The sequence below is a fragment of the uncultured Flavobacterium sp. genome (genome assembly GCF_963975515.1).
Taxonomy (GTDB): domain Bacteria; phylum Bacteroidota; class Bacteroidia; order Flavobacteriales; family Flavobacteriaceae; genus Flavobacterium.
This window is the reverse complement of record NZ_CAXBGY010000002.1, coordinates 1-57,671: the sequence shown is the minus strand read 5'-3', so window position 1 is coordinate 57,671 and position 57,671 is coordinate 1. Positions and strand designations below refer to the sequence as shown.

Below are 57,671 nucleotides of genomic sequence, written 5' to 3'. Positions count from 1 at the left end.
AATTTTATTTTTTAAGTCGTAAAAAACTACAGCTGACCAATAATCAGCTGATCCTGTTGTAACAAAATTGGTTGAAGTCAACTTTACTTCTACACTATCTAAAAATTCATTCATTCGGTTTTGATCAACGATACAAAACTCTTTACTTAATCTTATGTTGAAAACTCTTATGTTCATGGTTTAAAATTTTAAGGTTATAAAAAAGAATTGCACGAACTTCATAATTTGAAATCCGTGCAATCTTTAAAAAAATTACTTTCCTAGTAAAAGCAACTCACTAATTACAACTTCTGTGATGTAGCGTTTTACACCGTCTTTGTCATCATAACTTCTGTGTGAAAGTTTTCCTTCAATAGCAATTTCTTTTCCTTTGATAACGTAGTTTTCTATTAAATCAGCCGTTTTTCCCCAAGCTGTTAAACGATGCCATTCCGTTTGTTCTACTTTTTCACCTTTTGCGTTGGTGTAGCTTTCGTTTGTTGCTAGCGTAATGTTCGCTAATTTTTTTCCTCCTTCAAAAGTTTTGATTTCTGGTTCTTGTCCTACGTGACCGATTAATTGTACTTTGTTTCTTAATGCATTCATGGCGTGTAAAAATTTAAATTGTTTATATAAAATTATTTTCGTGTCTAATAAAACTTAACTATTAAAATTATCATTTCTATTGAACTTGATTTTTGTAATTGCAATTGTCAGTGTTTCATTTCGACAGTGCAAAGATTAGACAGCTTTCAAAACTTATTCGGTAGTTATCTGTTTACTTTCGGTTGTAAATATTTGTAAACGTTTGTAAACGGATAATAATTTTATTATCTTTGCAAGAAAAATAGTTAAATATGCCTAAAACAATACAGTCTGTTGAATTAAGAAATCTACAAATAGAAGATTACAAAGAATTAAAAAAATCAATGATTGAGTCTTATCCAGAAATGGAAGATTCGTTTTGGAAAGAAGCACAATTAGAAGTATTATTAAAAAAATTCCCAGAAGGTCAATTAGTAATTGTAGTTGATGGCATTGTTGTAGGTTCTGCTTTATCTATTTTAGTTACTGAAGAATTTGCTTTTAAAACAAGAACTTATAAAGGAATTACAGGTAATTATACATTTTCTACACATAATGAAGACGGAGAAGTTATTTATGGAATAGATGTTTTTATTAATCCTAAATATCGCGGACTTAGATTAGGTAGACGTTTATATGATGCAAGAAAAGAATTATGTGATCAATTAAATTTAAAATCTATAATTTTTGCAGGTAGAATTCCAACATATGGAAAATATAAAGACGAGATAACTCCAAAAGTTTATATCGATAAAGTAAAGAAAAAGGAAATTTATGATCCTGTTCTTTCTTTTCAATTAAGTAATGATTTTCACGAAGTTCGTGTCCTTAAAAATTACTTAGAAGGTGATAAAGAATCTTTAGAATATGCTGTTTTATTAGAATGGAACAACGTTTATTATGAAGACAATCCAAAATTAATTAACACAGAAAAAAGTATTGTACGTTTAGGATTAATTCAATGGCAAATGCGTTCATTGAGCAATTTAGATGCATTATTTGAACAAGCCGAATTCTTCATTGATGCTGTTTCTGGTTATGGAAGTGATTTTGCATTATTTCCAGAATTATTCACTGCACCTTTAATGGCAGATTACAATCACTTATCTGAAGCTGAAGCCATAAAAGAATTAGCACGTCATACTGAAGCGGTAAAATTAAAATTCCAAGAATTTGCCATTTCATACAACATAAATATCATCACCGGAAGCATGCCTTACTTAGAAGATGGTCATGTTTATAATGTTGGTTTCTTATGTAAAAGAGATGGAACAAACGAAATGTATCGCAAAATTCACATTACACCAAACGAAGTTTTCCATTGGGGAATTACAGGTGGTGATGCCATTCAAACTTTTGACACGGATTGTGGAAAAGTAGGAATCGTAATTTGTTATGATGTTGAATTTCCAGAGTTATCTAGACTTATGGCTGATGAAGGTATGAATATCTTATTTGTTCCTTTCTTAACCGATACTCAAAATGGTTATACTCGTGTAAAACATTGTGCACAAGCAAGAGCTATTGAAAACGAATGTTATGTAGCAATTGCTGGTTGTGTTGGAAACTTACCAAAAGTAAACAACATGGATATTCAATATGCACAAGCTGCTGTATTTACACCTTCTGATTTTGCTTTTCCTAGTAATGGAATTAAAGCAGAAGCAACTCCAAATACTGAAATGACTCTAATCGTCGATGTCGATATAAATTTATTAAAAGAATTACACCAACATGGAAGTGTTAGAACTATGAAAGACAGAAGACATGATTTATACCAACTTAAAAAACTTAAATAATCCAATTTTTGTCATTCTGAACTTGATTCAGAATCTGATTTTATAACTACTAATCATGAAAAAATTAATTCTATTTTTATTATTTACATCATTTTGTTTCGCTCAAAATACCTTGCATTACAATGATGAAAAAGGTTCTGAAAAGGCAACTTTACAAGACATAAAATGGTTAGCTGGAAATTGGAAAGGCGAAGCTTTTGGCGGAACTTATGAAGAAAATTGGAGCAATCCTTTTGGTGGATCTATGATGTTTAACTTTAAGCTAGTGGTTAAAGAAAAAATTGTCTTTTATGAACTAGGGCACATTGTTGAAAAAGACGGAACCTTAGAATATCAAATCAAACATTTTGATGCCAATTTAAAAGGTTGGGAAGAAAAAGACCAATCAGAAGATTTTAAATTCATTAAAAAAGAAGGCAACAGAATGTATTTCGACAATTTTACTTTTGAATATATATCAGCAAATGAAGTAAAGATTTATGCCTATTTTGAAGATTCAAATGAGGAAATGGTTTTTAATTTTAAGAAGTAAATTATGAGTAAAAATTGTTTAGAATGTGGTGATAAAATTATAGGTAGAGAAGACAAAAAGTTTTGTTCTGACGGTTGTCGTAATGCTTATAACAACAAAATGAACAAAGATCAAAATAATTTGATGCGAAACGTAAACAACAAGTTGCGTAAAAACTACAGAATTCTTTGCGACTTAAATCCTGAAGGAAAAGGAAAAACTACAAAAACTAAGTTGTTAAGCAAAGGTTTTGACATGGAGTTTTTTACTAGTATCTTAAATACAAAAACTGGAAATACGTATTACTTTTTATATGATCAAGGATATAGATTGTTAGAAGATGAGTTTATTATGTTGGTTAGAAAAGAAATTTAGATTTTAAAAGCTGGATGAAAGAAGAAAGAAGAAAGATTTCAATATTAGGAATCGGTTGGTTAGGATTTCCATTAGCGAAAAAGTTAATAGAAACTGGTTATGATGTAAAAGGCTCAACAACTTCTGAAAGTAAATTAGAACTTTTGGAAAGTAATAACATTCAACCTTTTCAAATTGAGCTTTCTGAAAATGAAATTAAAGGAAATATTGTTGGTTTTTTAGAAAATTCGGAAGTTTTAATTATTGACATTCCTCCAAAATTACGAAGTAATCCAACTGAAAATTTTGTTGAAAAAATAAAACTGTTGATTGCTGAAGTTGAAAAATCAACTGTAAAAAAAGTTCTTTTTATAAGTTCAACAAGTGTTTATGCAGATGCATTTCCTATAGTCGAAATTGACGAAAATACCATTCCAAATTCAGATTCTGAAAGCGGCAAACAGTTAGTTCAAACTGAAGATTTGTTGCTTTCAAATAATAATTTTCAAATTACAATTCTTCGTTTTGGAGGTTTAATCGGTGAAGACAGACATCCTATAAAGTTTTTAGCAGGAAAAAAAGATATAGAAAACCCAGATGCTCCTATAAACTTAATTCATCAAGAAGATTGTATTGGAATAATTTGTGAAATTCTGAATCAAGTTCAGTATGACAGCTTAGTTTTGAATGCTGTTTCTCCTCATCACCCAACTAGAAAAGAATATTACACTCAAAAAGCAATTGAAAATAATTTGACTTTGCCTGAATTTGATGAATCAAAAAAATCTCTTGGAAAACTAATCAATAGTAAAAAAGTGTTAGAATTTTTGAATTACAAATTCAAAAGAGAAGACCTTTTCTAAATAATCATTACATTTATTTTATGGAAACTGCAATTATAAAAACTATTTTAGGATTCACAGAAATAATAGGTGATGAAAACGGAATTTCAAAAATTCATGTTTTTGATGAGGAACAAAAAGTCTCCAAAAAAATTCCTCTTGAACTACAAGAAGCAGTAAACCAAATTCAAGATTATTTTGAAGGAAATAGAAATGATTTCAATTTTAAATTAAATCCAAAAGGAACCGATTTTCAACAAAAGGTTTGGCAAGAATTACTTAACATTCCTTACGGAAAGACAATTTCTTATCAAGAACTTTCTATAAAACTAGGTGATGTAAAAGCAATTAGAGCAGTTGCAAACGCTAACGGAAAAAATCCACTTTGGATTGTGGTTCCTTGTCATAGAGTAATAGGTTCTGATGGTTCATTAACAGGTTACGCTGGTGGTTTATGGCGAAAAAAATGGTTGTTAGATCATGAAAATCCAGTAAAGCAACAATCTTTGTTTTAAAATCTAAATCGATTTCTCTTTTTTATATAGAAATTTCATTAAATTCGTGCTAAACAATTTACAAATGAGATTTCTCAAAAAATTCTTCAAGTGGTTTGCTATTGTCTTAGTAAGTATCATTATATTAATGTACATTTTTGATGTAGATTATTTACTTAGAGCAGTTAGAACCATTTATTTCAGAGGTTATACAACAGCTTTTTTAGAAGACTATACACATTTTCCAAATAGGGAAATCAAAAAAGGAACAGTTCAACCATGGAATATTGCTAAGGACTATAATTCTGTTGAAGCTACTCCAACTCTTGCAAAAACTCATAAAGAACTTCAAACAGTTGCATTTTTAATTATTAAGAATGATAGTATTTGGCATGAAAGTTATTTTAATGGATTTGATAAAAACTCAAAAACCAATTCGTTTTCTATGGCAAAAAGTGTAATTACTGCTGCTTTAGGAAAAGCTATAATGCAAGGAAAAATTAAAAATTTAGACCAAAAAGTATCTGATTTTTTTCCTGAACTAAAAGGCAAATTTGCAAAAGATGTTACAGTTGGTGATTTATCATCAATGGCTTCTGGATTAAGTTGGGATGAAAAATATTATAGTCCGCTTTCTATTGTAACTCGTGCTTATTTTGATAATGATTTAAAGGATGTAATTTTAGGATTAGAAATCAATGAAAAACCTGGTCAATCTTTTAAATATTTGAGTGGTGCAACACAATTGTTAGCCATGTGTATTGAAAAAGCAACTGGTGAATATGTTTCTGATTATGTATCTAAAAACTTTTGGCAACCAATGGGTGCAGAAAATGACGCTCTTTGGCAATTAGACCATGAACCAGACGGAATTGAAAAAGCATATTGTTGCATTGCAAGTAATGCTAGAGATTTTGCGCGTTTTGGAAAACTATACAAGCAAAACGGAAAATGGAATGGAGAACAAATTCTTGATTCAACTTTTGTGAAAAAGTGCATTACACCACGATTTAAAGACAGTCCACAATATGGTTATGGTTGGTGGATGCACACAATTAATGGAAAAGAGTTATTTTACATGAGAGGTCATTTAGGGCAATTTGTAATTGTAATTCCTGAAGATGATTTAATTATTGTTCGTTTAGGACATTTAAAAGGACTTCAAACGGCAACTGATCCTCATAGTAATGATTTATATACTTATGTGGAAGAAGCTTACGAAATGTTGGAAAAGAGAAAATAGAAGAAAGAGAAAAGAAAAAAGATACTCACTTATTAATAATACACCATGATTGAAAAAATAAACCTCAACAATATTCTATTTTTAGATATAGAAACTGTTCCTCAAGAAACGAGTTATTTAGGAATGGATGAAGAAACTAAAAAACTTTGGGAACAAAAAACACAGTACCAAAGAAGAGACGAAGTTAGTGCAGAAGATTTTTACGAACGAGCTGGAATTTGGGCAGAATTCGGAAAAATAATTTGTATTTCTGTTGGGTATTTTAACAACAAAAGTGATGTTAGAAATTTTAGAGTGACATCTTTTTTTGGAGAAGAAAAGAAAATATTACAAGATTTTTCTAATTTATTGAATGAAAATTTTCATTTAACAGCTCATCTTTTATGTGGTCATAACATCAAGGAATTTGATATTCCGTTTATTGCACGTAGAATGATCATTAATGACTTGGTTTTACCACAAAAAATAAACTTATTTGGTAAAAAACCTTGGGAAGTTCCTCATTTAGACACTTTAGAATTATGGAAATTTGGTGATTATAAACATTTTACTTCTTTAAAATTATTGACTAAAATTTTCGGAATTAAATCTCCAAAAGATGATATTGATGGAAGCGAAGTTGCTAGAGTTTATTATATTGAAAATGATATTGACAGAATTGTAACGTATTGTGAAAAAGACGTAATTGCCGTTGCTCAAGTTTTCTTAAAAATGAGAAGAGAAGATTTGTTAGTTGATGATGAAATTTTACATGTATAATATAAAATTCTAAAAGTAAAATTCTAAATTCCAAAATTGTCATTGATTTTTGACATTGTTATTGAAATTGACATTGATTTACTACTTTTACAAAAATTCAAATTATGGTATTGAGCAGGTTTTGGTTGGCAATTTTTGTTTCGTCAATTCTTTTTGTTGTGGTTAGTTTGTTTTCTGGAAACACTTATACTATTGATTTTCTATTGAATGGTCAAAAAGATGATCCGGTTTTAGTTTCAGAAAAATTTTTGAATGAAATTCCGGTTTTTATTAAAGATAGTATTGAAAAATCTAAAGAAAAAACATATATTCTTAACAACGTAACAACAAATCCTGATACAACTTACGTTTATAAAAATCAAACGGTAAAAATATACAGTGGTGTTCAAAAATCGGATGGTTTATTAGCTACTGCAAAAAGTAGTTTAGTCGATTTAATCATTCCGTTAATTGCTTATTTAGCCTTCTTTTGTGGTCTAATGCAATTGCTTATTGATTCTGGTGCTTCTGATAAATTAGCTAAAAAATTGAGTCCAGTTTTTACAAAAATATTTCCATCTGTTCCTAAAAATCATGAGTCTATATCGTACATGACTTTAAATTTTGCAGCTAACTTTCTTGGATTAGATTCAGCGGCAACACCTTTTGGGCTAAAAGCCATGCAAAGTTTACAAGAAATAAATCCGGATAAAGACAAAGCTAGTGATGCTCAAATCATGTTTATGTGCTTACATGCTGCAGGTTTAACTCTAATTCCAACTTCAATAATTGGATATCGTGCTGCAGAAAATGCTGCCAATCCTGCTGATGTAATGTTGCCTTGTATCATTACTTCATTTATTGGAACAATTGCTGCATTTATTATTGTTGGTATTCGTCAAAAAATAAACTTTAAAAGTGCTTCATTAGTCATTGCGTTATTCACCTTAATTGGTGCAATTGTAGGATTATTGTTTTACATAAATGCTTTAAATTTAGTTGAAAAAAACTTCTTTACTGCTAATCTTTCAGGTTTGATGTTAGTTTTGATAATTGCTTTTACACTGATATTTTCTTGGATAAATGAAAAGAAATTTACTGCTCTAAAAACTACTATTTTTGATTCATTTGTAGTTGGTGCGAATAATGGTTTAAAAACCGGAGTTACAATTTTTCCTTATGTTTTGGCTATGCTTGTTGCTATTTCAATGTTTAGAAATAGTGGTTTGTTTGATTTAATTTCAAACGGAATTTCGTTTATTGCTAGTCATGCTGGAATGAGTAAAGAAATTACGGATTCATTACCGGTAGCAATGTTGCGACCATTTAGTTCTGGTGGTTCTCGTGGATTTATGATTGATGCTATGAAAACGTATGGTCCAGATTCATTAACAGGACGATTAAGTAGTATTTTTCAATGTAGTGCAGAAACAACGTTTTACGTAATTGCAGTTTATTTTGGTAGTATTAACATGAAAAACACAAGATACACTTTAGGAACAATGCTTTTAGTTGATTTAATCTGTGTAATAACTGCTATCTTTGTCGCAAGTTGGTTTTTTTAATATAAAATAAGAAATATGCCTTTTACTGATTCTTTTAAAGATTTTTATACGAGATTTAAAACTAGTTTAACTGATGGAACTTTTGCAAAATTGACTTTTGCAAAAACTATTGGAAATACTGAACTAAAAAACATTTACATTCGTCCAGTTATTGATGGCGACGAATTGAAAATGGAATTAAAGTTTCGTTTTCAACAAGAAGAATTGTTTGAAATTCACACTGTCGATACAGCTTTTGATAGATTACTCCCTTTTTTAAACAATCCTTTTTTGTCTGTGATTTTATTTACGACTGAATTTGATTTAATGTATAAATTAAATAAGAAAAGGGTTGTAAACGTATCGGATCAACATCCAACGTTTGGAAATGCCAATGACGTTTTGTTGGAATATTTGAATAGTGGAAAAACTATTAAATTATAAGATACTTTTCTATAAATTTTACAACATCAAAGAATAAAAAAAATCCCGATTACAAATTAATGTAATCGGGATTTTTATTTAGTTAAGATTTATTATTTCTTGATGAATTTTAGATTGTTAACTTCTTCACCATCATTTATTTCAATTATATAAACTCCAGCATTTAAAGACGAAACGTTTATCGCTTCTTGCGAAACATCTCCTTTTAAAACTGTTTGTCCTAATAAGTTGATAATGCTATATGAAGCTTTTTCAGAAGGCACTCTTACATTCAACATTCCATCAGTTACTGGATTTGGATAAATCATAAAGTCACCGTCAATCTCATCAACATTATTTATTGATAATGAATTTGGTGTTGATAATTGGTTAATGCTATTTGGTGCAAAACCAGTTCCAATAATTCCTTTTACAGTTACTTGGTCAATATATACTAAATCATCATTTGCAGAAGCATCACATTGAATTCTAAATTGTGAATTTGATGCAAAATTGTATTGTGCTTTAGTTAAATTAAGTGTTCCAGAATAAAAAGTGTTGTTGTTAAAACTAGATCCACTTACATATGTTGCAACAGTTGTCCAAGAAGAACCATTATAGAATTGTACAAAGAAATCTTCTCCTGATTCCATAGAATTTGTATAGAAATAGAATTTGAATTCAACTGCGTCATATGAGCCTAAATTAAATGTAGGTGATGTCATTGTTGAAGCTGAACCTGAATTATCTCTTACATAAATTGAATAACTTCCTTCAAAAGATCTTGAACCTGAATAACGAGCACAATCACTTCCACCATCTTGCCATCCATCCCATCCAGATTCAAAGAATCCTTCATGTAATGTAGTAGTAGAATTTCCTGTAGCACCACCTAAAGTTGTAAATGTAACTGCATTACTTGAAGATGAGACATTTCCAGCTGCATCTAAAGCTCTTACACTATAAGTATAAGAAGTATTTGCTGTTAATCCTGTAATATTAGCTGAAGTTCCAGCTACATTTCCTAATAAAGTTGAACCACTATAAACATCATAACCTGTAACTCCAACATTATCTGTTGATGCATTCCATGAAAGTGATGCAGTAGTTTCAGTTACATTTGAAGCAGCTAAACTTGTTGGTGCAGTTGGTGCTTGTGTATCAGCAGTTGTTCCTGTAATGTTTACAGTATAATCTTCTACTTGTCCATAAGAAAATGCTTCACATGATGTTGGTACACCATTATATTTCATAGAAACTCTCATTCTTGTAACTCCTGTAGAAGCAGTTGCTGGAATTGTAAATGAACCACTTGCTGGAGTTGAAGTTGAAGTTGCTTTTGTCCAAACAGTTTCACCTGCGTCATCAAAATCTCCATCTTTATTATAATCTACAAATACAGCATAACCTTCACTATAAACAGTTCCTGTCCAAAGAGGTGTAATCGTTATTGTGTTTGATGAACCTTGAGCTACAGTTGTTGAAATTGAAGTAAAATCTTCATAACCTGCAGTTCCTGTTGATGAATTGTTAATTGTAGCAAATACAACTTTTGAAATTCTTTCATCATTTGTATTGTTTCCTTGAGAAGCACAATAAGTAGTTGAACCTGCTAAAGTTGTTACTGAAGCTGTATTACTTGTTGTTGATAAATTTCCTGCTGCATCTTTTGCTTTTACTGTAAATGCATAAGTAGTTGAACCTGCTAAACCTGAAGCAACATAAGTAGTTCCTGTTGCAGTTGTTACTAAAGTTCCATTTCTATAAACTTCATATCCTGTAACACCAATATTATCTGTAGATGCATTCCAACTTAAATTTGTTGAAGAAGCAGTTGTTCCAGAAGCTACTAAGTTTGTAGGTGTAGAAGGTGCTTGTGAATCTGCAATAACATAAGCTGCTCCAACTCCAACAGCATAAAATGCATTTGTAGTAGCAATAACTTCAGGTGAACCTGCTCCATATAAATCTACAGCAGATTGAATTCCGTAAGTTCTAGCATTAGCGTAAGTAGAATTAGCTGATAAATATTGACTCTCTAAACGATAAGCAATGTTTGATGCTTTATCCATTCCAATTCCTGATACATTGTAAGTACTTCCTATATCATTTGTTCCTGATTTTCCTTGAACTAAAATATAAAACCAGTGATTTAAAACACCACTATTTGTATGTACTCCACAATAATCATTTGCTTGAGTTGGAGTTCCACAGTTAGGATTTTGCCAATAAGTTCCGCCATAAGTGTCTGGTTGCCCTTCACTTTTTGGATTACTCATTGAACGTAAAGCTAAATGTCCAGAACGTCTTTCAATATCTTCACCAATTAACCAAGTACTTTTTGTAGGTGCTGCATAAAACTCAACAGCTGCTCCCCAAATATCTGAAAAAGCTTCGTTTAATGCTCCAGATTCTCTTTGATATGCTAAATTAGCTGTATACGTACAAACTGCATGACCAATTTCATGTGCTGCAACGTCTAATGAAGTTAAGATATCGAAATATGTTCCACTACCATCACCATAAGTCATTCTAGAACCATCCCAGAAAGCATTGTCATAATTAGCACTATAATGAACGTAACTATTAATTGCTGCACCAGAATTATTGAAACTATTTCTATTGTGTTTTACACCCCAATAATCAAATGTTTTTTCTGCTCCCCAATGTGCATCTAATGCTCCATTATCTTTGTTACCAGAATGTTCTGCTGTTGTCCAGTTATTATCATTATCTGTAAAATTTACAGCTGAGCTATAATTTGTACTTGTGTTTAAATCATAAGTATTTACTCCGCTTCCACGAGTTGCATCTTTTAAAATATAACTTCCTCCGCTTAAAGTAGTTTCAATAGATTGAGAACCACTATATCTTGTTGAAGCTGTTCCTGCAACTAATGTTTCTAAAGTATTTGTAAGTTGTTTTGTTTTTTCAGTTGAAACTTCTGGAATATATTTGGCCTTTTTTGTTAAAGGGTTAAAAGATGAATGACCAAAATTATTAGCATGCTTAATTGTAGCATTATAGAAAATTACTTCTCCTGAATGTGCATCTACATAAACATCTCCTCTACTTAAGGGTTGAGAAGCATAAATATCAAATTTATAAACTAATTTAAGTTTTACTTTTTCTTTACTATTAATGGTAATGTCATTAAAAAAAGGCATAATCATTAATTCGCCTTGTGGTTTTTGATAATTACCTGCTAAAACAGCTTCTTCTGGATTATCCCATAAATATGAAGTTGCTCCAATATGTCTAGTTGCATTATTAAAAGCAGTTTGTGCATTTAAAGATGGAATTATTTTGAAATCATTAATTGGATACATTTCTCCACTAATTGAAACAACTTTTCCGTTTTTTGAATGTAATGTGTACGTTACAAATTCAACTTTAATTCCTTTGTGAAACAATTGAAATTTTTCATGGAAGAAACCTTTACTATCTTGTTCTGAATAAATTGAAACAAACTCAGAATCATCTGACAAATTAAACTGATCTTTAAAAATGGTCCTCGAATCTTTTGTTGAATAAGAAGACGTTTCATTAAAAACGACTAAACTTATTTGTCCATTTTCATCAGTAATTTTTTGTTTCACATTTCTATCTCCCTCTTGAGCGGAAACGGTTAGTGAGATTAAACTGAGGGCAGCTATTGCCATCCAACTTTTAGGTAATTTTTTTTTCATAATAAATCTGTTGTTAAATTAGTTAATAGGCATTTAATTTTGAGATTTTAAATATATTAACAATATTTTAATATTTATTACGGTAAAACCACATATTATTATTTATTACATATTTTTTTAACTTTTAATTTATGGATTAAGCAAAAAAAATCCAGCTATTGCTGGATTTTTAAACATTTTTTGTTTTTTTAATTTAATATCATTTCAGGAATGTCTCCTTCTATAATTAATGTGCCTTCTGTGGCATTTTTTATATCTTCAATTGAAACTCCGGGAGCTCTTTCTAATAATTTAAATCCTTTTGGTGTAATTTCAATTACTGCTAATTCGGTTACGATTTTCTTTACACAACCAACACCTGTTAATGGAAGCGAACATTGTTTTAATAATTTAGATTCTCCTGCTCTGTTAACATGCATCATAGCTACAATAATGTTTTCAGCAGAAGCTACTAAATCCATTGCTCCACCCATTCCTTTTACCATTTTTCCTGGAATTTTCCAATTGGCAATGTCTCCATTTTCAGAAACTTCCATAGCTCCTAAAATAGTTAAATCAACTTTTTGACTGCGAATCATTCCAAAACTAAAAGCAGAATCAAAGAAACTTGCTCCAGGTAAAGTTGTGATTGTTTGTTTTCCTGCATTGATAATATCTGCATCTTCTTCACCTTCAAATGGAAAAGGTCCCATTCCTAGAACTCCATTTTCAGATTGAAATTCAACTGCAATATCATTTCTTACAAAATTAGCTACTAAAGTTGGAATACCAATTCCAAGGTTTACGTAGTAACCATCTTTTACTTCTTTTGCAATTCGCATTGCAATTTGATTTTTATCTAATGCCATAATTAATCTCTTTGTCTTACAGTACGTTGTTCAATTCTTTTTTCAAATGTTGTTCCTTGGAAAATACGATTTACCATAATTCCTGGAATATGAATTTGATTTGGATCTAAAGTTCCTGCAGGAACTAATTCTTCCACCTCAGCAATTGTGATTTTTGCAGCTCCAGCCATAACAGCATTGAAATTTCTAGCAGTTCCTTTAAAAATTAAATTCCCTGCTTCGTCACCTTTCCAAGCTTTTACAATGGCAAAGTCAGCTTTATAAGCTAATTCCATCACATGCATTTTTCCGTTGAATTCTCTAGTTTCTTTACCTTCGGCCACTTCTGTTCCGTAACCTGCAGGTGTAAAAAAAGCGGGAATTCCTGCTTGTGCAGCTCTGCATTTTTCTGCTAAAGTTCCTTGAGGTGTTAATTCAACATCTAATTCTCCTGAAAGCATTTGACGTTCAAATTCGGCATTTTCTCCAACATAAGAAGATATCATTTTTTTGATTTGTCTCTTTTGTAAAAGTAGTCCTAATCCAAAATCATCAACTCCTGCATTATTTGAAATACAAGTTAATCCTGAAGTATTCATTTTCACAAGTTCTGCAATGCTATTTTCTGGAATTCCACAAAGTCCAAAACCACCTAACATAATAGTCATGTTGTCTTTAATACCTTGCAAGGCTTCTTGTACATTATTTACTTTTCTATTAATCATAGTTGTTCTTAATTTTGTTTAAAAGTATAAAAAAAACACCTTTTTTCAAAGGTGTTTCAATATTTTTAAAATTGTAATTCTTCGATATCTGGCACAACTGTTTCTGTTGTATCAATTACTTTTCTTGCAGTCCAACAATCTACTTTTATGGACATGTCTGCAGGTTTTGGAAATCTTTCTTGAGAGACATTTAACGATTTATCTTTATAACATTTATCCATAAAGATACCCCAAATAGGTAAGGCCATCGTTGCTCCTTGTCCATAATATGTTCTTCTAAAGTGAGCTGATCTGTCTTCATTTCCAACCCAAACTCCTGCTGCTAAATTTGGAACCATTCCCATAAACCAACCATCAGAATTATTTTGAGACGTTCCTGTTTTACCAGAAATTTCGTTTTGAAGATTATAATCATAACTCATAAACCCTGCACTTCCTCTTCTTAATCTTGCTCCTGTTCCTCCTCCTTCTGTAACACCAGCCATTAATTTTATAACTGCATAAGCTACATCTTTATTAACCACATCTTTAGTTTCTGGCATACTTTCAAATATAACAACTCCATTTTTATCTTCTATTCGGGTAATTATTTGAGGTTTTACATATTGTCCTTCATTGGCAAATGTGCTTAATGCTGCAACCATTTCTTCCACAGTAATTTCAACAGCTCCTAATGCAATTGCTGGTCTTGCTGGAATTTCTGATGTAACTCCTAGTCTATGTACCATATTTACAACAGCTTCTGGCCCAACTCTATCCATTAATTTTGCAGAAATTGTATTTACTGATTTTTCTAAAGCTGTTTTCAAATTGATTAATCCTCTATATTTTCCATCTGAATTTCTTGGGGACCAAGATTGCGAAATTCCCCATTTTCCTTTTGGCATTGTAAAAGGTGAATCTATAATTGAATCACAAGGTGACATTCCTAATTGATCTATAGCTGTTGCATAAACAAAAGGCTTGAATGTAGAACCTACTTGCCTAGCTCCTTGACCTACGTGATCGTATTGAAAATATTTTTGGTCAATTCCTCCAACCCAAGCTTTAACGTAGCCTGTTTGTGGTTCCATTGCCATAAATCCGGTTTGAAGAAAATGTTTGTAATAAATTATTGAGTCTTTTGGAGTCATTATCGTGTCTCTTTCTCCATTCCAAGTAAAAATTTTCATTTTTGTTTTGACGTCAAACGATTTTAAGATTTCATCATCTGTTTTATCATCACCTTTCATGATTCTCCAACGTTCAGAGTTTTTCATGGCTCTTTTGATGATGCTATTCGTTTCGTCATCTGTCAAATTAACAAAAGGAGCATTTTTCTTTCCTTTTGCTTCTTCAAAGAATTTTGCTTGAAGATTTTTTAAATGTTGCGCAACTGCTTCTTCTGCATATTTTTGCATTTTCGAATCAATCGTAGTAAATATTTTCAAACCATCTTTATGAATATCATATGTGGTTCCATCAGATTTTGGGTTTTCTTTGGTCCATTTTTTTAGATAATCACGTAAGTATTCTCTAAAATAAGTTGCAATTCCGTCATTATGATTTTCTAATTTAAAATCTAATTTTAATGGTATTGCTTTTAGTTCTGCGAATTTAGCTTCTGAAAGATGTTTATTTCTAACCATTTGCCCTAAAACAATGTTTCTTCTTTCTGTTGATCTTTCTTTAAATCTATTTGGATTAAAACGAGAAGGATTTGTAAGCATTCCGACTAAAACTGCGCTTTCATTAATTGTTAATTCTTTTGGTTTTTTATTGAAGTAAATCTTTGAAGCTGATGAAATTCCGATTGCGTTATTCACAAAATCAACTTGATTAAGATACATTGCAATAATTTCTTGTTTTGTATATTGTCTTTCTAAACGAATAGCAATAATCCATTCTTTAACTTTTTGAACAATACGAACTACAATATTTTTAGACCCATCGGCACCATGAAATAGGTTTTTTGCTAATTGTTGCGTTATTGTACTTGCTCCACCATCTTTACCAAATCTTGAAACCGCACGTAAAAAACCTTTAGCATCAATACCCGAATGTTCATAAAAACGTTCATCTTCAGAAGAAACTAAAGCGTTAACTAAATCTGTAGGAAGGTCTTTAAATTTAACAGGAATTCTATTTTGTATAGCAAATTTACCAATGGTTTTTCCATCTGAAGAAATGATTTCAGAAGCAATATTTGAATTTGGATTTTCTAATTCATCAAAGGATGGCATTTCGCCAAAAAAACCCCATGAAGCTAGAAAGAAAAAAGCCACTACGGCAATTATACCATAAGTAAAAAGAATCCAAAACTTTTTTATATAATCAGAAAAATTCTCTTTATTGTTCTTTTTTGCAGTTGCCATATTCTATATTATTTTTTTTCAATTCTAAAACCAACTTCTGTAATACCTTCTAATTCTTCAACTCCTTTAACCTTACCTGTTTCTCGATTGGCTTGTGTTATTGAAACTGAATATTTACCTGATTTTGGGAATTTAAAATTCTCTTTAAACCAAAGTTTATTGTGTTTTGTGTCTGTGATTCCTTCGCCAAGCAAAGTTCCGTCTGGGTTTGCCATCAAATATTCTAAAGTATCCACCTTAACTATATTATTTGGTTGATTCATTTTAACAATTAAAAACAAATTATTAAAGGCATAATCATTGTTGTTTCTAACAGTAACAAACATATTATACAGATTGATAGTGTCTTTTTGTTCAAACGAAAATTCTATTTCTTTCTTATTGGTCCATTTGCCATCAAGATTTACATATTCGTCATAAAACCTTTTATCGTCACAAGAACTAAAAAGCACGACAAATAATAAAAGTAAAACGCTATTTCCCTTTAGGTTCATTTGGTTTCTTTTTAAAATTTTTCTTTCTTTTATTGTTGCTTTTGTTCTTATTTACTGGTTGATCAAATCGTGTTAAACTATCTTGACCTACAACATTTTGATATGTTTTTTCAACTTGAGGTGCTGCTTCTACAACAAAATCTTCAAGTGAAGATACACGCTCTTTCTTTTTGTTTACTTCTAAAATTTCTTTTACTTGAGCAACAGGTAAAACATGCCAATGTGCTGGATTATTTGCGTAAGAAAACCACATTAACTCTTTGAAAATATCAATTTTTTGACAAAAAGCATCTCCTTTTTCGGTATATAATTTAGTTTCCATGTCTGGAATATGCTTCAATGCATCTAAATAAGTATCTAGCTCATAATTTAAACAACATTTTAATTTTCCACATTGTCCAGCTAATTTTTGTGGATTTAATGAAAGTTGTTGATAACGCGCTGCAGATGTATTTACACTTCTAAAGTCGGTTAACCAAGTTGAACAACATAACTCTCTTCCACATGAGCCAATTCCCCCAAGTCTTGAAGCTTCTTGACGAAAACCAACTTGTTTCATTTCGATTCTGATGCTAAATTCGCGAGCAAATTCTTTAATTAATTGCCTGAAATCTACTCTGTCATTTGCTGTGTAATAAAACGTTGCTTTTGATCCATCACCTTGAAATTCAATATCAGAAATTTTCATTTCTAATTTTAAACTAATGGCTAATTCTCTAGCTTTAACTTTTATCTTTTCTTCTTTTTCACGACAAACACTCCAAATATCAATGTCTTTTTGAGTAGCTTTTCTATAGACTTTAGCTAATTCACCATCAGGGTTTTCGCTTTTCTTCTTCATTTGAATTTTTACTAATTCTCCTGTAAGTGAAATTATTCCTATATCGTGTCCTGGTGAAGCTTCCGTTGCCACAACATCTCCAATAGAAAGCGTTAGTTTTTCAGTATTTCTAAAAAACTCTTTTCTACCGTTTTTAAATCGTACCTCAACAGCATTAAAAGGTTCTTGTCCACCAGGCAAAGCCATGTTAGACAACCAATCAAAAACCGTTAATTTGTTGCAGCTATCGGTACCGCAAGTCCCATTATTTTTACATCCTTTTGGTGTGCCATCTTTTGCACCCGTAGAACAGTTTGTACATGCCATAATTTTGAATATATATTGATTGTTCCGATTAAAGAACTACTTGTCAAAAGTGTATTTTGAATGTAAAGATACTATAATTTTACTTAAATAATAAAGTCAAATATTTATACAAAAACAAAACCTACTTACATTTAAACGTAAATAGGTTTTATAAAGTATACTATTCTGTAATCTTCTTAACTTAAATCTCGCTTTTTTAGTTTTGAATTTTAAATAATTTATCTGAAAGTCGAACTCTAAAAGGAACTTCAAAAGTAATTTTGTCCCCTTTTTTAGCCTCTGAAATCTCTTGTCCGTTTACTAGCATTTTTTCTAAAACTAATTCTTGATTTCCTGTTGTTGGTCCAGAAATTATTATTTTATCTCCAAGTTTAACATCTTTGTTTTCGATAATAAAAAGTCCAACTTGTGCTTTTACATAATAGTGTTCAACTTTACCAACTAAAACTTTTTTTACCTTTATTTTTTCTTGAATATCTTTCGTTTTACTAACAACTGCTAATGAAACATCACCTAATTCACCTGAATGCTTGAATTTAAGATTTTCCGATTTTCCTTTTCTAAAGACCTTATTTCCTACTTGTTTTCCTTGTCTTATTTTAACTTGTTCTGCTAAAGGCAAGTGTGTTGTTTCTAAACATTCTGATGAACAACAGTTTTCCATTGCAGCTTTGCATTCATCACATTGAATGAATAATAAGTGACAACCATCATTATAACAATTGGTATGATTATCACAAGGTTTTCCACATTGATGACATTGCGAAACTATATCTTCTGTGATTCTTTCTCCTAAACGATTATCAAAAACGAAATTTTTTCCAATGAATTTGCTTTCCAAATTTTCTTCTTTAATTTGCTTGGCATATTGGATAATTCCACCTTCTAATTGAAATACATTTTTGAACCCTTGATGTTTGTAGTAAGCACTTGCTTTTTCGCATCGAATTCCACCTGTGCAATACATTACAAGGTTCTTTGTTTCTTTAAAATCTTTTAATTGTTCATTTATGATTGGCAAACTTTCTCTAAAAGTTTCAACATCTGGAGTAATTGCTCCTTTAAAATGTCCAACTTCACTTTCATAGTGATTTCTAAAATCTACTACAATAGTGTTTGGATCTTCTAAAATTTTATTGAATTCTTTTGCTCTTAAATGAACTCCTTTATTGGTTACATCAAAAGTTGCATCATTTAAGCCATCAGCTACAATTTTGTGACGAACTTTTATGGTTAATTTTAAAAATGAATGATCATCTTGATCAACGGCAACATTCAAACGAATGCCTTTCATAAAATCATAAACTTCTAGCGTATCGCGAAAAGCTTCAAGATTATCAGCAGGAATACTCATTTGAGCATTTATTCCTTCGTTGGCAACGTAAATTCGGCCAAGTGCATTAAGTGCATTCCAAGCTACGAATAAATCATCTCTAAATTTTTTGGGGTCATCAATTTTGGCGTAAGCATAAAAAGAAAGTGTAAGTCTTTGCTCACCGGCTTCATCAATAAGTTGAGCTCTTTCTTCTGCGCTTAAGGTGTTATACAGTTGCATGCTATAAACTAATTTGCGTCGCACTTTAGTGCGATGTTACAGAAATATTTTTTTAAAATTCTAAATGGAAGAATTTATGCAAAGGTAAAAAAATTGATAAAAAATCAAATTTTAAATTCTAAAATAAAACATATTAACAATTTTTGGCACAACAAAAAAAAGCAGTATTTTTACGAAAAATATATGCAATTATGAGTTCAGATAAAGAAGCCAAATTAAAAGCGTTACAGCTAACATTAGATAAATTAGACAAAACTTACGGAAAAGGAACCGTAATGAAATTGGGAGATTCTGCTGTTGAAGAAATAGAAACGATTTCTTCTGGCTCGCTTGGAATTGACATTGCTTTAGGAGTAAATGGATATCCAAGAGGTAGAGTTATTGAGGTATATGGCCCAGAATCTTCTGGTAAAACGACTTTAACGCTACATGCTATTGCTGAAGCTCAAAAAGCTGGTGGAATTGCTGCTTTTATTGATGCCGAACATGCTTTTGATCGTTTTTACGCTCAAAAATTAGGTGTTGATATTGATAATTTAATAATGTCTCAACCAGATAATGGTGAGCAAGCCTTAGAAATTGCAGAAAACTTAATTCGTTCAGGAGCAATTGATATTGTTGTAATTGACTCTGTTGCTGCCTTAACGCCAAAAAGTGAGATTGAAGGCGACATGGGTGATTCAAAAATGGGATTACATGCTCGTTTAATGTCACAAGCCTTAAGAAAATTAACAGGAACGATTCATAAAACAAATTGTACTGTTTTCTTCATTAACCAATTAAGAGATAAAATTGGAGTAATGTTTGGAAGTCCAGAAACTACAACAGGAGGAAATGCCTTGAAATTCTATGCATCTGTGAGAATTGACATTAGACGTTCTACTCAAATTAAAGATGGTGATAATGTTATAGGAAATAGAACAAAAGTAAAAATCGTTAAAAATAAAGTTGCACCCCCTTTTAGAACTGCCGAATTTGACATTATGTATGGTGAAGGAATTTCTAAAGTAGGAGAAATTTTAGATTTAGCTGTAGAATATGAAATCGTAAAGAAAAGCGGTTCTTGGTTTAGTTATGGGGAAACAAAACTTGGTCAAGGAAGAGATGCTGTTAAAGGATTGATAAAAGATAATCCAGAATTAATGGATGAATTGGAAGTTAAAATTAAAGAATATTTAGCAGAAAATAAATCATAATAAAGAAGCCCGAAATTTTTTCGGGTTTTTTTATATATTTAACGCAACCTTTTTCAATAAATTGAATCTATAAATTATAACATAATAACAAAATGAAGAGATTTGTTTTTTTTCTGATAATGATTTCCATGGTGCTTTCGTGTAGCTTGGATGATGAACCAAAATCTGAATCTGTTGCTTTGCCGATTGAATCTGTAATAATTCCTTCAGATTGGCCTTTAAATCAATTGGGTGCTATTAAGGTTACATATAGAAGACCGACTACTTGTCATTTGTTTAATGGTTTTAATTACCAATATACAGATGAGTTTACAAGAACAGTTAATATTGAAGCTATAAAACTCAATGATGATAATTGTATTGATGCGAGTGCTGAATCCTATGAAGTAGATTTACAATTTAAACCTACTGAATTTGGTATTTATCATTTCAAATTTTGGTCTGGAGTAGATGAAAACGGAAGTAATACTTTTTTAGAATATGATATAGACGTACAATAATTTAAATATAATTTGTCAATAGAGCAACTCATACATGAATGTACTAAGAACAATACTAAAGCAAAAGAGCAACTATATAGACTATTGTCTTCTAAAATATTTGCTGTTTGTTTAAAGTATTCGAGAAATTATGAAGAGGCTCAAGATAATTTACAAGAAGGGTTTTTATTGCTTTTTGACAAAATTCATCAGTTTAAACACAAGGGTTCTTTTGAAGGATGGGCAAAGAGAGTTGTAATAAATTATATTTTACAACAATACAGAACGCAAAGTATTTTTGAAATTGTTTCTGAAAATTATCCAGATGAAGTAGAAGTAGAATCTGAAGAAGAAAATATTACATTAGATTTTTTAACTCGTATTATTCAAGAGTTACCTGATCGTTACAGACTTGTTTTTAATCTCTATGTTATGGATGATTATTCACACAAAGAAATTGCTGAAATGCTAAATATAAATATAGGAACATCTAAATCTAATTTAGCAAGAGCAAAAGCCATATTGAAAGAAAAAATAGAATTGAACAATCAAATGTCAATTCCAAAAATTAAATGAAAGAACAAAAAAACATAGAACGTTTATTTCAAGAAAAGTTTAAAGACTTTGAAGTTGCTCCACCAGAAATGGCTTGGAATAACATTGAAGCAAGGTTAAATGAAAAGAAAAAGAAAAGAAGAATTATTCCGTTTTGGTTTAAAACTTCAGGCATTGCAGCATCTTTATTATTAGGTTTCTACATGTATACTTATTTTAATACTGATTCTATTTCTATTAATACTAAAAACTCAACAGTAGAAAAAAACAGTAATTCTATTGATAAAAATAATCAGGAAAATAATAGTAAATCAATTATTAAGACTGATGACTTATCAAATAAAGGTGAAAACGTAATGTTATCTGGAAATGAAAACAGTACGAATCCAAATAATTCAATTAATAAAGAAGAAACTCGAAGTAAAAATACATTCAATAAAAAACAGAAAAATATATTAGTAGAAACATCTAATAATTTAGTTTCTGTTTCAAAAAATAACATTAAAAATAAAGAAAACTCTAATCAAATAACCAAAGGCAATGGTGTTGACTTAGAAGATAAAAAACCTAATGTTGTAGTATTTGATAACAATAATACTCAAAATAAAGATTCAAATTTATCTGAAAACAAAATTGATTTTGATAAAATAAATGGTGTTTTAAAAGATAAAAAAAGTTCTGCTATTACTGAAGAGTCAGTTAATAACATAACTCAAGATAGTTCTCTAGTTGCAAAAATTTCTGCAGAGGTTAATGCATTAGAGCAATTGCTTAAAGAAAAAGAGGTGGGAAAAAATGTTGAGGAAAAAGAAAAAGAGATGCGAAATAGATGGGCAGTGAGCAGCAATGCTTCGCCCGTTTATTTTAATTCGTCGTCTAACGGTTCACCATTAGATACTAAGTTTGAATCAAATGAAAAAAGTTACAACAATAAATTAAGCGTCGGTGTAGGTATTAGTTATGCTATTAACAATAAAATAAGCCTTAGAACTGGCCTTAACACTGTAAATCTAAATTACGATACCAAAGGTGTTGTTTTTTACCAAGATGCTAATGCAAGAGAAATTCAAAACGTAAGTAAAAACCAAAGAGGTTCTTTGATAAATATCGAAAACAAAAACACAGAAACTAATTCTTCATTAGAAATAAATCAATTTGGAAATGATGTTAAAAAATATGATGGCGAATTAAATCAACAAATGGGATATATTGAATTACCAGTTGAATTAAGCTATAAAATTTTAGATAAAAAATTTGGCGTTGATTTTGTTGGAGGTATGAGTACATTATTCCTAAATAAAAATAATGTTTCGCTTATCTCAAATGGAATGGATATTGAAATTGGAGAAGCTAATAATTTAAATAAAGTACATTTTAGTAGCAATGTTGGTTTTAGCTTTAAGTATTCGTTTTTTAATTCTTTTGATATCAATTTCAATCCAATGTTTAAATACCAACACAATACATATACTGATAATTCTGGAAACTTTAAACCCTATTTCATAGGTCTATATTCTGGATTATCATATAAATTTTAATTTTTGGTTAAAAATTTAGTTAAGTTGTTTCATGCTTTCTATAAAGGTGAAACTGAAAAAGCACTCTAGCCACGAGTGCTTTTTTTATTTTTTTAAATCTAAAGATCTTTTAAAATAGCTTCTCTAACTTGTTTTTTAACAACTGCTTTGTCTGTTAATTTTAATCCTTTGGTCTCCACAAAAGAATGAATTTTTACTCGCATTTTTCCAGTACTTCCGCTTAGAAAAGTAAATGAAAAGCGTTTTTTATTATCTAAAAATGTCATCGGTACAATCGGAATTTGATGTTCTATAGCCAATCTAAAAGCACCATCTTTAAATTCATCTAACACTATAGATTCATCATCAGGCACACCTCCTTCAGGAAAAATACAAACACTAAGTCCTTGATTAATTTTATGCTGAGCCATTTCAAAAACCTTAAAACGACTTTTACTATTACTTCTATCTACTAAAATGCATGTTCGTTTATAGAAAAAACCAAATAACGGAATTTTTGCTAATTCTGCTTTACCAACAAAAACAAAAGGATTGTTTTTTACAACTACTAACATCAACATAATATCTGTCATAGAAGTATGATTGGAAACCAACATATAACTTTTTCCTTTTTCAAATTCCTCATCAAACTCTATTTTGTAATAGAAACCCATTCCAAACAAAATAAATTTTGCCCAAATTCGAGCCATCTTAAAAAAATATGGATACGTTTTCTCACTAATGATTGATAATACCAAAAAAGGTAGCATCACCAAAATTGGAATAAACATTAAAACATAAAACCAAATACGCCAAAGTACCCAAAATAGTATTTTAAAAATTTTCATTCCGAAATTTCTCTTTTTCAAATTAAATATTTTCAAATGTACTGAAAATAAAAAATCTTAAACCAACATTTATAATCTTAATACAAAACATTACTTTTGTGCAAAAGAACAATGAAATGGCAAAAATATTAACAGGTGTACAAAGCACTGGAACACCTCATCTAGGAAATTTACTAGGCGCAATTATTCCTGCAATCGAAATGACTGAAAAAAGTGATGATCAATCCTTTTTATTTATTGCAGATTTACATTCCATTACGCAAATTAAAGATGGAAAAACACTTCGTCAAAATACATATAGCACTGCTGCAGCTTGGTTAGCTTGTGGATTAGATGTGAATAAAGTTACGTTTTACCGTCAATCTGATGTGCCACAAACAACCGAATTGTCTTGGTATTTAAGTTGTTTCTTTCCTTTTCAACGTTTGACATTAGCACATTCGTTTAAAGATAAATCAGATAGATTAGAAGATGTAAACGCTGGATTATTTTCTTATCCAATGCTTATGGCTGCTGACATTCTTTTGTACGATGCCAATATTGTTCCTGTTGGAAAAGACCAATTGCAACATTTAGAAATTACTCGTGATGTAGCTTCTCGTTTTAACCATCAAATGGGAGAAACTTTTGTGTTGCCTGAAGCTAAAATCGATGAAAACACAATGATTGTTCCTGGAACAAATGGTGGAAAAATGAGTAAATCGGCTAACAATTACATCAATATCTTTTTAGATGATAAAGCTTTACGCAAACAAATCATGGGAATTGAAACGGATAGCACACCACTTGAAGAACCAAAAAACCCTGATACATGTAACTGTTTTACATTATATAAATTATTAGCTTCACCAGAACAAACTGAAGCCATGAGAGCCAATTATTTAGGTGGAAATTATGGTTACGGACACGCAAAACAAGCTCTTTTTGAATTAATTGTAGAGAAATTTGCATCCGTAAGAGAAAAATACAATTACTACATCAACAACACTGAAGAAGTTGATAAGTTATTATTGGATGGTGCTGCAAAAGCAAGTGTTGTTGCTAATGGAGTTATTCAAAGAGTAAGAGAAAAATTGGGATATTAGTTAGAAGCTGAATCAAGTTGAGCATGACAAAGGTTTATGTTAATGATAATTATTAACTTATTCTTTTGTTATTCTGAACTTGAAACAAAATCTCAATAATAATCATCTTGATTAATTATTTCTTTTACAATCCATTTTTGCTTTTCTTTGGAATATTCACAAAAAACATAATATGTCCCATATATTTTTAAAACAGAAAAATAGGCGTTTTGTTTTTTCTCATCAATTAACACTCTAGTAAGAAATAATAATGGATTATCTGAATTTTTATCTTCACCTTCAAAAGTATCTTTATAGTTTATTAAATTAACTTTAAGGTTACATTTTGTAAATTCTTTTACATTCAATTTTCTAATATCTAGTGAATCAAACTTATAAAGTTTACTGTCTATACCCAACTTTTGAATATATCTAAGTGTATCAATTATTCCTATTTCAACTTTTTTATAATCTTTCATTAAATTGACTAAACTATCCGACTTTTTCTTTCTTAAAATTTCAAACTTTTTCCAATTATTAAGGTCAATACTAATTAAACTATCAATTTGATTACGATTATATTTCAAGGAATCAAGTTCATGTGGTGGTGGAATATTTATAAGATGTGAAAAATGAATAAATTCATATTTAGCAACTTCAGGCAAAACATCACACAAAACTTCTGCTTCTAATTCTTCATAGGTTTTTTCTTTGCAACTAAACAAAGTGAAAAACAGAAGTAATAAGAAAACTTTTTTCATAAAATGTTTAGAATTATTAGAAGCTGAATCAAGTTCAGCTTGACAGAGGTTGATGTTTTTAGTAATTATTGATATTGTACTTTTTTATAGACGTTGTAATTTATTATTTACGTAGTCTTTTGTCATTCTGAACTTGATGCAGAATCTCTTTTATATTTGTAATTATAAATTTAGGCCGAATTCCTACTAGCATTAATATTTCCAAATAACGAACGCGTTACTATTTTCTCATAAATAGCAATTTGTTTTTCATCTGGATTTGGGCTTTCTTTTAACTCTTTTATTTTCAATAAAGCATATTGCTGAATCGTTAAAAGAGGTAAAACAATTTTCTCACGAAGTTCTACAGATGCTTTTCCGTCAGGATAATTTTCCATTAGTTCTTTGTAGCCAGAAAGTTTTAATAACAAGCGTTTTGTTTCTAAAAATTCGGTGTAAATCAGCTGCCAAAAATCCCCAAACTCTTTGTCATTTTTCATGTAAGCTGTTAATGGGAAGAACGATTTGCTTAAAGCCATCATACTATTTTCAATCAACGTTTTAAAGAATAATGAATTGTTGTATAAATCGGAAACTTTTTGCCATTCGTTATTGTCTTCGTAAGTTTTTAAAGCTCTTCCAACACCATAAAAACCAGGAACATTTTGTTTCAATTGACTCCAAGAACCAACAAAAGGAATCGCTCTCAAATCAGCAAAATCTAATTTATCCGATTGATTTCTTTTTGATGGACGGCTTCCAATATTTGTTTTGGCATAGTAATTTAGCGTACTCATTCTTTCTAAATAAGGCACAAACATATCGTGATTTTTAAAATCAACATATTTTTGATAACTAATTGCTGAAAGGTTTTGTAGTATTACTTTTTCGTCAGCAGATAATTCATTTTCATTTTCAGTAAAAACCTTATTACTAGCTCCAGCACTCAATAAATTTTCTAAATTATAACGACAAGAATCAACCGTTCCAAAATTAGAACTTATGGTTTGTCCTTGAACGGTTAATTGAATTTGTTGATTTTCGATGGTAGGTCCAAGTGAAGCATAAAACTTATTTGTTTTTCCACCACCACGAGCAGGTGGTCCACCACGACCGTCAAAAAACATGACTTTTACATCATATTTTCTTGAAATTGCTGTCAGTGCTTCTTTGGCTTTATAAATTCCCCAATTGGCCATCAAATAACCACCATCTTTTGTTCCGTCAGAAAATCCTAGCATTATGGTTTGTTCGTTTCCTCTTTGTTTCAAATGATTGGCATAAGTTGGATTAGAATATAATTGTTCCATGACTTTATCTGCTTTTTCTAAATCTTCAACAGATTCGAAAAGCGGCACAATATCAACCGTAGGATTTTGCCAACCACATAAATAAAACATACTTAAGGTTTCAAAAACATGTAAAGCACTTTCATTATTACTAATTATATAACGATTACATGCTTTTTCACCATTATTTTCTTGAATGGTTTTCATGGCTAGAATAGAACCAATTGTTGATTTTGTAATTTCATCTTCAAAGTCATTTTCTTCTAAATCTGAAGTTACGTTTGATAAAAATTGTAGCTTTTGGTCTTCCGAAAGGCTTTGATAATTTTCTGGAAAAATAGTTTTCTTGTTTGAAACAATCGCTTCAAAAACTAGTGCATGAATTCTACTATTCTGACGAATATCTAAAGTCGCAAAATGAAATCCAAATAAGTTTACTTTATTCAATAATAAGTCAATTTCGTCAATATAAAGCGATTGATGTTTGGTTGAAACCAACATTTTAACTTGCAATAATTTATCTTTCAACTCTTCTAAAGTGATGAAAATTTCACCTTGAGAATAAAAAACAGATCGGTATAATTTATTTTCTATATCCGCAATTATAGTATCAACACCTATGAAAGTTAATTTTCTTTTTAATTTTCTGATATCAGTATAATAATTTTTTAAAATAGAAGATCTTAATCTATCTGCAACTTTTAAAGTGATTTCTGTAGTAACAAATGGGTTTCCGTCTCTATCACCTCCTGGCCAAAATCCTAAATTTAAAATGTCGTTTTTGGGTAATTCACCATCTAAAATATTTTTCTGAATATATTGCATCATCGCACCAGCTGTTTCATAAAAAACGTTCTCCAAATACCAAATTAAACTAACTGCCTCATCATAAGGGGTTGGTTTTTCTTGTTTTATAAATGGTGTTTTTCCTAATTGAGCTAATAATTCTTTTATAGAATGTAAGTCGTTTTGCCTTATTGCATTTGTTAAGTCTGTAATAATTCCAAGTACAGAACCTGGATAAAATTGAGTTGGATGAGCCGTTAAAACTGTTCTGATTTTAAAATTTTCTAAAAAAGTTTTTAGTTCTTCTTGCTTATTTTTTTGTTCTGCATTTTCTTTCATATCTCGCAATGAACCTTTTCCTTCCAAATTGTTGACCATAGCAAAACCTGCATCTTCAATAGCATCAAAAAGCACTACTTGACGTTCAATATACTGAATGAAACGAAACATTAAAGCTTCTTTTTCTTGTTGTGTGGGATTGTCTAAATATTTAGCAACAAAAGCGTCAAAAATCTCTTCTGGGCTTTGATTGTTTTTAAACCCTTTTTCGCATACTTCTGCAAATAAAGGCAATAAAACACCTGTATTGTTTATTTCATCAAAAGGTAAAGTGATGAAAACACTGTTGTAAATATTATATTTTGAAGCTACATTTTGGTTAAAACGTTCAATTTTTGGTAAGGTGTACATAGTAATAGAATCTTTTGCTCTAAGGTACTATATTATTCACAAATTTTAATTAAATCGCTTCAAACAATTTTCCTGGCAAAGGTCTTACGACTCCTTTTAGTTCCATGTTTAATAAAATGGATGAAATTCTAAAAATTGGAAAATCACATTCTAAGGCAATTATATCCATTTCTTGTTTTCCTTTATTTAATAAGAAATCGTAGACTTTTTGTTCTTCAGGCTCAAAAGTAACGAAGAGTTGTTTTTGTACCGATTTAGTTTTTTTATCATTTTCCAATTCCCAATTTAGAATATAAACTATATCAGCTGCACTTGTTAATAAATTAGCCCTTTGAGTTTTAATTAAATTATTACATCCTTGACTCAATTTATCTGAAGCTCTTCCTGGAACAGCAAAGACATCTCTATTATAATCATTGGCTAGCATAGCTGTAATTAATGATCCACCTCTTTCTGCGCTTTCAATTACAATAGTTGCTTCCGACATTCCGGCTACAATTCTATTTCTTTTTACAAAATTTTCCTTTTCAGGATTTGATGTGCTCCAAAATTCAGTAATAAAACCACCGTTTTGTTCCATTTTTGTCACATACTTTTTATGAACTTTTGGATAAATCTGGTTTAAACCATGTGCTAAAACACCAACGGTTTGCAGTCCTAAATCCATAGCTGTTTGATGAGCAACAATATCAACACCGTAAGCAAAACCACTAACAATTATTGGATTTAAAGGTGCTAAATCTTCGAGTAGTTTTCTACAAAATTCTGTTCCGTAACTTGTAATTTGTCTTGTTCCAACAATACTGATAATTTTTCGATTTTGTAAATCAATGTTTCCGGATTGAAATAAAACTAAAGGACTATCAATACAATGTTTCAAGCGTTCAGGATATAATTTATCTTGAAAATATAATGTTTGGATATTTTCATCTTCGATAAATTTTAATTCAGCTGAAGCTTTATCAAAGATAGACTTGTCTTTGAGTTTTTTAGTTAAAATAGTTCCAACACCATCTATTTTTTGAAGTGTTGTTGTTTTCTCTTTGAAAATCTTTTCGGCAGAACCACATTGATTAATGAGTTTCTTTGCAATAACATCTCCAACTCCTTCTACTTGAAGTAAGGATAAGGCGTAAAATAATTCTGTTTGGCTCATATAAATAAATTGGCTTCAAAAATAAATATTTTTTTGAAGTTATAAAACATTGTTAATAAACATTTTGTAAAAAACTTTAGCAAATGTTAATAAATATAGTCTGATAAGTTTTGCTTTAATGACTTAAAATTTTTTCTTTGCTACTATGAATATTAACAGTCACATATCTTCTTTGTTGTATCGTTACCAATGCGTTACAGTTCCTGGTTTTGGTGCTTTTTTAACCGAAATTCAGTCTGCTCAGCTTAATGGTAGTGCTGTTACCTTCAATCCACCCGCAAAAGTTGTTTCTTTTAATGCTAATATTAAAAACAATGATGGGTTATTGGCTAGTCATATTTCATTAACAGAAAAAATTAGTTACGAAGAAGCTGTTACTTCTATTTCAGCTGTTGTTAATTCTTGGATGGAAAAATTACAATCAAGAGAAACACTTTCTATTGAAAACATTGGAAACATTAAACTTTATAGTGAAATGACTTGGTTTTTTGAGCCAATCAATAACACTAATTATCTAACAAGTTCTTTTGGTTTATCTAACTTTATTTCTCCTTCTATTAAAAGAGAGGAATTGAAAAAAATTGTGGAAGAATTAGAAGAAGTTGCACCAATAATTTTTACTCCAGAAAAGAAGAAAAATTATTCTTATCTAAAATATGCTGCTGCAGCTGTTTTGTTTTTTGGTTTAGCTGGAACTTTTGGTTACAAACAATATTATGATACTAAAATTGAACAAGATATTTTATTAGTTGAAAAATCTGTTCAAAATAAAGTACAAGATAAAATTCAAGAAGCTACTTTTTTTATTAGCGCACCATTACCTGAAGTAAATATTGCCATTGAAGAAGACACTAAAAATTATCCATATCACATAGTGGCTGGAGTTTTTAGTAGCGAACAAAACGCTAAAAATGCTTACGCTGATTTAATTCAAAAAGGTTTTAAAGCTGAATTAGGTCCAAAAAGCAATAACGGAATGAATCCTGTTTATTTTCAAAGTTTTGTTGAATATGGTGAAGCAAAATCCTTTTTAGATAGTGTTAGAAACTCATCTAATAATCAAGCATGGTTATTAATTGATTAATTTTTTCTTAACAACATTTTAAGCTCAAAATATCTTATTTCCTTTATCTTTGCCAAAAAAAAGAATGGAACCAAGAAAAGCGGCACAATCCTTAACTATTTTAACTGATTTAGTATTACCAAGCGAAACAAATCCTTTAAACAACTTATTTGGTGGTGAATTGTTAGCTCGAATGGACAGAGCGGCTAGTATTGCTGCTAGACGTCATTGCAGACGAATTACGGTTACTGCAAGTGTCAATCACGTAGCTTTTAATAAATCTATTCCTTTAGGAAGTGTTGTAACTGTTGAAGCAAAAATTTCAAGAGCTTTTAATTCTTCTATGGAAATTTATTTAGATGTTTGGGTTGAAGATAGAGAAAGTGGAAATCGTTCAAAAGCCAATGAAGCTATTTATACTTTTGTAGCTGTAGATGACACAGGAAGACCTGTTGAAGTTCCAGCTGTAATTCCAGAAACTGAATTAGAAAAACAACGTTTTGAAGGTGCTTTGAGAAGAAAACAATTAAGTTTAGTCTTAGCTGGAAAAATGAAACCAAATGATGCTACTGAGTTGAAAGCTTTGTTTACTGAGTAATTTTTAATACACAAATTTCACTAATTAGCACAAATTAAATTGAATATAAAAACCCTTTCGAGTATAAAGCTCTGAAAGGGTTTTCTGTTATAGAAATCTACTTGTTTAATGTTCCCTTACAAGCTCAACCAACTGGATGGGTTTAAAGTTGTAGTGTTCTGAGTAATGAAAAACTTCATAGTTGCAGTTCCACTTGAATTTGTTACAATTTTACCTATCTTTTGTTTAATTGAAATTTTATCACCTGTTGAAACAGAAACAGTATCAAGATCTTGATAGATGGTGAAAAAATCACCGTGAAGTATATATACAATTTTCTTGTTAGTACCTGGAATTACTTGTATTTGTGTTACTTCTCCTCCAAAAACAGCTCTTGCGTATGAACCCGATTCTGCAGTAATCTCAATACCACTATTGTGTATAGTTAAGTTTTTATGAACTGGATGAGGATGATCACCATAAGGCGATGAAATATATCCTTTTTCTACTGGTAGTGGTAATTTACCTCTATTGGCTTTAAAATTATCTGAATCTACTTTGCCTTCTGCTGTTAAAATAAATTTAGAACTACTTGTACTGCTTGAAACTGGTGCTGTTTTTACTGTACTTGTCGTAGTTGTCGATGTTTTTGAATTGTTCTTTTTCGCTTCTGCTTTAGCTTTTTCTGCTGCTTTTTTATTGGCTGCAGCAATCGCATCAGCAATAGTCTTTTTTATTTGTCTGTCTATATCTCTTTTTTCTTTCTCTCTTTTGTCAATTTCAGCTGTGTACTTCTTTTTATCCTTCTGAATTACTTTAACAAGCTTTTCTTTTTCTTGTTTTTGTTTTTCTAACTCTTCTTTTTCTTTAGCTGTTTGGGCTATTACTTTTTCTCTTTGTTCTTTCTTTGACTTTAGAGTTACAATTGCTTGATTTAATTTTTGTTGCTTAATCTTAATTTCTTCTGCTTGTGATTTTCTAAAACCAGCATATTGTTTCATATACTGAATTCGCTTATAGGCTTGATAAAAATTCTGAGAAGACAAAATAAACATAACCCTACTACTTTGTGAACGACTTTTGTATGCTTTTACAATCATACCAGCATAATCTGCCTTTAATACTTCTAACTCTTTAGTTAGACTTTTAATTAAATTTTGATTTTTAGAAATGTCGTTTGCAATATATTTGACTTGAGTTTCATTAGTAGTAATCAAGCTTTGACTTAATTGAATCCTAGCATTTTTCTCTTTTATTTCTGTTAAGACCGATTTTTCTTTCTTCTTTTCAATATTTAGTAAACCATTGTATTGAAGAATAGCATTTATGATTTTTTCTTTCCTAGCTTCTAATTCTTGTTGCTTAGAGGTTTGAGCCCAATTTAATGTGCTGCAAAGAAGGAATACTATAATAATTATTTTTGACTTCATTTATTGTTGTTTAATCTCAACTTGTTCATAATTATCTGGAATCGAAAATGGAAAAGTTATTTCTGGATTGATTTCAACTTTTTTATATTCAACATCTATTGAAACTTCATTTTTTTGACTTGCTTTAATGTTCATTTCTTTGGGAAAGATGTGATCATCAATAAGTGTATGAGAAATATAATTGATCTCTAAGCTCTTTTCTTCAGCAACTTGTGTGATTAGCTCTTTTTTTAATAAAAACCTTCCTGCTTCAAAAGTATATTGTTTTTGTATGTCTTTTGGTTTTTTTTCAGAAAGTTGATACATATTCTCAACTATTTGAGACACGAAAACTTCTTTAGAAATTTCATCTAAAGCTTTTCCTAACAATAAGTTTTGAACTTTTTCAAAATCCAAACCTGTTCCTAACCAATTGCTTAATAATATAAAGTCACCTTCAAAATAAGTGCCGTTTACTTTTTCGTAATAACTCACTTTTGTTGGTGTAATTAATGCTTTTGCTACTGGAAAACCTAAAAATTTAATATTAATCCAGATTATTTCATCTTTTTTAATTCTAATATCTGCACTAATTGATTGTCTGTTTTTAATGTCTTGATATTTTACATCTGTTCTTATGCTTAACGTAGAAAAGTCTTTAAAATTATCGTTGTGCCCTTTTACAATTTCCTCAACTTTTACTCCTTTTGAAGCTTTAGCATTGGAAGTTAATTGAGTTGTTTTACAAGAAACAAAAAGCACTGAAAGAAATACGAATAGAAAAACTTTCTTCATTATTATTTTACGTTTTGACTTTTGGATAAATACATTTCTTTCTTTTTTAAATCTCCTGATTTTTCATAAGATTTGGCTAACTGTGTGTAGAATTCTTTTTCCAAATTTGGATTCTCTACAACATAATCAACACCTTCTTCTAATTTACTTATGGCTTCTTTGGTTTTGTTTAAATTCAACAAAGCTATACCAGAATAAAAATACAAACTGGCTTGAGTTGGGTATAGTTCTAATTGTTGATTAGCATATTTATCTACTTTATCATATTGCTTTTTCTGGACTAATAATTGCATTAAAAACTCAAAACTTTCAAAATCTTCTGGTTGATTTTCTATACTTTTTTCAAAATAGAAAACAGCTTCGTCTAACTTGTTTTTCTTTAGAAAATATTTAGCAACCTCTTTGTTTACGTTTATTGATCTGTCTTTATCTAACAACGTAATTGCTTTCTCTAAATTGTTTAAAAACTCATTATTATTGGATGCAAAAATCAGAAACTCATTAAAAACTCTATGTTTTATTTTAATATCGATTTTAGCACTTTCTAAAACTTTAAACATTGAATTTGAAGCATTTTGACCATCATTATTATTCAAGTAAAACTTGACTAAACTTACGTGAGCCCAATCAGAATTTGGAATATTATCGGCTAATTTCTTGGCAACTTCAAATGCTTTTTCTTCATTATTTGATTCGGAATATTGATAAATTAAATCAATATAGTTTTGTTCAACCAAAGGATTTTTTTGAATTTCCTTTTCTAAATCGTCTTTTTGAGGTTTGTTAATTTCTGGAGTTCTTTCTAATTGTAATTTGTAATACTCCATAGTTTGAGACAAATTTGTGGTTTGCTCCATGTCACTCAACAATGCTAATGCTTTGTCTTTTTGATTAGTGTACATGTACAACGAAACTAAATCGTCTTGAAAATCTTTATTGAATTCAATTAATTTAGTCACAATTCTAATAGCATTATTGTAGTCTTTTGTTTCATAAAAAACATCGTACAAACCATTCCAATACCAACGTTCTTTTGGATTTAAGTCAATTGCTTTTTGAAAAGAATTTTGAGCTTCAGCATAGTTTTTTAAAGCAAAATAATTCTTACCTAATTCATGATAAATAACTGGATTGTTTGCTTCTTTATCTAAACATTTTTGCAAAGAAATAATCGCTCTATCATAATTTTCAATAGCTTTTTGAGTTAAAGCATCGTAAAAATTATTTTCAAAAGCATCGTCAACCGCAGCAATTTCTTCTGGATTTGGCGTTTCTTGAGCAAAAGATACTTGATTATAACCAAAAGTTATAAAAAGCATCAAAAATGTTATAAATCTATTCATTAAGTTGTTTTTTTATTCTAAAACTGAATAATCTCCTATACTAATACTTGTAAAATTCCCATCAAATGATGCATGATTTCCTATCATAGCATTATCTAATTTTGCGTTTTTAATATGTGAATGCGTTTGAACCAAACTATTTTTAATTGTTGAATCCATAACATGACATCCTTTTCCTAGAGAAACATTTGGTCCAACTGTAGCATTGATTAAAACTACATCTTCACCAATATAACAAGGAGGAATAATTGTTGAGTTTTCTTGTTTTACATTATAATCGATTAAATGTTCTCCATCATTATGTAAAAAACCAAGCATTCTTGTATTTGTATCAACAGTTACGTCTTTGTTTCCGCAATCCATCCATTCGTCCACTTTTCCTGGTACAAATTTCATGCCCTTTGCCATCATTTGCTTAATTCCGTCATTAATTTGATATTCTCCACCATGAATGATGTTGTTATCAATAACTAATTGCAATTCATTTTTAAGAACAGCTACATCTTTGAAATAATAAATTCCAATCACAGCTAAGTCTGAAACAAATTCTTTTGGTTTTTCAACTAATTCAATGATTTCTCCATTATCATTTAAGTTTACTACTCCAAAAGCTTCTGGTTTATCAACTTGTTTAACCCAAATAACGCTATCTGCATTTTTGTCTAAATCAAAATCAGCACGAATTAAAGTGTCAGCATAAGCAATAACTGCTGGTCCACTTAAAGAATCTTTGGCACACATAATCGCGTGACCAGTTCCTAAAGCTTCATTTTGATAATAAATGGTTCCTTTTGCACCTAATTTTTGAGCAATTGCAATTAATTCTTCTTCCACTTTTTTACCAAAACTTTCGTGAATGATAAAAGCTACTTCTTCAATAGGTTGGTTTAAAACTCCTGCAATATCTTCCACTAATCTGTGAACGATTGGTTTTCCTGCAACCGGAATTAATGGTTTTGGAATTGTTAATGTATGTGGGCGAAGACGTGAACCACGACCAGCCATTGGTACTATTATTTTCATAATCATGCCCGCGAATGCGGGTATCTTTTTAGTTAAACTTTATTTTCTTATTTTATTGAAATTGAAATTCCAATTTAAACTAATATCCATCCACCATGGGTTCATATCTTCAATTAGTTTAATTTTCCATTCTCTTTTCCATTTTTTAAATTGCTTTTCTCTTTTAGAGGCTTCCAACCCATCATCCCATTCCTCGAAATATACTAGTTTATCACAATTATATTTAGCCGTAAATGAATTTGGATATATTTTTAATTTATGCTCTTTAACGCGTTCGTGCAAATTATCGGTAACTCCAATATAAATAACTCCTTGCGGTTTATTTGTCATTATATAAATATACCATAATTTCATGTTTTTATATTAAAACTATTTTGTTTTCAATTCATGAGATTCCTGCCTTCGCAGGAATTTTATTTTACTCCCGTACTTCCAAAACCACCTTCTCCACGAGATGTTTCAGATAATTCTTCAACTTCAATCCATTCAGCTCTTTCGTGTTTGGCTATGATTAGTTGAGCAATTCGTTCACCGTTTTCGATTACGAAAGGTTCATTGGATAAATTTACTAAAATTACTCCGATTTCTCCACGATAATCTGCATCAACTGTTCCTGGTGAATTTAGAACTGTGATTCCTTTTTTGGCAGCTAAACCACTTCGTGGTCTAACTTGTGCTTCATAACCTATTGGCAATTCAATGAAAAGTCCTGTTTTTACAATGGTTCTTTCTAATGAATTTATAGTGATTGGTTCTGATAAATTGGCACGTAAATCCATTCCTGCAGAAGCAATTGTTTCGTAATTAGGTAATGAATGTTTTGATTTGTTTATTATTTTGATGTTCATTTTCGTTTGATAATTTTTAATAAAACTTCTTTTTCGTTTCTGTAAATATAATAGCCGAAAAATATTATGGCTAAAATACCAAAAATATAAGTTTCTCTGAGGATTTGGATGTAAAAAGAAAGTCCAGATAAAAGTATTGCTAAACCTAAATAACCTAGAATCTTCTTCAAATCATAAGGAATTGGATAATACTTATTTCCTAGATAATATGAAATTAGCATCATTGTTCCATAGGCCGAAATAGTTGCAATTGCACTTCCCATATAACTCCAAACCGGAATTAATATAAAGTTTAAGGCTAATGTAATTATAGCTCCAACAATTGAAATATACATTCCAACTTTGGTTTTGTCTGTAAGTTTATACCAAACGGATAAGTTTGTATATATTCCTAAAAAGAAATTTGCTAACACAATTAAAGGCACAACTTTTATGGCTTGCCAATATTCATCATTATCTATTAAAATTACTTTTAAAACATCAATAAACACAATTATACAAAGAGTCATTAATGATCCAATAATAACAAAATACTTAGTTATGTCTGCGAAAGTTTGAGTTGCATTTTTTTCTTTAGCATGATTAAAGAAAAAAGGTTCAATTCCTAAGCTATAAGCCGTTCTGAATAAAACCATAAATAATCCTAATTTATAACAAGCACCATAAGCACCAATATCTGCTTTTGAAATATTAAAAAGATCTAGTAAAATTTTATCTAAATGCTCATTAACTCCAAACGCTAAACCAGCAATTAAAATAGGATATCCATACTTTAGCATTTGCTTCCATAGGTCTAAATTAAATTTCCAATTAAGCTTAAAATAATCAGGAATAAAACAAACTAAAGTTACTAAACTTGCCAGTAAATTTGCAAAGAAAACATAACCAATTTGAAAATCTTCGATGTAGATAGAACCTAAAAATGAATCAGGATTTGAACTTGCTATTTTTGGAAGATAGTATAAAAAGAATACATTCAACGTTAGGTTTAATCCAACATTGATAAACTTGATTATTGCAAATACTTTGGGTTTTTGTAATGCTCTTAATTTTGCAAAAGGAATTACACTCAATGCATCAAAAACTAAAATCCAAATCGCATATATTACATATTCAACATCTGTTTCTATTAGGTTTGCTAACTTATTTCTAAATAGTAAAGCAACTGTTAAAAAAGCTAAAGAACTCCAAAAAACAGAAATACTAGAAGTTTCAATTACTGATTTTTTATCATCTTCTTTATTGTAAAATCTAAAAAAAGAAGTCTCCATACCGTAAGAAAGCAGCACGTTTAAAAAAACCATATATGCCAACAAAGTAGTTATTTCACCATAATTTGAAGCAGGCATTAAATCTGTATGCAGTCTAACCAATAAAAAACTTAGCATTCTAGGCAGAACTGTTGCTAAGCCATAAATTGCGGTTTGTTTAAAAAGACTTTTATATACACTCAAAGTATTGGTTTTTGATATTGAAGCAAAAGTAACTAATTTTTAGGTTTTACAGAAGGATATGCAAGCATTGGTTTTTCTTTAACGTTCTGAAGATTTTTTACAAACTCTTTTCCGTTTTTAGTAAAAAACAAATTAGCTTCATTGGGTTTTAGATTTTCAACAGATACTTTGTTTCCATATTCTTTTTCTGGATTTTCATCTAAAATTAAATCATTTTGATTAGAATTTGTTCTTATATAAGCAATATAACTTGTTTCAGAAATTTTTACAAATGAAGCTTCAAAAGATTCAAATTGAACTTTTTCTAAAATTAGATCTTTTTCTAATGGAGTTTTTAAATTTACATGAAAATTGGTACCGCTTCCACCACCTTGAATACCAGCAACCCATTTTTGAAAATAAACGGAGTCAATTGTTTCAGAAACTTTTTGAATTTCAAATTCTTTTGTGTTTGAACAAGAGACTAATCCAATTAATACAAGTGCAATAATTAATTTCATATCTATTCTTTTAAATATTTTACAAAGTGAAATCCTTTAGGTACAAAACCATGATTTATATAGAATTTTTGAGCAGCAAAATTGGTTGTATAAGCATCTAAAACTGCCATTGTACAATCATTTTCTATTGCTTTATCCACTAAATAATTGTTTAGGATTTTGCCTATTCCTTTAGAACGGTGATTTGGATGAACTATTACATTATCTAATTCTAAATATCTTCCACACCACAATTTAGATGCAATCCAAAATCCTGCCAAACCTAAAGTTTCATTGTTTTCTATAACAATAACTTGTTTGTAATTTATTGGTAGCATTTCATTTAAAAGCGATTCGTATTTTTCTAACGTAAAATCAGCATACAATTGTTGGATAATTGGCAATTGTTCTAGCATTGCTTCTTTGGTTGTTAACTCAACGATTTCCATTATTTTTCTAATAAATTTTTGTTGAACAAATCTAAAATTCTTCTGTATTCATCAATCCAAGAATAGGTTTCTTTAAAACCATGTGCTTCCACCGGAAAAACGGCTAAATCCCAATCTTTTTTTCCTAATTCAATAAAACGTTGCGACAAACGAACAACGTCTTGAAATTGCACGTTATCATCAACCATTCCATGTAACATTAATAGTTTATCTTGAAGGTTTTCTGCGAAATAAATGGGTGAACTTCTTTTGAAAGCAATAGAATCTGTTTCTGGAAAGTTTAAAATATTTGCTGTATACCCTTGATTATAATGAGCCCAATCAGTAACCGAACGTAAAGCAGCACCAGCTTTGAATTCTCCTGGTTCAGTCAACAAAGCCATTAATGTGATAAACCCTCCATAAGAACCACCGTACATTCCAACTTTGTTTGCATCAATTCCTAAAGTATCAACCAAATATTTTTTACCATCCAATTGATCTGATAAATCTAAACCACCCATATGTCTATAAATTCCAGTTCTGACATCTCTTCCGTAACCATCACTTCCTCTGTAATCTATGTCTAAAACTGTGTAACCTAAATCAGTCAACATATTATGAAACATGAATTCTCTGTGATATGAACTCCAATAATTATGAGCATTTTGTAAATATCCAGCACCATGCACAAAAATTATGGCAGATTTGTTCTTGGTTGCTGCTTTTGGTTCGTATAATCTTGCATAAACATCATTTCCATCTTGAGCTTTAAATGTAATTACATTTGGATTTTTCCATGCATAAGCTTCAAATTCTTTTGAAGTTGAATGAGTAATTTGTTTTAAAGTCGGATTGCTTTTGTTTTCAGCAACATATAATTCCCAAGGTTTATTTTTAAAGGAGTAACGAACTAAAAGTTGTTTTTCATTTGGAGATAATTCAACTTCGTAAGCACCATCATTGGTTAAAATAGGTGTCATTTTTTTAGTATCACTATCTAATTTATAGAATTCTCTGTTTCCAGGATGATTTGTATTTGTAGTAATATAAAATGTTTTTAAATCTTGTGAAAGCTTTACATCTCTAACTTCCCAATTTCCAGAAGTCAACTGAACTTTCTTTTTAGAATTTAAGTTCAATGTATATAAATGTGAAAAACGAGTAGCTTCTGACTGAAAATAAATTGTTTCATTATCTTTTAAAAAACCTAAAGTTCCGCCACCATAATTATAATTTGGAATTCCTGGTCCACCAATCCAAGCTTCATCATGTTGATGGTCTAATTCTGTAATTTCACCAGAATCTAAGTCTAATTGAACAATCCAACGATCTTTATTGTCTTGACTTCTTAATTCGAAAACAGCTTTAGTTCCAGTTTTGTTGTAAATTGGACTGACCATCACAACTGATTTTTCAATTTTTTCCTTATCTTTTAGATTATCATACTCCTGATAATAAGCTGGATAATCCATAATTCCAGTTAATTTTGAAAACGAAACATAATAAACTGTGTCTTTTTCAATGTTGAAAATTCCCATTTTATGTTTGCTTAAATTATCTATAGATACTTTTGAACGTGCTGATTTGTTTGAAGTAAACCCGTCATCAGTTATAAAATGTTCGACTTTAGTTGGCGTTTGTGTGGCATAATCTGACAATCTAAACGTAATAAATTTTCCGTTTGGTGAAGGTTTTAATTGCTCTAAAGATGATTTTCCATAATAGATTTCTTTGATTAAAGTTTCTTTATTTTGTTTATACTTTTCATCATACCAAGCATCTTTTACTTCATTATCTCTTACAAATTGAAATAATTCAGCTTGTTGTTTTTCTAAGTGGTTTTTTGATTTTTCTTTTTCTTCAGATTCACTTCCTGATTTAAAGTTTGTCAATTGTACTATTGAAAAATCTTTGACATTTAACTGGTAAACATTTCTGTTTTGTTGGTAAAAAATGATTTCAGGATTGTTACTTCTTTCAATATTATAAATTCGTTCGGAAGCGACAATTATTTTTTTTATGCTTTTGTTTTTTCTATTGAAAGCGTATAAATTTCCTGCTTTAGTATAGTAGATAGTTTCAAATTCTTTTTGGTTTGAATCATCAATTTGTGAAAATTCTTTATCAGTATCTTTTAAAATTTGAGGTTCTTTCATTGAAGAATTCCAATAATAAGTATTGTTTCCAACTTCATTATTTGGATTCCAATCAAAATAAACTGTAGAGCCATCAATTGACCAACGATGATTTTCCGGTTGATTCCCTATAAATCCATCACCTTTCATGATCTGTTCTAACTCAAGGTTCTGAGCAATTCCATTTAATCCAATTAAGATAAAAAGAGTAAAAATATATTTCTGCATTGTTATAATTTTGGTTTTAACAAATATATCAATTTGTAATTATATAACTTTAGTTCTTGTATACTTCTTAAAAAAGGAATATTTTTAGCTTTTTATAATTATCATATGCAAAAAAAATACTTGTTAATCGTTTCTTTTTTTCTTTTTACAGTTGCCAATGCACAAGGTCCTGTAGCTAAAAAAATTCCTTCAAAAATTACAAAACATACCATAACTTTTGATGATGATTATGCTTGGTTAGAAAATGTTAAATCTAATGAAGTTACGAATTGGGTCAATGAACAAAATATTTATTCTGAAAATCACTTAAAAGAAGTAACTAAAGCGACAAATTTTTTATTTAAGATAAAAGATTATGATTATCTATCTTCTAATGGTCTTCCGTCAAAAAATCGTAAATACTTTTATTCTAATTATCGATTAGACAAGAAAAAACCTTATGTTTTACACTACAGGGAAAAACTTAATGATATGCCAAGACAATTAGTTGATCCTTTTGAAGTATATAAAGACGAAAATGTTTTAATGAGTGGTTTTTATCCATCCAAAAACTCAAAATACCTTGCCTATAAAATTAGTTTAAATGGTAGTGATAGAAATGAAATTCGTTTTGTAGATATTTCAAATCAAAAAAATTTAGATGATGTTTTAAAAGATATAAAGTTTTCAAATGCTGCTTGGAATGATGATAAAGGTGTTTTTTACAAGAAAAATTCAAATACTGATTTTTTTGCTAAAGATTCTACTTATCAACTTTACTATCATAAATTAGGAGAAATTCAAGATAAAGATGCTTTAATTTTTGATACTTCTAAAGATGAAAGTGATTTTCGTTTTTTTGTCAGAGAAAATAAATTATTCCTTTTTGAAACTAATAAAGAAGAAACTAAAAGACTTTATCATTATATTGATTTGTCAGATGAAACTTTTAAGATAAAAGAATTCGTTGTTCCTAATGGTAATGATTTTTCGTATTTATATTCAAAAGAAGATAATGTTTACTTTACAAATACTAAATATGATTGGGGTGATGTACGGTCTTTTAATATCAATAATCCAACTGAGGTAACCTCAATAATTCCACAGATTTATTCGCATTTATTGGTGGATACAGATTTTACAAGTGAATATATAATTTGCAAATACAGAAATTTAGGGAGAAACTATATTAATGTCCACAATTATGATGGAACATTTGTAAGGAAATTTGAAGCTCCAATGGGAATGAATTTTAACATTCGCTTTTTGGATAATAAAACCAACGAACTATATGTAACATTTTACTCTTACACGATTTCATATCTAAATTATAAACTAAACATTACAACCGGTGATACAAATGTTTATTATAATGATTTTATTGAGCCAAAACCTACTCTTTTTCCTTTTGATCATTTTGAAACAAAAACGATAACTTACAAAAGTAGAGATGGTAAAGATGTTCCTATGACTATAATTCATAAAAAAGGAATTCAACTAAATGGAAATAATCCAACATTATTAGAAGCTTATGGTGGCTTTGGTTCTGTAAGTGGCCCAAGTTATGATGTTGGCTTGTTGCATTTTCTTGAAAAAGGTGGTGTTTATGCCTTTGCAGAAATAAGAGGTGGTGGTGAAAAGGGTAGAAAATGGCACAAAGACGGAAGAGGATTAAAAAAAATGAATTCTTTTAATGATTTTATTGATGCTGCTGAATTTTTAATTAGTGAAAAATATACTTCTTCAAACAAATTAGCCATTTCTGGAGCTTCAAACGGTGGTTTAGTTGTTGGTGTTGCTATGACTCAAAGACCAGATTTGTTTAAAGTAGCCGTTCCAAAAGTAGGTGTTTATGACATGATTAAGTTTGAACAATATACTATAGGGAAATTTCATTTAGACGAATATGGAAATCCTGAAAATGAAGAAGAATTTAATGCTTTATTGAACTATTCTCCTTATCATAAAATTAAAGAAGGTGTAAATTACCCAACCACTTTAATAATTACTTCTGAAAATGACGACAGAGTTCCTCCTGTTCATTCTTACAAATTTGCTGCACGATTACAAAATAGAGCTGCTCAAAAGAATCCTATCTATCTTCAAGTAAAGAGTAATGCAGGACATTATGGAAAAATCTCTAGTTATGAAAAAAGCGTTCAAGCAGATGCGGAATTTTATAGCTTTGTTTGGGAACACTTAAACGAATAAATTACAAATAAAAAAAGAGTCAAATTACTTTGACTCTTTTTTTTAAAATAATATTTAAAGCTTCCCGTTATTAAATTTAACTCCGCTAACGTTTTGTTTAATTATTTAAAGCTTCTGCTCCACCAACAATTTCTAAGATTTCTCCCGTAATTGCTGCTTGACGCGCTTTGTTATAAGTTAATTTTAATTGATTTCTTAATTCTGTTGCATTATCCGTTGCTTTGTGCATAGCAGTCATACGAGCACCATGTTCTGAAGCAAATGAATCTCTAATTGCCTTATACAATTGCGTTTTTAATGATTTTGGAATCAATGTTAACACAATTTCTTCTTTTGAAGGTTCAAAGATATAGTCAGAAGAAACAACTTCACCACCAGTAATTGGTGCTAAAGGTAAAAATTGCTCTCTTTGTACAATTTGAGTAGCTGCATTTTTAAATTGATTATAAACAATTTCAATTTTGTCATATTCACCTGCTTCAAATTTATCCATTAAAACTTGAGCGATTGCTGCTACATTATCAAAAGTTAAATCATCGAAAATAGTACTCTTGTTGTCAATTACATTGTAATTTTTTCCTAAAACATCATTTCCTTTTTTACCAATAGCAAAAACATCAACTTGTTTACCAGGATAAGAATTTCCAACGATAACAGCTTGTTTAATAACATTTGTATTAAAAGCACCACATAAACCTCTATTTGAAGTAATGGCAACAACTAATACTTTATTAATTTCTCTTTGATCTGCAAAACTTCCAACACTATCTCCTTCAAGAGTTGCGCTTAAATTTTGTAATAATTCCGTTAATTTTTCGGCATAAGGTCGCATAGCTGTAATAGCATCTTGTGCTTTTTTTAGCTTTGCTGCAGAAACCATTTTCATCGCAGATGTTATTTGCATCGTAGATGAAACGGAAGTAATTCTATTTCTAATTTCCTTTAAGTTTGCCATTTTCTATAGGTGTTGGGTTATAGGTTATAGGTGATTGGTAAATACTATTACCTATCACCTAAAACCAATTACCTAATATTAATATTTTGCTGAAATCTCTTTAGCTGCTGCTCCTAAAACGTCTGTAATTTCATCTGTGAATTTACCCGCTTTTAAAGCATCTAATGTTGGTCTGTGTTTTGCATTAAGATATTCGATAAAATCTCTTTCGAATTCTTTTACTTTTTCAACAGGAACATCTTTTAATAAGTTTTTAGAACCAGCATAGATAATTGCAACTTGATCTTCAACAGTATATGGGTCATTTACTGCTTGTTTTAAGATCTCAACGTTGCGTTTACCTTTTTCAATTACGTTTTTAGTTACTGCATCTAAGTCAGAACCAAATTTAGCAAAAGCTTCTAATTCTCTATATTGAGCTTGGTCTAATTTTAATGTACCAGCTACTTTTTTCATTGATTTAATTTGTGCATTACCTCCAACACGAGATACAGAAATACCAACGTTAATTGCAGGACGTACCCCTGAATTAAATAAATCTCCATCTAAGAAAATTTGTCCGTCAGTAATCGAAATTACGTTTGTTGGTATATATGCAGAAACGTCACCCGCTTGAGTTTCGATAATTGGTAAAGCTGTTAATGAACCTCCACCTTTAACGATTGGTTTCAATACGTCTGGTAAATCATTCATGTCTTTAGCAATCTCATCATTTGCGATTACTTTACAAGCTCTTTCCAATAAACGAGAGTGTAAGTAAAAAACGTCTCCAGGATAAGCCTCACGTCCTGGTGGTCTTCTTAATAAAAGAGAAACCTCACGGTAAGCTACAGCTTGTTTAGATAAATCATCATAAATGATTAATGCAGGACGACCTGTATCTCGGAAATATTCTCCAATTGCTGCTCCAGCCATAGGTGCATAAACTTGCATTGCTGCAGGATCAGAAGCGTTTGCTGCAACAATAGTTGTATAAGCCATTGCTCCTTTTTCTTCTAATGTTTTTGCGATAAGTGCAACCGTTGAAGCTTTTTGCCCAATTGCTACATATATACAATATACTGGTTGCCCAGCATCGTAAAATTCTTTTTGATTTAAGATAGTGTCAATACAAACTGTAGTTTTACCAGTTTGACGGTCACCAATTACCAATTCACGTTGTCCTCTACCCACTGGAATCATAGCATCAATTGCTTTAATACCTGTTTGTAATGGTTCAGTTACTGGTTGACGAAAAATAACTCCTGGTGCTTTTCTTTCAATTGGCAATTCATATAAAGTACCTCCGATTGGTCCTTTACCATCAATTGGGTTACCCAATGTGTCTAAAACACGACCAACAACTTCTTCACCAACTTTTAGAGATGCAATACGTTGTGTTCTTTTTACATTTGAACCTTCACGAATTCCTGTTGATGGTCCTAAAAGTACCACACCAACATTATCTTCCTCCAAGTTAAGAACGATCGCTTCTAAACCGTTATCGAATTGAACCAACTCACCATATTGTGCGTTTGATAATCCGTAAACACGTGCGATTCCATCTCCTACTTGTAGAACAGTTCCTACTTCTTCTAACGTTGCACCAGATTCAAAACCTGATAATTGTTGCTTTAATATTGCTGAAATTTCAGCTGGATTTATTTCTGCCATTTTATTTATAATTTGTACACTCTTGAGGTGTAATAAATATTAATAACTAAATTCTCTTTTTAAATTTTGCAATCTGCTTGCTACAGATGCATTGTATTGTTGATCACCCATTGTTAAAATAAATCCACCAATGATAGATTCATCTACAATGTTTTCTAAAGTAATCGTTTTGTTCGAAAACTCTTTAATTTTTGCTAATACTTTAGCTTCTAAGTCAGCTGTAATTGGAAAAGCTGTTGTAACCTTTGCAATTTCAACACCGTTTAATTCATTTACTAACACATTAAAATCTGAAGCTATTGTTGGCAATAATTCAAATCTTTTATTTGTTAAAAGTAATTGAAACAAACCTTTAGTTTCTTTTTGAGCTGAAGCAAAAATTTGTTCTAAAGAAGCGTATTTAATTTCTCCTTTAATAATAGGACTTTGTAAAAAATCTTTCAATTCTTTACTATCCTTTACAGCGTTAACTATCGAAGTCATATCGTTAGTAACGTTAACTGTATTGTTATTTGCTTGAGACATATCAAGTATCGCTTTTGCGTATCGAATAGCTGCTCTTGTACTTGCCATAATTAGTTTAATTTAGCATCACCTAACATAGTCTCAACTAATTTAGTTTGAGCTTCTTTGTTAGCTAATTCTCCTTTTAATACTTTTTCTGCAATTTCCAATGAAAGTGTACCAACTTGGTTTTTCAAATCTGCAATAGCTGCATTTTTTTCACTTGCAATAGATGCTTTTGCTTGTTCAATCATTTTTTCTGCTTGAACTTGAGCTTCTGATTTTGCATCGCTAATCATTTTTTCTTTGATTTCACGAGCTTCTTTGATCATAATGTCTCTTTCTGCTCTAGCTTCAGCTAATAATTTTTCGTTATCAGCTTTAAGGTTTTGCATGTCTTTCTTAGCATTTTCTGCTGCTAATAAAGCATTATTAATTGAATCTTCTCTACTTTTTACAGCTCCAAGAATTGGTTTCCAAGCAAGTTTTCTCATTAATAAGAAGAAAACAATAAAAATTAGACTTGTCCAAAATATTAAACTTTCTGGTGAAGTTAAATTCATAATATATATATTTTACTTTTTGTTTCTTTTTTAAAAAAATCTTCTCACAACCAACCGTTGTGAGAAGATAATTAATTACTTAGCGATTAAAGCAACTACTACAGCGAAAAGTGCAACACCTTCGATAAGAGCAGCAGCAATAATCATTGCTGTTTGAATTTTTCCAGCAACTTCTGGTTGTCTTGCCATAGCATCCATAGCAGATCCACCAATTTTTCCAATCCCGATTCCTGCTCCAATAACAGCTAATCCAGCACCGATTCCAGCTAATACCATAATAAAATATTTATTTAGTTAATAATTAATAAAACTCAATTTAGTGATGATCATGTTCTGCAACTGCCTGACCAATAAACAGTGCTGATAACAAAGTAAACACGTATGCTTGCAAAGCTGCTACCAACATTTCTAAAACACTCATAAATAATACAAAGGCACCAGAAACTGGCGAAATCCATACTGTTTGAAATATGTATATTAAAGAAATTAAACTTAAAATAATAATATGACCTGCAGTAATGTTAGCGAATAAACGAATCATTAATGCAAAAGGTTTTGTAAACATTCCAATAATTTCTACTGGTATCATAATAGGTGATAACCACAATGGAACACCTGGTGTGTTAAAAATATGTCCCCAATAATCTTTGTTAGCATTTACTGTTGTGATTATAAATGTTATCAAAGATAAGACAAATGTAAAATATATATTTCCTGTTAAGTTTGAACTAAATGGGAAAAAAGGAATAAGTCCAAAAACGTTATTTAACCATATAAAGAAAAATATAGTTAATAAATAAGGCATGAATTTAGCGTATTTTTTTTCACCAATATTTGGACGTGCAATATCATCTCTCACAAAAACAATTAATGGTTCCATGAAACCAGCCAATCCTTTTGGCGCCATTTTATTTTTAGTGTATGAACGAGCTACTGCAAAAAATATTAAAAACAAAACTATTACTGAAAGTAACATTGAAAACACATGTTTTGTAATTGAAAAATTTAAAGGTCTTGCACTAAAGTTAAAAGCACTTTTGTCATCATCGCTTAAATTTTCGAATATGTCTGCGTAGTATATAACTTCTTGGAATTTTACGAATTTTTCACCGTTTTTTTCAACAACATGATGTCCTTCGTTATCATGATGAAATTCGGATGAACTAAAAGTAACCAAACCATTATTTGACCATAATATAATAGGCAATGCTAATGAAATTGGATGCCCATTCCAATCAGCAATGTGGAAATCATGAGAATCACCAATATGAGAATTTATTAATTCAGTGGCATTAAATTCTTTCCCTTCTTCTTCACCATGTCCAGCTATACTGTTAGTTGAAACCAATAACAAAGCTGTCAATAAAACTATGTTCAATACTTTTCCAAAAATCTTCATAACTATATTTAGATAAAACAGTGTTTTAATTTTTTTGCAAAAGTACATTATTAATTAAAATAATAAAAGTTATTGCTGTAAATTTTATATTTTTTGTCTTTTACTCTTTTTTGTTTAATAATTTTATCAAAAAAACACTTTCAATTATCAAAAATATAAAGTAACAAAAGAAAAAACTTAAGGTGTCAGGAATCTTATTATCGAAGTCAGATTTTATCAAAGGCATTAAAAAAGAGACCGATAGTGCCATCTTAATTATTCCAATTCCTAAAAAAGTATATCCAACGTAATCACTAAATTTGTCATGTATGAAATATAGTATTCCTAGTCCTACAAACGACAATGTGAAATTGAAAAAATAAATATTTTGAATAGGAATAAATACCTCTATATTTCTAATTAAAAAATAATGTATTGAACCTATAATTAGTGAAATAATCAATAAATAGGCTACTGAAATCAAAAACTTTTTAATCATTATCTATGGCTTGAATTTTTTTTAAATTTCTAAAAACACTATACAACGAAATAAAAATAGCAATTAATGAGAATAGTATTATAAACAAAGGGCTAAAATTAAATTTTGCATCAAGATAATTTCCAAAAAAAACTCCTGCAAAAATAATTATTCCCATTTGAAAAGGAATGTTTAAAAAAATCAACCACTTATTATGCGGTTTTTTCTTCTTGTTTTGATTCATTTTTTGCTTCATTGATGTTTTTAATTGAACCTTTCATGCTGCAAGTTGCTGTAAAACTTGCTCCAGGTTCAACGCCTAGTTTTCCAACTATAACATCTCCTTTAATATTTGATTTAGATTTCACGTTTAGTAGCTCAATAGCTTCAAGTTTTCCAAGGAATTTGCCTTCAACATCTATGTTAAGGCACTTTACATTTCCTTCCACAAAACCCGTTGGACCGATAACTAATTTACCTTTTAAAGTAATGTTTCCTATTAAAGTTCCGTCAATTCTTACATCAGAATCAGAAACTAAGTCTCCGTTTAATTGTGTTCCTTCTGCAATTCTATTCATTTTGCCAAAAAGGCCTTCTGCTGGTTTTGTTTTTTTATCGAACATGTTTTTTATTTTAGTAAGGATAAATAAATATCCCAATTTTTCTTAATTTGAACAACCATATAATTGTCTGATGAAATTACATAAGCTTCATCATTTACTTTGTAATCTTTGTAGTCTTTTAGTAAAAAAAGCGTTGATTTTGCTGATTCTTTTGATTGAAAACCATGTACTACAATAAAGTTTGCTGAATCATTATATAAATCATTTGATCTTTTTACTAAAACATCACTTCTATCTTTTATAAACTTATCTAGCTTTACATACAACGCTTCAATTTCTGAAGTTGACATGTGATTTTTTGGAAAAACTATCTTCCATGATCCATTTGTGTCCTCTTTAAATTCTAGTTTTTCAAGATTAGGAATGTTTTTAGACAAAATACTTTCTGCTTGTTTTCCTTCTTTTGCATTTGGGTAATTTAAAGCTACAAAATTCAATGTCTTTTTATAGTCTTCTAATCCTTTTAATCGTGCTGAAATTTGGGCTTTTAATAATTCGAATTTGGGCGCAATTTCGTCTCCAGTATATAAATCAATATATTCGTTGACTTTTACATAAGACTCTCTTATTTCTCCTTTTTCAAAATCTTTATATAATTTAGCATAAACAGCTTCTGGTGACTGATTATCTTCATTTTCTTGATTTGGATTTAGAAGTATTTGAGCATATCTACTTTCTGGATATTCTGAAATAATTTGTTGTTTAACTTCATTTGCTTTTGGACTTCCAATGATTTCATATATTTTAAACAAATTATATTTTGAAGGCAAAATAAATCGATCTTCTGGTTTATTGTCTAATAATTTTACAAATTTAGAAGCTGCTAATTTATACTCTTTAAATTTTTCTTTGTAAATATTTCCTAATTGGTAATCGGCAAAATCTCTGTCTTTTTTTAAACTGTCTAATACTTTTAAATCTGAAGGCAATTGACTTGTATAATACTCCACTTTGTAGGCTGGGTTATCTATAACTTTTTCTTCTTTTTCCTCAACTGCATCTTTGTTGTTCTCTTTAGCGTTGGATTTGTTACTAGAAAGTTTACTAAAACGCCAATTGTCTTTTAATTCTCTTTTGCCCCATTTTTTTCTGAATTCAGATTTTCCAAAAGCTAAATTCGTTGGGTTATAAAAATAAAAACTACTTGTTTGTGCGTCGTTTCCGCCAATTGATGGTGGCGCAAATTTAGATTTACTTGCCTGATTTACATCTTCACCTGCAAGAGATTGATTATTATTTCCTATTACTGCAGCACCATTTGATTTGTTTTCTTCTATTATAGCTAATCTGTCTAATTCTTTTTGTTTAATTAAATCTTGTGCTTTAAGTTTTTCTATGTGTTTTGAATAATATTCGTTTTTAGCCTCATCAGAAAGTCCAACTACATATAAAATACTATCATTAGATTTTGAAATAGCTTCATATTTAATTACATCATCTAAATTTTGTCTCTTTTTAGCAATAGCTCTATATTCTCTAGTTCTGTCGTTTAACTTTGTTAACGTACTGTCATAATATTTACCTGCTTTAAGATATTCTGCATTATAAAAATTAATTTCAGCAATGTTTCTATAATTTGAAGCTGTTAAATATTTATCAGCTGTTTGTTTTTTTAGTGAGTTGTTATAGTAAGTTACGGCTTGTTTGTCATTACTTTGTTTGTCATAAAACAAAGCAACTTGGTGATTAATGACGTCCAAAAAAGGTCTGTTTTCTCTATCTTCAAGAAGTTTGTTGAATTTTTCTAGAAAAACTAAAGTATCTCCTTTTTCGTAATCAAATTGTTGTGCTAGTTTAGCATGTGACTGAATAGTGTATTTTCTTGGAGACTTTCGCTTCATTGCAATAACTTCATTATAAGCCATTGCAGCACTATCTGAATGCTTTAAACCTTCATAAAGTTGACCTATAATAAAAGTATATCTTGCTTTTTGATCGTTAATTTTTGTTTTTTGTTTAGCGATTTTAAGAACCGCAAGAGCAGTATCTTTTACACCTAAATTCATATAAGCTTGTGCTAACATTGCTGAAGCATTTGCTAAATCTTGCCCTTCAATTTTTTTGTCTTTTAGAAGTCTTTTTAAATTATCGGCAGCAACTTGATCATTGTCTAATCTAATATTGATTTTTTCTCTCCAAACTTTTGCTTCATAAATTTTATCACTGTTTGGATATTTGTATAAAACATAGTTAAACGCTTCTAAGGCCGGAATAAATCTATTGTCAAAATAACGTGCTTTTCCAAGTAAGATGTATGCTTCATCCATTTGAGAATTCTTTTCAGAACCACCAATATTCATGGAGTGTTTTTGAATAGCTTTGATGGCTTTATCTTCTGCACGTTCAAAATTTGGGTTTTTTTCTTCACCAGGAAGCATTTCTTCCTCATCTTCCTGCATATATTCAACAGGTAAAACATCCCAAAAATCATCTTGATAGGTTGTGCCTAAGTCTTTTAAACCAGTTTCCAAAGCAACATCACCATTATATAGAATGTTATATTTGGCAGTTTTGGCATTAAAAGTTCTATTTACAAATCTGTCTTTCTTGGTTGAACAAGAGATGATTAGAAGTATAATTGCAACTATACCAAAATATTTATATGTATTAATTTTCAAAGTAAAATAGTTTATAATTCATAACTGAAAATTTCAGTTTTTAGTATATGAACTCGTAAAAATACGTTTTTTTTAGAAGTATGAAAATATTTCTGTCTATTTGGGTTAAACCCGATGAAAATTTAACTTTTGACTTAAGCCGAAAAGAAGGTTTCTAATTCTTTTAAAGTTTCTGTAGTTGGTACTAAATCCTTAACCACATTTCCTTTTTCTAAAACTACAATTCTGTCTGAAACTTCCACTGTATGTTGTAAATCGTGACTTGAAACTAAAACAGTAGTTTTTTTGTCTTCAGCTAAAGCTTTGATAATTTTCTTTAATCTAATTTGTGTTGTTGGATCAAGATTTGCAAAAGGTTCGTCTAAAATTACAACTTCAGGATTTCCAATTAAAGCCCCTACAATTCCGGCTTTTTTTGCGTTTCCTTTAGATAAATCTCTAAGATATTTTTTGTTGTTTAAGATTTCACCATTAAAAAAGTCTACATAATCTTTTAGAAATGCATCAACATCTGCTTTATTCCAACCACGAAGTTCTCCAATGAAATAGAAATATTCTTCTGGTGTAAGGTAGCCAATTAGAAAGCTTTCGTCAATAAATGAAGATGTAAATTTTTTCCATTCTTCACTAGTGTTTATTTGAATATTGTTTGAGGTTATTCTTCCTGTTGTTGGTCTAATTAGATCTAATAGTAAACTGAAAAAAGTTGTTTTTCCAGCACCATTGTTTCCCACTAATCCAAAGCTTTGTCCTTGTGGAATATCTAATTGATCAATTTGTAAAACCGTTGTGCCGTTATATGTTTTTTTAAGATCTGAAACGTGTATCATGAATTAGTAATTAGTCGTTAGTAAATAGTGATTAGTTAAAAATTATTAGCTTTTTTGTTTGTATGCCTCTAAGGTTGCATATTTTTCTTTTTTGTAAATGCCTTCAATCATTTTAAATACTTTGTTTTTAAAGGCAAAACCAATTATTCCGGCTAAAACAATAAAAACATATCCATAAATTGGACTTAATAAAAAATGCCCTAAACTATATAATGCAATTGGCAATAATAATTTTGGTAAAGAAATAAGCATTGTTTTAACATTAAATGCTTTTTTGTCTCCAAACGCACCTTTAGCAGATGATAAATCAATAGGCGTTTTTATAAATGCACCACCTAATAATATTAAATGTGAATTAATTCCCATGTTGAAAATGGCACAAGCAACGATTGCTAAATAAGCTTCCCAACCAAAATATAGATAAAATGAAGCTAATAAAGTTGAAACAATAGTTGCAATAATAATCAACCACCATTTTGAAGACAAATAATCTTTATATGTAATGTTTTGAGTCATCATTAATGGATAATAAGAACTATCCCAACTTGGTACAAATTGTCCAAAGGTGAATAAAAATCCTCCTGAAACAAAAATTCCTGCAAACACTTTCATGAAAGGATTGTCATACGTTTCAACAGCACCAGTAAAAAATAAAAATCCGTAAAAAAGAAAAATAAAACTCATTAAAACCGAAGTTTTGGCTCTTTTGTTTCTTTTAATTAATCGGATATCATTTTTTATAAATATTGAAACGCTTCCTAATTTATCTAACCAAGAATAATTTTCAGTTGTTGCGTTAGATTCTTTTAAGGCTAACCCTGCATCTAAATATAAATTAGATTTAAAAAATTTGAAGGTGAAATAATACAACCCAACCACTACTAGAAGTGGAATTAACACAAAGTAACTCAAGTTATAAAATCCTTCAAAAAATGAATTGGTGTAATTGGTTATGTCGAAAACATTATAATATTGTAACAATCCAAAAGCTGCAAAAATTCCAATTACAGTATAAAACACAATGTCTTTTTTATCGATTAGAATGGCAATAAAATTATTTGCGTAGATAAAAAACAACATGCTTAAACCCCAAAAAATCGCATTTATGGGATTAAATCCTTCTTTGATTAAAACTAATGTGAATGGAATAAAAAAGAACCAGTGCAGAAAATTAAAAAAAGATAATACTGTCTTGCCCAAAGTATAATGAACAATATTATTTTTCTTAATATTTTGGTTTAAAAAAGGTCTAATCGTTAATGTTGGCATTTTCTGTAGAAAAAACCGAAAAAGTAAATCGAACACCAAATAATAAATAATGAATTTATTTACTGTTGGAAAAGGATCTAAACCAGCTTTTTCAAGCAAAAAATAAGAGCCTATTCCTAAGCCAATAAACATAACCATAAAATATAAAGCTCCAAAAGCCATTAGAATCTTTAAAGCCAAGTTGGTAGAAAATGAAGCTGATCTAATAAAAGATTTCCATTCTAATTGAATAAATTGTTTTATCATGGTTTTGTTTAATTAGTTTGTGGTTGATAATTGGTAGTTCAATTTAACTATTTGTTACAAAGTGTTTGCGAATTCATATTCTGGATAAGTTTCTTTAAGGTATTGTTCTGCTTTTGAGGGAATTTGAAACAAAATAATATATTCGACTAATAACATACTTATAATTAATATACTTATAAATAATATTCCTAATTCTGTTTGAATAATCTTATCCGTATTCAATAAAAATTGAATGGGTAAATAAAACATCCCCGCAAATGAGCTATAATTAAAAATAATTTCTTTGAACAACCATTTTTTACCAGTGATTATGTTGTGTTTTTTATTCTTGATTTTCCTGAAAACAATTATCCCTAAAAATGAAAAAACACAAAAACTGAATGAAATTAATAAAATTTCACTTTGATAAAAGTTTAAGTTTAATACATAAAATAACAATCCAATAAATGTAAGTGAAGCAAATATTTTCGGAATCGTAAAAAATTCTTTAAAATGATTCCACACAATTTTATTATACTTTTTATTTAAAGAAGCTTGACGTTTTTCTACAACATCCATAAAACCAAAAACACCAAACTTTTTAAATTCTATTTGTAAAGCATCTTCAAAAGAAAGTTTTGGGTTTTGTTGCCATTGTTCCTCAATTGCATTGGCTAAATGATCAACTAATTCGGTTTGTAAATCATACCATTCTACATAATGTTTTTGTGTGAATTGGTATAGATTTTCTATTTGAGGTTGGGCTAATTTCATTTTGCTTAAATGCTTTTTTGATACTTATTAAACTTAACAACAGTTTTAAAATAGAAAATGAAAAATGAAAAGCTTAAAAATAAAATAACGCTAACAGTATAAATATTTCCTTTAAAGCTTCCAAAAAAACCTTCCGCAAAACCATTAATAAATATATTTATAAAATAAATAGCATTTAATATTAGTCCAAATTTCTCTAAAACATAATATCTTTTTCTTGCATTAAAAAAATAGATACTTGTGCTAATCACAAAATATAAAAGCATTAAAATCCAAAACACAGAATTTAAAACAATTAAATTTTCTTGAAAAATAAAGCAAATTATAACTGTAAAAAACACAACAAACGCATTGTAGCTATTTGTCAAAGATTTTAAGAAAAGTTTTAAAACTTCAAAAGATGATTTTTTATTCATCTTAAAAATTTCATTTTTATTTACAGGCATATAAATTTTAAATGCTTCATAAAATCCAATGCTTTTTTCTGTCATTTCTCTTTCAATTCCGTTTAGAATATGATCAAGCATTTCCATTCGGATATCAAAATAAATAACATCATTTTTTTTGAGGTAATTATCTATAAAGTTTATGTTTTCTTGTGTTGGTTTCATCTTAATAACTCAATTTAGGATTAACAATAGTTTGCATGTTTTTAATGAATTCTTCTAATTCAGATAAACGATTAACCGTTTCTTTTGTGCCTTTTTCTGTTAATTTGTAGTATTTTCTTAATCTGTTATCTACTTTTTCAACTTCTACATCTAATAAATCTTCAGCTTCTAATTTATGCAACGCAGGATATAATGCTCCTTCGGTGATGTTTAATTCTCCTTTGGTGATTTCCTTTACTTTCTGAGTTATTTCATAACCATACATTCGTCCGTTTTCTTCTAACAGCTTCATAATTATGGTGTTCAAACTTCCTTTATATAGTTGTGAGTTTTTCATGGTATTGAAATTTTATAGTACAAACATACATAATATTCTTATACATTAGAATCTTATGTATTAAAAATTTCAAATTCTTTTTTCTTTTATCTTTTCTCTATATTCTTAAGAAGTAGTATTTTTGTAAAAAGAAAATCAACTATGTCAGCATTCTATAAACTAGCTATAAAAGAAATTAAAAGAGAAACTCAAAACGCTGTTTCTATTTTATTTAATATTCCATCAGAATTAAAAGAAAACTATGAATTTATTGCTGGTCAATATGTTACTTTAAAATTAACACTTGATGGACAAGAAATTCGTAGAGCTTATTCTATTTGTAGCAGCCCAAAAAGTGGTGAATTAAGAATCGCTGTAAAAGCCATAAAAAATGGCTTCTTTTCAAAATTTGCTAATGAAAGTTTAGCTGTTGGTGGTTTGTTAGAAGTTGGAACTCCTGAAGGAAAATTCACATTTGAACCAAAATTTGATAAACAAAAAAACTATGCTGCTTTTGTAGCTGGAAGTGGAATTACTCCAGTTATGTCAATACTTCAAACGGTTTTAGAAGAAGAACCAAACAGTACTTTTGTATTGGTTTATGGAAATAAAAACGAAGAAGAAACTATATTTCACCAACAATTACATGATTTACATTTAAAATATGTTGGTCGTTTGTTTGTACATTATGTATATAGTAAAATAAATGTTGATGGCGAACTTTTTGGTAGAATTGACAAAGCAAACGTAAATTTTGTTCTAAAGAACAAACATTCCCAAAAACAGTTTTCAAAATTTTATTTATGTGGTCCAGAAGACATGATTAATTTAGTTTCTGACACTTTAAAAGAAAATAATGTTTTAGAAAAAGATATTAAATTCGAACTGTTTTCAACACCAACTTCAGAAAATGATGCTGCAATTTCACTTGATGGTCATACAAAAATCACTGTTTTAGTTGATGGTGACGAAGTGACTTTTGAAATGAGTCAAAAGCAAACATTACTTGAAGCTGCTTTGAAACAAGGTTTAGATGCTCCTTATTCTTGCCAAGGTGGAATTTGCAGTAGTTGTATCGCAAAAATCACAAAAGGTTCTGCAGAAATGAAGAAAAATACCATTTTAACAGACAAAGAAATTGCAGATGGTTTAATTCTTACTTGTCAAGCTCATCCAACTTCTGCAGATGTTTTTGTAGATTATGATGATGTTTAATTAGTGATTAGTGATTAGTGATTAGTGATTAGTGATTAGTGATTAGTGATTAGTGATTAGT

The 57,671-nt window shown here is 29.7% G+C and carries 55 protein-coding genes (1 of these 55 running past the window's edge); 18 read left to right on the top strand and 37 right to left on the bottom strand.

What is annotated here, in order from left to right; genetic code table 11:
* Both AAC008_RS02695 and ssb read right to left on the bottom strand, forming a co-directional pair.
* Positions 1-177, bottom strand: partial view of an HRDC domain-containing protein gene (locus AAC008_RS02695; RefSeq protein ID WP_339887267.1) — the 5' end (the start) only. Its footprint begins 267 nt before the window's first position; 177 of the gene's 444 nt are visible here — the first part of the coding sequence; its start codon is at positions 175-177; its stop codon lies beyond the left edge, outside the window.
* Positions 178-252: 75 nt separating this feature from the next.
* On the bottom strand, positions 253-585 hold the full coding sequence (gene ssb, locus AAC008_RS02690; RefSeq protein WP_339887266.1) for a single-stranded DNA-binding protein: 333 nt from the start codon (positions 583-585) through the stop codon (positions 253-255).
* 251 nt (positions 586-836) lie between these two features.
* On the opposite strand from ssb, the gene AAC008_RS02685 reads away from it, so the two are divergent.
* From AAC008_RS02685 to AAC008_RS02645, 9 genes are all read left to right on the top strand, one after another.
* Positions 837-2,363, top strand: coding sequence for a bifunctional GNAT family N-acetyltransferase/carbon-nitrogen hydrolase family protein (locus AAC008_RS02685; protein ID WP_339887265.1), 1,527 nt, complete (start codon positions 837-839; stop codon positions 2,361-2,363).
* 55 nt (positions 2,364-2,418) lie between these two features.
* A complete protein-coding gene (locus AAC008_RS02680) occupies positions 2,419-2,895 on the top strand; it encodes a DUF6265 family protein (protein ID WP_339887264.1) in 477 nt (158 codons plus the stop codon).
* A gap of 3 nt (positions 2,896-2,898) precedes the next feature.
* Positions 2,899-3,249 (top strand): hypothetical protein, encoded by a 351-nt coding sequence (locus tag AAC008_RS02675; protein ID WP_339887262.1) that lies wholly within the window; start codon positions 2,899-2,901, stop codon positions 3,247-3,249.
* Between the two features lie 14 nt (positions 3,250-3,263).
* Positions 3,264-4,091 carry an SDR family NAD(P)-dependent oxidoreductase gene (locus tag AAC008_RS02670; RefSeq protein ID WP_339887260.1) on the top strand — a complete coding sequence of 276 codons (828 nt, stop codon included), beginning with the start codon at positions 3,264-3,266 and terminating at the stop codon, positions 4,089-4,091.
* A gap of 20 nt (positions 4,092-4,111) precedes the next feature.
* Positions 4,112-4,585, top strand: a complete 474-nt coding sequence (locus tag AAC008_RS02665) for a methylated-DNA--[protein]-cysteine S-methyltransferase (protein ID WP_339887259.1) — start codon at positions 4,112-4,114, stop codon at positions 4,583-4,585.
* A gap of 64 nt (positions 4,586-4,649) precedes the next feature.
* On the top strand, positions 4,650-5,807 hold the full coding sequence (locus AAC008_RS02660; RefSeq protein ID WP_339887257.1) for a serine hydrolase: 1,158 nt from the start codon (positions 4,650-4,652) through the stop codon (positions 5,805-5,807).
* Between the two features lie 45 nt (positions 5,808-5,852).
* A complete protein-coding gene (locus AAC008_RS02655) occupies positions 5,853-6,566 on the top strand; it encodes a 3'-5' exonuclease (RefSeq protein WP_339887255.1) in 714 nt (237 codons plus the stop codon).
* 104 nt (positions 6,567-6,670) lie between these two features.
* Positions 6,671-8,110 (top strand): nucleoside recognition domain-containing protein, encoded by a 1,440-nt coding sequence (locus tag AAC008_RS02650; RefSeq protein WP_339887254.1) that lies wholly within the window; start codon positions 6,671-6,673, stop codon positions 8,108-8,110.
* Between the two features lie 15 nt (positions 8,111-8,125).
* Positions 8,126-8,533, top strand: a complete 408-nt coding sequence (locus tag AAC008_RS02645) for a hypothetical protein (protein WP_339887252.1) — start codon at positions 8,126-8,128, stop codon at positions 8,531-8,533.
* Positions 8,534-8,625: 92 nt separating this feature from the next.
* On the opposite strand, the gene AAC008_RS02640 is transcribed toward AAC008_RS02645, so the two are convergent.
* From AAC008_RS02640 to AAC008_RS02610, 7 genes are all read right to left on the bottom strand, one after another.
* Positions 8,626-12,201 (bottom strand): M4 family metallopeptidase, encoded by a 3,576-nt coding sequence (locus tag AAC008_RS02640; RefSeq protein ID WP_339887251.1) that lies wholly within the window; start codon positions 12,199-12,201, stop codon positions 8,626-8,628.
* A 188-nt stretch (positions 12,202-12,389) separates the two neighbouring features.
* The gene (locus tag AAC008_RS02635; RefSeq protein ID WP_339887249.1) at positions 12,390-13,049 is read right to left on the bottom strand and encodes a 3-oxoacid CoA-transferase subunit B; all 660 of its coding nucleotides are present in this window, start codon (positions 13,047-13,049) and stop codon (positions 12,390-12,392) included.
* 2 nt (positions 13,050-13,051) lie between these two features.
* On the bottom strand, positions 13,052-13,753 hold the full coding sequence (locus AAC008_RS02630; protein ID WP_339887248.1) for a CoA transferase subunit A: 702 nt from the start codon (positions 13,751-13,753) through the stop codon (positions 13,052-13,054).
* A gap of 65 nt (positions 13,754-13,818) precedes the next feature.
* Positions 13,819-16,107 carry a transglycosylase domain-containing protein gene (locus tag AAC008_RS02625; protein ID WP_339887246.1) on the bottom strand — a complete coding sequence of 763 codons (2,289 nt, stop codon included), beginning with the start codon at positions 16,105-16,107 and terminating at the stop codon, positions 13,819-13,821.
* An 8-nt stretch (positions 16,108-16,115) separates the two neighbouring features.
* Positions 16,116-16,601: a gliding motility lipoprotein GldH gene (locus AAC008_RS02620; protein ID WP_339887245.1), complete on the bottom strand. Its 486-nt coding sequence runs from the start codon at positions 16,599-16,601 to the stop codon at positions 16,116-16,118.
* On the bottom strand, positions 16,582-17,748 hold the full coding sequence (gene ricT, locus AAC008_RS02615) for a regulatory iron-sulfur-containing complex subunit RicT (protein ID WP_339887244.1): 1,167 nt from the start codon (positions 17,746-17,748) through the stop codon (positions 16,582-16,584). The genes AAC008_RS02620 and ricT overlap by 20 nt, the downstream gene beginning before the upstream one ends.
* A 196-nt stretch (positions 17,749-17,944) precedes the next feature.
* Complete coding sequence (locus AAC008_RS02610; RefSeq protein ID WP_339887243.1) at positions 17,945-19,303, bottom strand: rhodanese-related sulfurtransferase; 1,359 nt, start codon at positions 19,301-19,303, stop codon at positions 17,945-17,947.
* Positions 19,304-19,494: 191 nt separating this feature from the next.
* Between AAC008_RS02610 and recA the strand changes: the two genes are divergently transcribed.
* The 4 genes from recA (at position 19,495) to AAC008_RS02590 (ending at position 23,071) form a co-directional block, all read left to right on the top strand.
* Positions 19,495-20,499, top strand: a complete 1,005-nt coding sequence (gene recA / locus AAC008_RS02605; protein WP_026717696.1) for a recombinase RecA — start codon at positions 19,495-19,497, stop codon at positions 20,497-20,499.
* A 92-nt stretch (positions 20,500-20,591) separates the two neighbouring features.
* The gene (locus AAC008_RS02600; RefSeq protein ID WP_339887242.1) at positions 20,592-20,999 is read left to right on the top strand and encodes a hypothetical protein; all 408 of its coding nucleotides are present in this window, start codon (positions 20,592-20,594) and stop codon (positions 20,997-20,999) included.
* Between the two features lie 12 nt (positions 21,000-21,011).
* The gene (locus AAC008_RS02595) at positions 21,012-21,554 is read left to right on the top strand and encodes a sigma-70 family RNA polymerase sigma factor (RefSeq protein ID WP_339887241.1); all 543 of its coding nucleotides are present in this window, start codon (positions 21,012-21,014) and stop codon (positions 21,552-21,554) included.
* Entirely contained in the window at positions 21,551-23,071 is a 1,521-nt protein-coding gene (locus tag AAC008_RS02590) for a hypothetical protein (protein ID WP_339887240.1), read from the top strand. Before AAC008_RS02595 ends, AAC008_RS02590 begins: the two co-directional genes overlap by 4 nt.
* A 98-nt stretch (positions 23,072-23,169) precedes the next feature.
* Here AAC008_RS02590 and AAC008_RS02585 read toward each other — a convergent pair whose 3' ends face one another.
* Entirely contained in the window at positions 23,170-23,898 is a 729-nt protein-coding gene (locus tag AAC008_RS02585) for a lysophospholipid acyltransferase family protein (protein ID WP_339887239.1), read from the bottom strand.
* A 116-nt stretch (positions 23,899-24,014) separates the two neighbouring features.
* On the opposite strand from AAC008_RS02585, the gene trpS reads away from it, so the two are divergent.
* Entirely contained in the window at positions 24,015-24,983 is a 969-nt protein-coding gene (trpS, locus tag AAC008_RS02580) for a tryptophan--tRNA ligase (protein WP_339887238.1), read from the top strand.
* 92 nt (positions 24,984-25,075) lie between these two features.
* Here the strand turns inward: trpS and AAC008_RS02575 are convergent, their stop codons facing one another.
* The 3 genes from AAC008_RS02575 to dprA all read right to left on the bottom strand — a co-directional run bounded on the left by AAC008_RS02575 (position 25,076) and on the right by dprA (position 29,623).
* Positions 25,076-25,723 (bottom strand): hypothetical protein, encoded by a 648-nt coding sequence (locus tag AAC008_RS02575; RefSeq protein WP_339887237.1) that lies wholly within the window; start codon positions 25,721-25,723, stop codon positions 25,076-25,078.
* 170 nt (positions 25,724-25,893) lie between these two features.
* Positions 25,894-28,467 (bottom strand): phosphoenolpyruvate carboxylase, encoded by a 2,574-nt coding sequence (locus tag AAC008_RS02570; protein WP_339887236.1) that lies wholly within the window; start codon positions 28,465-28,467, stop codon positions 25,894-25,896.
* A 49-nt stretch (positions 28,468-28,516) separates the two neighbouring features.
* Positions 28,517-29,623 carry a DNA-processing protein DprA gene (gene dprA, locus AAC008_RS02565; RefSeq protein WP_339887234.1) on the bottom strand — a complete coding sequence of 369 codons (1,107 nt, stop codon included), beginning with the start codon at positions 29,621-29,623 and terminating at the stop codon, positions 28,517-28,519.
* Between the two features lie 145 nt (positions 29,624-29,768).
* On the opposite strand from dprA, the gene AAC008_RS02560 reads away from it, so the two are divergent.
* Positions 29,769-30,707 (top strand): SPOR domain-containing protein, encoded by a 939-nt coding sequence (locus AAC008_RS02560; protein ID WP_339887232.1) that lies wholly within the window; start codon positions 29,769-29,771, stop codon positions 30,705-30,707.
* A 64-nt stretch (positions 30,708-30,771) separates the two neighbouring features.
* Positions 30,772-31,284, top strand: a complete 513-nt coding sequence (locus tag AAC008_RS02555; protein WP_339887231.1) for an acyl-CoA thioesterase — start codon at positions 30,772-30,774, stop codon at positions 31,282-31,284.
* A 116-nt stretch (positions 31,285-31,400) separates the two neighbouring features.
* Here AAC008_RS02555 and AAC008_RS02550 read toward each other — a convergent pair whose 3' ends face one another.
* Genes AAC008_RS02550 through AAC008_RS02505 form a run of 10 tightly spaced genes read right to left on the bottom strand, consistent with a single transcriptional unit; the run spans position 31,401 to position 41,408 of the window.
* Complete coding sequence (locus AAC008_RS02550) at positions 31,401-32,693, bottom strand: peptidoglycan DD-metalloendopeptidase family protein (RefSeq protein WP_339887230.1); 1,293 nt, start codon at positions 32,691-32,693, stop codon at positions 31,401-31,403.
* Positions 32,694-33,467: a DUF4292 domain-containing protein gene (locus tag AAC008_RS02545; RefSeq protein WP_339887228.1), complete on the bottom strand. Its 774-nt coding sequence runs from the start codon at positions 33,465-33,467 to the stop codon at positions 32,694-32,696. It abuts the gene before it with no gap.
* 2 nt (positions 33,468-33,469) lie between these two features.
* Positions 33,470-34,810, bottom strand: a complete 1,341-nt coding sequence (locus AAC008_RS02540; RefSeq protein WP_339887227.1) for a tetratricopeptide repeat protein — start codon at positions 34,808-34,810, stop codon at positions 33,470-33,472.
* A gap of 12 nt (positions 34,811-34,822) precedes the next feature.
* A complete protein-coding gene (locus AAC008_RS02535) occupies positions 34,823-35,833 on the bottom strand; it encodes a sugar phosphate nucleotidyltransferase (protein WP_339887226.1) in 1,011 nt (336 codons plus the stop codon).
* A gap of 39 nt (positions 35,834-35,872) precedes the next feature.
* Positions 35,873-36,187: a GIY-YIG nuclease family protein gene (locus AAC008_RS02530; RefSeq protein ID WP_339887225.1), complete on the bottom strand. Its 315-nt coding sequence runs from the start codon at positions 36,185-36,187 to the stop codon at positions 35,873-35,875.
* Between the two features lie 59 nt (positions 36,188-36,246).
* A complete protein-coding gene (gene dut / locus AAC008_RS02525; protein WP_339887224.1) occupies positions 36,247-36,681 on the bottom strand; it encodes a dUTP diphosphatase in 435 nt (144 codons plus the stop codon).
* Positions 36,678-38,135, bottom strand: coding sequence for a polysaccharide biosynthesis C-terminal domain-containing protein (locus AAC008_RS02520; protein WP_339887223.1), 1,458 nt, complete (start codon positions 38,133-38,135; stop codon positions 36,678-36,680). The genes dut and AAC008_RS02520 overlap by 4 nt, the downstream gene beginning before the upstream one ends.
* 32 nt (positions 38,136-38,167) lie before the next feature.
* Positions 38,168-38,635 (bottom strand): hypothetical protein, encoded by a 468-nt coding sequence (locus AAC008_RS02515; RefSeq protein WP_339887222.1) that lies wholly within the window; start codon positions 38,633-38,635, stop codon positions 38,168-38,170.
* 2 nt (positions 38,636-38,637) lie between these two features.
* Entirely contained in the window at positions 38,638-39,063 is a 426-nt protein-coding gene (locus AAC008_RS02510; protein ID WP_339887221.1) for a GNAT family N-acetyltransferase, read from the bottom strand.
* Positions 39,063-41,408 (bottom strand): prolyl oligopeptidase family serine peptidase, encoded by a 2,346-nt coding sequence (locus AAC008_RS02505; protein ID WP_339887220.1) that lies wholly within the window; start codon positions 41,406-41,408, stop codon positions 39,063-39,065. The genes AAC008_RS02510 and AAC008_RS02505 overlap by 1 nt, the downstream gene beginning before the upstream one ends.
* A gap of 105 nt (positions 41,409-41,513) precedes the next feature.
* Here AAC008_RS02505 and AAC008_RS02500 point away from each other — a divergent pair, with 105 nt between their 5' ends.
* The gene (locus tag AAC008_RS02500; RefSeq protein ID WP_339887219.1) at positions 41,514-43,598 is read left to right on the top strand and encodes a prolyl oligopeptidase family serine peptidase; all 2,085 of its coding nucleotides are present in this window, start codon (positions 41,514-41,516) and stop codon (positions 43,596-43,598) included.
* A 97-nt stretch (positions 43,599-43,695) separates the two neighbouring features.
* Here AAC008_RS02500 and atpG read toward each other — a convergent pair whose 3' ends face one another.
* The 14 genes from atpG to AAC008_RS02430 form a co-directional block, all read right to left on the bottom strand.
* Positions 43,696-44,553: an ATP synthase F1 subunit gamma gene (atpG, locus tag AAC008_RS02495; protein ID WP_339887218.1), complete on the bottom strand. Its 858-nt coding sequence runs from the start codon at positions 44,551-44,553 to the stop codon at positions 43,696-43,698.
* Positions 44,554-44,631: 78 nt separating this feature from the next.
* A complete protein-coding gene (gene atpA / locus AAC008_RS02490) occupies positions 44,632-46,206 on the bottom strand; it encodes a F0F1 ATP synthase subunit alpha (protein WP_339887217.1) in 1,575 nt (524 codons plus the stop codon).
* Positions 46,207-46,245: 39 nt separating this feature from the next.
* Positions 46,246-46,779 carry an ATP synthase F1 subunit delta gene (atpH, locus tag AAC008_RS02485; RefSeq protein WP_339887216.1) on the bottom strand — a complete coding sequence of 178 codons (534 nt, stop codon included), beginning with the start codon at positions 46,777-46,779 and terminating at the stop codon, positions 46,246-46,248.
* A gap of 2 nt (positions 46,780-46,781) precedes the next feature.
* A complete protein-coding gene (locus AAC008_RS02480) occupies positions 46,782-47,273 on the bottom strand; it encodes a F0F1 ATP synthase subunit B (RefSeq protein ID WP_339887215.1) in 492 nt (163 codons plus the stop codon).
* Positions 47,274-47,348: 75 nt separating this feature from the next.
* Complete coding sequence (atpE, locus tag AAC008_RS02475; protein WP_026717725.1) at positions 47,349-47,549, bottom strand: ATP synthase F0 subunit C; 201 nt, start codon at positions 47,547-47,549, stop codon at positions 47,349-47,351.
* A 40-nt stretch (positions 47,550-47,589) separates the two neighbouring features.
* A complete protein-coding gene (atpB, locus tag AAC008_RS02470) occupies positions 47,590-48,672 on the bottom strand; it encodes a F0F1 ATP synthase subunit A (RefSeq protein WP_339887213.1) in 1,083 nt (360 codons plus the stop codon).
* A 470-nt stretch (positions 48,673-49,142) separates the two neighbouring features.
* Positions 49,143-49,373: an AtpZ/AtpI family protein gene (locus AAC008_RS02465; protein ID WP_339887212.1), complete on the bottom strand. Its 231-nt coding sequence runs from the start codon at positions 49,371-49,373 to the stop codon at positions 49,143-49,145.
* Positions 49,342-49,752: a polymer-forming cytoskeletal protein gene (locus tag AAC008_RS02460; RefSeq protein ID WP_339887211.1), complete on the bottom strand. Its 411-nt coding sequence runs from the start codon at positions 49,750-49,752 to the stop codon at positions 49,342-49,344. The genes AAC008_RS02465 and AAC008_RS02460 overlap by 32 nt, the downstream gene beginning before the upstream one ends.
* Positions 49,753-49,757: 5 nt before the next feature.
* Positions 49,758-52,370, bottom strand: coding sequence for a gliding motility protein (locus AAC008_RS02455; protein ID WP_339887210.1), 2,613 nt, complete (start codon positions 52,368-52,370; stop codon positions 49,758-49,760).
* Positions 52,371-52,504: 134 nt separating this feature from the next.
* Positions 52,505-53,200 (bottom strand): ABC transporter ATP-binding protein, encoded by a 696-nt coding sequence (locus AAC008_RS02450; RefSeq protein WP_339887209.1) that lies wholly within the window; start codon positions 53,198-53,200, stop codon positions 52,505-52,507.
* A 45-nt stretch (positions 53,201-53,245) separates the two neighbouring features.
* Positions 53,246-54,715, bottom strand: coding sequence for a DUF5687 family protein (locus tag AAC008_RS02445; protein WP_339887208.1), 1,470 nt, complete (start codon positions 54,713-54,715; stop codon positions 53,246-53,248).
* 54 nt (positions 54,716-54,769) lie between these two features.
* The gene (locus AAC008_RS02440; protein WP_339887207.1) at positions 54,770-55,468 is read right to left on the bottom strand and encodes a hypothetical protein; all 699 of its coding nucleotides are present in this window, start codon (positions 55,466-55,468) and stop codon (positions 54,770-54,772) included.
* A gap of 5 nt (positions 55,469-55,473) precedes the next feature.
* Positions 55,474-56,079: a hypothetical protein gene (locus AAC008_RS02435; protein WP_339887205.1), complete on the bottom strand. Its 606-nt coding sequence runs from the start codon at positions 56,077-56,079 to the stop codon at positions 55,474-55,476.
* A 1-nt stretch (position 56,080) separates the two neighbouring features.
* A complete protein-coding gene (locus AAC008_RS02430) occupies positions 56,081-56,416 on the bottom strand; it encodes a helix-turn-helix transcriptional regulator (RefSeq protein WP_338376098.1) in 336 nt (111 codons plus the stop codon).
* A 141-nt stretch (positions 56,417-56,557) separates the two neighbouring features.
* Here AAC008_RS02430 and AAC008_RS02425 point away from each other — a divergent pair, with 141 nt between their 5' ends.
* On the top strand, positions 56,558-57,610 hold the full coding sequence (locus tag AAC008_RS02425; RefSeq protein WP_339887204.1) for a ferredoxin--NADP reductase: 1,053 nt from the start codon (positions 56,558-56,560) through the stop codon (positions 57,608-57,610).
* Positions 57,611-57,671: the final 61 nt, after the last annotated feature.

Excerpts from the sequence above, each read along its gene's own strand:
- AAC008_RS02430 (WP_338376098.1), bottom strand. The coding sequence starts at position 56,416 with ATGAAAAACTCACAACTATATAAAGGAAGTTTGAACACCATAATTATG.
- atpE (WP_026717725.1), bottom strand. The coding sequence starts at position 47,549 with ATGGTATTAGCTGGAATCGGTGCTGGATTAGCTGTTATTGGAGCAGGA.
- AAC008_RS02590 (WP_339887240.1), top strand. The coding sequence starts at position 21,551 with ATGAAAGAACAAAAAAACATAGAACGTTTATTTCAAGAAAAGTTTAAA.
- AAC008_RS02480 (WP_339887215.1), bottom strand. The coding sequence starts at position 47,273 with ATGAATTTAACTTCACCAGAAAGTTTAATATTTTGGACAAGTCTAATT.
- AAC008_RS02680 (WP_339887264.1), top strand. The coding sequence starts at position 2,419 with ATGAAAAAATTAATTCTATTTTTATTATTTACATCATTTTGTTTCGCT.
- AAC008_RS02655 (WP_339887255.1), top strand. The coding sequence starts at position 5,853 with ATGATTGAAAAAATAAACCTCAACAATATTCTATTTTTAGATATAGAA.
- AAC008_RS02570 (WP_339887236.1), bottom strand. The coding sequence starts at position 28,467 with ATGTACACCTTACCAAAAATTGAACGTTTTAACCAAAATGTAGCTTCA.
- recA (WP_026717696.1), top strand. The coding sequence starts at position 19,495 with ATGAGTTCAGATAAAGAAGCCAAATTAAAAGCGTTACAGCTAACATTA.
- AAC008_RS02630 (WP_339887248.1), bottom strand. The coding sequence starts at position 13,753 with ATGATTAATAGAAAAGTAAATAATGTACAAGAAGCCTTGCAAGGTATT.
- AAC008_RS02600 (WP_339887242.1), top strand. The coding sequence starts at position 20,592 with ATGAAGAGATTTGTTTTTTTTCTGATAATGATTTCCATGGTGCTTTCG.
- AAC008_RS02665 (WP_339887259.1), top strand. The coding sequence starts at position 4,112 with ATGGAAACTGCAATTATAAAAACTATTTTAGGATTCACAGAAATAATA.
- AAC008_RS02465 (WP_339887212.1), bottom strand. The coding sequence starts at position 49,373 with ATGAATCAAAACAAGAAGAAAAAACCGCATAATAAGTGGTTGATTTTT.
- ssb (WP_339887266.1), bottom strand. The coding sequence starts at position 585 with ATGAATGCATTAAGAAACAAAGTACAATTAATCGGTCACGTAGGACAA.
- AAC008_RS02635 (WP_339887249.1), bottom strand. The coding sequence starts at position 13,049 with ATGGCATTAGATAAAAATCAAATTGCAATGCGAATTGCAAAAGAAGTA.
- AAC008_RS02460 (WP_339887211.1), bottom strand. The coding sequence starts at position 49,752 with ATGTTCGATAAAAAAACAAAACCAGCAGAAGGCCTTTTTGGCAAAATG.
- atpA (WP_339887217.1), bottom strand. The coding sequence starts at position 46,206 with ATGGCAGAAATAAATCCAGCTGAAATTTCAGCAATATTAAAGCAACAA.
- AAC008_RS02515 (WP_339887222.1), bottom strand. The coding sequence starts at position 38,635 with ATGAAATTAATTATTGCACTTGTATTAATTGGATTAGTCTCTTGTTCA.
- AAC008_RS02555 (WP_339887231.1), top strand. The coding sequence starts at position 30,772 with ATGGAACCAAGAAAAGCGGCACAATCCTTAACTATTTTAACTGATTTA.
- AAC008_RS02610 (WP_339887243.1), bottom strand. The coding sequence starts at position 19,303 with ATGCAACTGTATAACACCTTAAGCGCAGAAGAAAGAGCTCAACTTATT.
- AAC008_RS02540 (WP_339887227.1), bottom strand. The coding sequence starts at position 34,810 with ATGAATAGATTTATAACATTTTTGATGCTTTTTATAACTTTTGGTTAT.
- AAC008_RS02560 (WP_339887232.1), top strand. The coding sequence starts at position 29,769 with ATGAATATTAACAGTCACATATCTTCTTTGTTGTATCGTTACCAATGC.
- AAC008_RS02425 (WP_339887204.1), top strand. The coding sequence starts at position 56,558 with ATGTCAGCATTCTATAAACTAGCTATAAAAGAAATTAAAAGAGAAACT.
- atpG (WP_339887218.1), bottom strand. The coding sequence starts at position 44,553 with ATGGCAAACTTAAAGGAAATTAGAAATAGAATTACTTCCGTTTCATCT.
- AAC008_RS02645 (WP_339887252.1), top strand. The coding sequence starts at position 8,126 with ATGCCTTTTACTGATTCTTTTAAAGATTTTTATACGAGATTTAAAACT.
- AAC008_RS02585 (WP_339887239.1), bottom strand. The coding sequence starts at position 23,898 with ATGAAAATTTTTAAAATACTATTTTGGGTACTTTGGCGTATTTGGTTT.
- AAC008_RS02530 (WP_339887225.1), bottom strand. The coding sequence starts at position 36,187 with ATGAAATTATGGTATATTTATATAATGACAAATAAACCGCAAGGAGTT.
- atpB (WP_339887213.1), bottom strand. The coding sequence starts at position 48,672 with ATGAAGATTTTTGGAAAAGTATTGAACATAGTTTTATTGACAGCTTTG.
- AAC008_RS02435 (WP_339887205.1), bottom strand. The coding sequence starts at position 56,079 with ATGAAACCAACACAAGAAAACATAAACTTTATAGATAATTACCTCAAA.
- AAC008_RS02675 (WP_339887262.1), top strand. The coding sequence starts at position 2,899 with ATGAGTAAAAATTGTTTAGAATGTGGTGATAAAATTATAGGTAGAGAA.
- AAC008_RS02450 (WP_339887209.1), bottom strand. The coding sequence starts at position 53,200 with ATGATACACGTTTCAGATCTTAAAAAAACATATAACGGCACAACGGTT.
- AAC008_RS02620 (WP_339887245.1), bottom strand. The coding sequence starts at position 16,601 with ATGAACCTAAAGGGAAATAGCGTTTTACTTTTATTATTTGTCGTGCTT.
- AAC008_RS02650 (WP_339887254.1), top strand. The coding sequence starts at position 6,671 with ATGGTATTGAGCAGGTTTTGGTTGGCAATTTTTGTTTCGTCAATTCTT.
- AAC008_RS02535 (WP_339887226.1), bottom strand. The coding sequence starts at position 35,833 with ATGAAAATAATAGTACCAATGGCTGGTCGTGGTTCACGTCTTCGCCCA.
- AAC008_RS02550 (WP_339887230.1), bottom strand. The coding sequence starts at position 32,693 with ATGAAGTCAAAAATAATTATTATAGTATTCCTTCTTTGCAGCACATTA.
- dut (WP_339887224.1), bottom strand. The coding sequence starts at position 36,681 with ATGAACATCAAAATAATAAACAAATCAAAACATTCATTACCTAATTAC.
- AAC008_RS02660 (WP_339887257.1), top strand. The coding sequence starts at position 4,650 with ATGAGATTTCTCAAAAAATTCTTCAAGTGGTTTGCTATTGTCTTAGTA.
- AAC008_RS02545 (WP_339887228.1), bottom strand. The coding sequence starts at position 33,467 with ATGAAGAAAGTTTTTCTATTCGTATTTCTTTCAGTGCTTTTTGTTTCT.
- AAC008_RS02670 (WP_339887260.1), top strand. The coding sequence starts at position 3,264 with ATGAAAGAAGAAAGAAGAAAGATTTCAATATTAGGAATCGGTTGGTTA.
- AAC008_RS02625 (WP_339887246.1), bottom strand. The coding sequence starts at position 16,107 with ATGGCAACTGCAAAAAAGAACAATAAAGAGAATTTTTCTGATTATATA.
- AAC008_RS02640 (WP_339887251.1), bottom strand. The coding sequence starts at position 12,201 with ATGAAAAAAAAATTACCTAAAAGTTGGATGGCAATAGCTGCCCTCAGT.
- AAC008_RS02500 (WP_339887219.1), top strand. The coding sequence starts at position 41,514 with ATGCAAAAAAAATACTTGTTAATCGTTTCTTTTTTTCTTTTTACAGTT.
- dprA (WP_339887234.1), bottom strand. The coding sequence starts at position 29,623 with ATGAGCCAAACAGAATTATTTTACGCCTTATCCTTACTTCAAGTAGAA.
- AAC008_RS02575 (WP_339887237.1), bottom strand. The coding sequence starts at position 25,723 with ATGAAAAAAGTTTTCTTATTACTTCTGTTTTTCACTTTGTTTAGTTGC.
- AAC008_RS02445 (WP_339887208.1), bottom strand. The coding sequence starts at position 54,715 with ATGATAAAACAATTTATTCAATTAGAATGGAAATCTTTTATTAGATCA.
- AAC008_RS02510 (WP_339887221.1), bottom strand. The coding sequence starts at position 39,063 with ATGGAAATCGTTGAGTTAACAACCAAAGAAGCAATGCTAGAACAATTG.
- atpH (WP_339887216.1), bottom strand. The coding sequence starts at position 46,779 with ATGGCAAGTACAAGAGCAGCTATTCGATACGCAAAAGCGATACTTGAT.
- ricT (WP_339887244.1), bottom strand. The coding sequence starts at position 17,748 with ATGGCATGTACAAACTGTTCTACGGGTGCAAAAGATGGCACACCAAAA.
- trpS (WP_339887238.1), top strand. The coding sequence starts at position 24,015 with ATGGCAAAAATATTAACAGGTGTACAAAGCACTGGAACACCTCATCTA.
- AAC008_RS02440 (WP_339887207.1), bottom strand. The coding sequence starts at position 55,468 with ATGAAATTAGCCCAACCTCAAATAGAAAATCTATACCAATTCACACAA.
- AAC008_RS02505 (WP_339887220.1), bottom strand. The coding sequence starts at position 41,408 with ATGCAGAAATATATTTTTACTCTTTTTATCTTAATTGGATTAAATGGA.
- AAC008_RS02685 (WP_339887265.1), top strand. The coding sequence starts at position 837 with ATGCCTAAAACAATACAGTCTGTTGAATTAAGAAATCTACAAATAGAA.